The organism is uncultured Barnesiella sp., assembly GCF_946496565.1.
GTDB lineage: Bacteria > Bacteroidota > Bacteroidia > Bacteroidales > Barnesiellaceae > Barnesiella > Barnesiella merdigallinarum.
The window spans coordinates 57,672-115,342 of the sequence record NZ_CAMMHD010000008.1 but is presented as its reverse complement, the minus strand read 5'-3'; the positions used below and the strand labels follow the sequence as shown (position 1 = coordinate 115,342).

Below are 57,671 nucleotides of genomic sequence, written 5' to 3'. Positions count from 1 at the left end.
GGGCATGCCCAGGGCGCGGGCCATGCGGATGAAGCGCTCGTCGCAAGCGTGGTTGCGCACGAAGTAGGCATAGTAGGCCCGGCTGATCATGATGAGGCCGGCACCGTGCGGCAGGTTGGGGTGGTAGGCCGAGAGGGCGTGCTCCATGCCGTGCTCGCTGGTGAGGAGGGTCAGACACATCACTACCCCCGACAGCGTGTTGGCGAAGGCCACGTGGGTACGGGCCTCGAGGTCGTTGCCGTCTTTCACGGCGCGGGGCAGGTATTGGGCCAGATTCTCGATGGCGGTCAAGGCATACATGTCGCTCATCAGGTTGGCCCCTTTGGCTATGTAGCCTTCGACACTGTGGAAGAGGGCATCGAATCCCTGGAAGGCAGTGAATCCGGCCGGCACGCTCAGCATCAGTTCCGGGTCAACGATAGCCAGGTGGGGATACAGAGAGGGGTCGCCGATGAAGGCCTTTTCGAACGTATCCTCTTTGGTGATGACTCCGGCGTTGTCGGTCTCCGACCCGGTACCGGCCGTCGTGGTGATGGCGACGATGGGCAGCGGGGTGTGGGCGATGGGATGTCCTTTGCCCGAGCCTACGGCTACGTAGTCCCACAGCACGCCGTCGTTGGTAGCCATCACGGCGATGGCTTTGGCGCAATCCATTACGCTGCCGCCGCCCAGAGCTACCAGAAAGTCGCACCCGTTGTCGCGGGCAGCCTGTGCTCCGGCATCGACGTTGGCCACCGTGGGGTTGGGGGCTACGCCGTCGAAGAGTGCGGTTTCGATACCGGCCCGTTTCAGCTGCTCTTCGGTGCGGGCCAGGTATCCGTTGGCCCGGGTCGATTTACCGTTCGAGATGATGATCAGTGCCTTTTTACCGGGCATGGGTTGGTCGCCCAGTTTATTCAGTGCTCCTGCCCCGAACATGACGCGGGTAGGAACAAACATGTTGTATTTCAGTCTGGTTTCCATTGTAGGGTTAGGTTTTTAGGGTTAGGTTTATTGGTTCAGTTTGTTATATTCGTCGTCGGTGACGGGCTCGAGCCATTCGTTCGAGGCCGACTCGCCCGGGATTTCAAAAGCCAGGTGGGCAAACCAGCTGTCGGCGGCTGCTCCGTGCCAGTGTTTGACGTTGGCCGGGATGTGGATAACCGTGCCGGGCCGAATCTCTACGGCCGGTTTACCTTCCTCTTGATACCAACCGCGGCCGGCTACGCCGATAAGCATCTGACCGCCGCCGCTGGTGGCCCGGTGGATGTGCCAGTTGTTGCGGCAGCCGGGCTCGAAGGTGACGTTCGACACAATCACCTGTTCGCGCGAGATGGGGGCGAGGTAGCTGTTACCGATGAAATATCGGGCATAGGCCGTGTTGGGCTCGCCGATGGGGAAAATCATCTCTTTCTGGAATGCGGCTTTGGCATCCTCGCCGGTCGTGTCGTCGGCCCATACCTCTTTGGCCAGACGGAAAGCGGCCCAAGCCTTCGGCCATCCGGCATAGAAGCTGATGTGGGTGATGATTTCGGCTATCTCGGTGCGGGTGATTCCGTTCTTCCGGGCCGTTTGCAGGTGGTACGTGAGCGAGCTGTCGGTAATACCCTGGCTGATGAGCGAGGTGATGGTAACCAGGCTGCGGTCGCGCAGTCCCAGACGGTCGGTGCGGCTCCAGACCTCGCCGAAGAGTACGTCGTCGTTAAGTTCCGCGAATTTGGGGGCAAACTCCCCGAGCTGGTCGCGGCCAGCCGTTTGTTTTGTGTTTTCTTGTGCCATAATTGTTATACCATTATTAAATACCCATAGTGCGACAAGCGCAAAGATTACTCTTTTTTTCATACCTTATCTGTTTTTATGGTTTCGATTTTTTTCTGGTACAAAATTAGCAGGGGTGTACCTGAATTTCTGTATACGATTTACGGATGTTTCTACCCGAAACGTGGATTTTGGCGGTTGGCTTTACTTGACGTGCAATGCTATATTTGTAATAGAAAGAGAGTTAGGAGCTTTTCGGACAAAATCTTGTATACCGATTACGGATAGTTGTACCCGAATCATGGATACCACGGCCGAGTCGAGGATATATCGAATTATAATAGTATATTTGCCGTAACGATTAAATTTTGTGTTATGGAAGAGTGGATCAAATTGGATAGTGTAGATCAGTATAACAAGATTTTTGGCTTGGAAACCTTGCACCCGATGGTGGCGGTAATCGACTTGTCGCAAGCTACTCAATGGCCCGAACACCTTAAAATCAGTTATGGCGTATATGCGCTGTTCTTGAAAGAGACGAAATGTGGCGATATTACCTACGGCCGTCAGCCCTACGATTATGGCGAGGGTACGATTGTCTGCTTTGCTCCCGGTCAGGTGGCCGAGGTAGATATGGCGAAGGATGCTCGTCCCAAGGCTCACGGGTTGCTCTTCCATCCCGATTTCATTCGGGGCACCATGCTGGGGCAGGAGATTAAGAAGTATTCGTTCTTCTCGTACGAGACGCGCGAGGCGCTGCACCTCTCCGAGAGCGAGCGCGATACCATCATGGATTGCCTGCAGAAGATCGATGCCGAGTTGCGGCACAATATCGACAAACACAGCCGTCGGCTCATTACGGCCAACATAGGGCTGTTGCTCGACTACTGCATGCGTTTCTATGAGCGGCAATTTACTACGCGCGAACTCCCCAACAAAGATATTATCGTGCGTTTCGAGCGCTTGCTCGACGAGTATTTCGACAGCAAGGCTCCGCAGGAGATAGGGCTGCCTACCGTGAAGTATTTTGCCGAACAGGTATATCTGTCGCCCAACTACTTCGGCGATATGATTCGGAAACAGACGGGAATGACCGTATCGGAACACATCCAGAAGAAACTGATTGCCCGTGCCAAGGAGCTGCTGCTCTCAACCTCGAAGTCGATGAGCGAGATTGCATACAGCCTGGGGTTCCAGTATCCCCAGCACATGAGCCGCATGTTCAAGCGGGTGGTGGGTTGCACCCCCAACGAGTTCCGTCTGCGCGAGTAATAACCCCTGTGCATGGTCAGCTGAAAAGGGTGCGTTTTCCTTTGCCTCTGCGTTCACCTTTCGCTATCTTTTCAGAAGACAGGATGCGGTTCGGCCAAGCAAATAATGCAAGCCTCTTTGCTTGTCGCTCACCTTTCACTATCTTTGGATAAGACAGGATGCGGTTCGGCAGAGTCAAAATTGAAAACTGCGTTTTCTTTTGCCTCTACTCTCACCTTTCACTATCTTTGCACCATTATTATTCTTATACTTATTTGTTTTGGCACGAAAGAAGAAAGAGCTCCCCTTGCTGGAGCAGATTGAGATAACCGGTGTGGCTGCCGAAGGAAAGGCTTTGGCACGAGTGAACGACCTGGTGGTGTTTGTACCCTTTGCCGCTCCGGGCGATGTAGTCGATTTACAGGTGACGCGCAAGAAGCACAGCTACGCCGAGGCGCGTATCGTGAAATTTCACAGCTATTCGCCGCTGCGGGTGCAGCCTTTTTGCGAACACTTCGGGGTGTGCGGCGGCTGCAAGTGGCAGCATGTGACCTACGACTTCCAGTTGCAGTTCAAACGGCAGCAGGTCGAGGACAACCTCACCCGCATCGGCAAGATTCCCTTGCCCGAGGTGTTGCCCACGAAGGGGTCGGCCAAGCAGCAGTTCTACCGCAACAAGCTCGAGTTCTCGTTCTCGAATCGGTCGTGGCTCACCTACGAGCAGTTGCAGTCGGCTCAGGAGTTCGACAGCCGCAATGCGTTGGGGTTCCACATACCGGGCATGTTCGACAAGGTGCTCGACATCAAGAAGTGCTGGCTCCAGGACGACATCTCCAACCGCATACGCCTCTCGATACGGCAGTTTGCCATCGACCACAATTACCCCTTCTTCGACCTACGCGAGCAGACGGGACTCATGCGCAATATCATCGTGCGCACCGCCTCGACGGGCGAAATCATGCTTATCGTCGTCTTCTTCGAGCCCGACCGGGAGCGTATAGAGGCGATGATGCAGCACGTGGCCGACGAGTTCCCCCAGATTACCTCGCTCCTCTATATAGTCAACCAGAAACCCAACGATACCATCACCGACCAGGAGGTGCATCTCTATCGCGGGCGCGACTACATCTGGGAGAGCATGGAGGGGCTGCGCTTCAAGATTGGCCCCAAGTCGTTCTACCAGACCAACTCGGAGCAGGCCTACGAACTCTACAAGGTGGCCCGCGAGTTTGCCGGCCTCACCGGCGACGAACTGGTCTACGACCTCTACACCGGCACGGGTACCATTGCCAACTTCGTGGCCCGGCAGTCGCGCAAGGTCATCGGCATCGAGTATGTGCCCGAGGCTATCGAGGATGCCAAGGAGAATGCCCGTATCAACGGCCTCGACAACACGCTGTTCTATGCCGGCGATATGAAAGATATTCTTACCGAAGAGTTTATCGGTGAACACGGTCGCCCCGATGTCATCATCACCGACCCGCCTCGCGCCGGCATGCACGACGATGTAATCAAGACCATCCTCTTTGCCGAGCCGCGTCGCATCGTCTATGTCAGTTGCAATCCCGCCACGCAGGCGCGCGACCTGTCGCTGCTCGATGCCAAGTATCGCGTGGCGCGCGTGCAGCCGGTCGACATGTTCCCCCATACTCACCATGTAGAGAATGTGGTGTTGCTGGAGCGCAAGGAAGAGTAGGAGAGTATCGCGAAACAGAATCAAGAAAATAGAACAAGCCCCGGAGTCTGGTCTTCAGCACTTCGGGGCTTGTCGTTATGGCAAGAGCGTTAGCATCGCTTTTCGTTCTTCTCGTTTTCGCGAATCCACTGCATCACGTTGGCTGGCGGCCGCTTGTTGTCGAGCTCGTGTTTCATAAAATCCATGTAGGGAGCCACATGCTCGAAAAAGCGGTGATACCCGGCACACAGGTAGTTCAGCCCCGGCTCACCGGTAGCGGTGCGGGCAAACCGGTTTTTGGGGCACTCGCCGTGGCAGGCAAACAGGTAGTCGCACGCTTTGCACTGGGCCGGCAGGCCGTCGCGCTTGTTCTGTCCGAAGGCAATCTGTTGCGGGCTGTTCATCATCTCGATGAGCGACTTGGAGTAGATATTCCCCAGCTTGTATTCGGGGAAGACGAAGTGGTCGCAACTGTACACGTCGCCATTAAACTCCATCACGCCGGCATGGCCGCAAGTCTCGGCCATGGAGCAGATGCCCGGCATCACCCCCGCCCAATTGGCCAGCGTGGCATCGAACAGCTGCACGAAGTACTCGCCCACGTCGTTGCGCACCCATTCGTCGAAGAGGGTGCAGAGAAATTCGCCCCACTGTTCGGGCGAGACCGAGAAGTCGGTCACCCCGTCGCGCGTCTCCTCGTCGGGAGCCGCCAGATGGCGACCGTCGGCGTGCGGATTGATGCGCTCGACGATAGGGGTAAACTGGATATACTTGCAGTGAATATCCTTGAAAAAGTGATAGAAGTCGAGCGGATAATCGGCGTTGAAGTCGTTGACCACGGCCAGGGCGTTCCACTCCACCCCGTGCTTGTTGAGCAGGTTGATACCCTGCATCACCTTCACGAAAGTAGGCCGTCCCTGTTTCGTAAGGCGGTATTCGTCGTGAAACTCCTGCGGGCCGTCGATACTCACCCCCACCAGCCAGTTGTTCTCTTTGAAGAAGCGGCACCAGCTGTCGGTCAGCAGCGTGCCGTTGGTCTGTATGCTGTTCTCGATGACACGGCCCCGACCATACTGCGCCTGCAGCTTCACCACCTTTTGGTAGAAGTCGAGCGGGCGCATCAGCGTCTCGCCGCCATGCCAGATGAAGAGGATATGGTCGCTCGCCTGGCTCTCGATATACTCCTTGATAAACTTCTCGAGCAAACTCTCGCTCATGATATGGCGAGGCGTATCGTGGTAGAGCTTAGCCTTTTCGGTGTAGTAGCAATAGGTACAAGCCAGGTTGCAAATCGATCCCACCGGCTTGGCCATGATATACATGATTCGGTCGAATGGGGTATAGAGTGTCTTTTCCATAATCGAGTCTCTGTGACGTTTTTCTTATCATCTGTAAAGATACAGAAAAGCGAGAATAGAAAAACTATCCTCGCTCGAAATATTTTTATAATATCTTACAAGCGGATTACTCCCTCACCATTTCGTAGCGGGTGCCGAACCATTGGTCGAGGGTTTCATCGACCTGGGCGTTGATTTCGGGGGTGATTTTGCCCTTTATCTTTTTGTAGACATAGAGCACGGCGGCCCCTTCGTCGAGTACCCCGATGAACTTGAACACGGCACTGGGGATGAGGCTTACCGGCGAAATGGTGTAGATGATGGCGGCATAGATGAGAATGCGGTCGAGGGTCGAGGTCTTCTCGTCCTTCATCACGTAGTAGAACTGGAGCAACGGGCGAGCCGCCACACGGCCTACCTTGAGGGCATAGGGCTGCAACTTGATGTATATGCGGTTTATCTTGTCGCGCCAATCGACATTTTTTACTCGGGCCAGAAGCCGTTTGATATCTTTGCCCATAATCATATAGGCTAAAATGGTGATGCAAATGATCGTGAACATATTCTTTTTCGTTTCGTGTTTGTGTATAGAGAGTGTGTTCCGTCTCACAATCTATCGTCGCAAAGATAATTTTTTTACGGAAAAGTTCCGAATCCTGCCAAAAAACTCAAACAAGTTTGGCTTTATTGCGCTCTCCTTTCACTATCTTTTCAGAAGACAGGATGCGGTTCGGCATAGTCAAAAATGAAAACTTTGTTTTCTCTTTGTCTCTGCGCTCTCCTTTCACTATCTTTGTTACACGAAGATAGGAGTCGGCTCGGGATGATCAAACTCGAAATTTCATTTCGTTTTGCTTCTCCTCTCGCCTTTCACTATCTTTATCCCATCCTAACACACACATATCGGAAACAGATGAAATACGGCAGACTTTTATTCCTGGGCGGTGGATTGTTGACCGCCGTTTCCCCGGCATTGGCGCAGAAGAGCGACAAGCCTAATATTATTTTTATCCTGTGCGACGACATGGGATATGGCGATTTGGGGTGTTACGGGCAGCGATATATCGATACGCCCAACCTCGACCGCATGGCTTCGGAGGGTATGCGTTTCACGCAGGCCTATTCGGGCAGTCCCGTGAGTGCTCCGTCACGAGCCAGCATTATGACGGGGCAGCACTCGGGCCACGGCGAGGTGCGTGGCAACAAGGAGTATTGGCCCGAGAGCGGCGAGGTGCGCTATGGCATCAATACCGACTATGCCGTGGTGGGGCAGCACCCGTATGACCCCGACCACGTAATCCTTACCGAGGTGATGAAGGACAACGGCTACACGACTGGCATGTTCGGCAAATGGGCCGGTGGTTACGAGGGCTCGGTCTCTACGCCCGACAAGCGGGGTGTCGACGAGTTCTTCGGTTACATCTGCCAGTTTCAGGCGCATCTGTACTATCCCAATTTCTTGAATCGCTACAACCCGGCTCTGGGCGATACGGCTACGGTGCGCGTTACGCTCGACGAGAATATACGGTATCCCATGTGGGGCGCCGGTTATGGCCAGCGCAAACAATACTCGGCCGACCTCATTCACCAGGCGGCACTCGATTGGCTCGACCGGCAGTCGGCCGACCAACCCTTCTTCGGCTTCTTCACCTACACCTTGCCGCATGCCGAGCTGGTACAGCCCGAAGACTCTTTGCTCAACAAATACCGCGAGCGGTTGGGCGACAAGGGGATATACAACGGCAGCTACTGGAGCCGCTACAATCCTGTGACTCACACGCATGCGCAGTTTGCGGCCATGATCGAGCGGCTCGACCGGTATGTGGGTGAGATTTTGGCTAAGCTCAAAGCCAAGGGATTGGACGAAAATACGATGGTCATCTTCTCGTCGGACAACGGCCCGCACGAGGAGGGTGGGGCCGACCCTACCTTCTTCGGCCGCGACGGCAAGCTGAAGGGGCTGAAGCGTTCGTGCCACGAGGGGGGCATCCGCATTCCGTTCATCGTGCGCTGGCCGGGCCATGTGCCGGTGTCGGTCAATGACCATCAACTGGCGTTTTACGATATTTTGCCCACCTTCTGCGACCTCTCGGGGGTGAAGAATTATGAGAAGCGATATGCCCAGGGGCGCCCCAACTACTTCGACGGCCTCACCTTTGTACCTACCTTGTTGGGGAAGGATAAGAAACAGAAACAGCACGACTTCCTCTACTGGGAGTTTTGCGAGACCGACCAGATAGCCGTACGCCAGGGCGACTGGAAACTCTTTGTCGAGAAGGGCGAGTGCCACCTCTACAACCTGGCCGACGATATTCACGAAGACCACGACCTGGCCGCACAGTATCCCGAGCGGGTCGAGGCCATGAAACGAATCATATTCGAGCAGCACATTGATAACCCCTACTTTAAGGTGACGTTGCCGCAATAGGGCGGGGCATTGCCGTCTGGAGGGACAGGAACAAAAACAATCAGGGCTGTGTTCTCACGAGCACAGCCCTGGTCTTTTTTCAGTCGGAGGTATCGTTTATTTATTTCTTCTTTCGAGTCGTGATGATGAGAACATTATCATTCTCTTTAGCTCCGTACTTCTTATTAGCCTCTCCGCCTTTCAGCACTGTAATACTGGCAATGTCGTTGGGGCTTAACTTGTTGAACTTCTTTTCCGAAACCTTTTTGCCGTCGACAACATAGATGATATTGGGTATCTGTTTGACGTAAGCCGACACCGAATCGGTGTGGTGGTTGAGGGTAGAGAGGGCATTGATGCCTTTCTCGTCGATGGCTCGGGTGATGGAGTCGGCATTGGCGCTTATCCGGGCCGAGAGGGCCTCGATGCGAGCCATGGCTTCAGGCGAGAGTTCTTTCCCCTCTTTGGTGACGGCCACCTCTGCACGAATGGAGTCGGACAGGGCTTTTACCTGTTGCTGCCAATTATTCAGCGACGACTTTTTCGAATGGATAATGATTGTATTCTCTCCGTTGTCGTTGAGTATCGAGATGTTTCCGACCTGGCCCGACAGGTTGAGCTTTTCCATATCCTCGGCCGAGACCTCCTTGCCGTTGATGATATAGGAGAACTTGCCTGACGAGAGATTGTCTATCACTTCGGCCGGGACTTTCTTCCCGTTGATGACATAGTAGCTCGTTTGGGAGCCCTGTTTCCCGTCGTTCGAGAGGGTTATCTTCATCGGTTGGGTATCGTCCGACTCTTTCGTACTGATGAGCAGGGCTCCACCTTTGGCTTCGTCGCCATACTTCTCGACAGCCATTTTCCCTTTGAGCACCGTGACACTCTTTATCTGGTCGGGTGAGAGTTTGTCGATCTCTTCGCGCGAGACTTTCTTCCCGTCTACGATGCAGAGTGCACTATCCATCGAGGCCGGTTTCCCGTTCTCGGTGATATTGATTTTCAGTTTGTTCCCCTGGCTCGAGTCGCCCGATTCGTCGATGTTGACGTTCAGGGTGTTTGTCTGGTTCGAGTTGCTGGCAGCGGTGATGACCATTTGGCTCTGGTCGGTGGCCGATTGCGAATCGACCTTGTCGAGCATGGCCAGCAGGTCGGTCGAGGCGATTTCGTCGAGGCGTTCCGATACTTCGGGGCGGGCGAATACCGTGACGGTACAGAGTGCGACGGGTATCACATAGAGATACTTCCAGGTCGCTTTGCGGTTGGATTTCTTTTTGAGCATCATAGTAATACGTTTATTAAGTTTGTTGTGATTGAAGTGATTGGTCACGCAGTAGAATTTCGAGCCCACCGATCGCTTGATGAGCAGCAGTTGGTATTGCCGGGCATCGATGCCCTGGTCGATTACCTCGGCATCGGCCTCGTATTCGTGCACGGTTTGCAACTCGCGTTTCAGCAGCCAGGCGGCAGGATTGAACCATTGCAGCCAGGTACAGAGGTCGGCCACCAGCAGGTCAAGGGAGTGGCGCTTGCGTATGTGGGCCGACTCGTGCAGCAGTATCTCGCGGCTGTGGGCGGCATAGTCCTCCTCGGAGAGGACAATCCGGCCGAACCAGCTGAAGGGTGCAATAGACCGGGGCAGGACGATAATCTGCCGACTTTCGTCGTCGGTCACCCGGCGGCCGCTACTCATGAGTCGCAGCAGGCGCACGATGGTAACAATGTAGCGGGCAACGAAAAACACCACACCGGCCCAGTAGAGGGCTATCGCTACCACGAGGGCCACGGGCACCGGGGCGGTTGTGACTTCGACTTCGTCGGTCACATAGCTGAAGGCCGACAGGTTGTCGAGTATCACGACGGTAGCGGGGGGCACACTTTCGCTCTCGGCAAACAGCGGCAGATGGCACAGCGGTAGCACGAACGAGAGGGGGATGAGGCAGAGCAGCGCCACCCGGTTGTAACGGTAGAAGGTCTCCCGGCTCAGCAGAATGCTGTAGAAGAGAAACAGTACCGCCAGGCAGACGGCCGACTGGAGTATGTAGACAAAAAATGCACTCATGGCTGGGCGGTTTTATTTTTCACTTCCTCGTTCCACTTTCTCGATAAGCTCTTTCAGCTCCTTCAGCGAGATGTCCTCCTCCTCGATGAGCGACGAGACCACGCCCAGATAGGAACTGTTGAAATACTTGCGCACTACCTGACGGAGGGTCCCCCGACGGAACGACTCTTCGCTCACGGCGGCGTAGTACTGGTAGGTTTTGCCGAATGCCTTGTGGGCCAGATAACCTTTCTCTTCGAGTCCCCGCACGATGGTCGACAGGGTGTTGAAGTGGGGTTTGGGCTCGTCGTAGAAATCGAGCAACTCTTTCACGAACAGGGGGCCTTTGTGCCAGAAGTAGTTCATGATTTCTTCTTCTTTTGCGGTAAGTCCTTTCATAGGTTTTCGTTTTTCTCTTTGCAAATAAACTAAAAGTTTTAGTTATTCGACTAATTTTTATAGTTAATAAAACTAAACCGCGTAGTTTTATAACTATATTTTTTAGTTGAATAGGGGTGATAACAAGATGCGGCAGCCGGTTCCGGTACCGACTGCCGCATGTATAGGGCTTGGAATGAGCCGATTGAGTCGTCTTTATGTTACTTTTGGATGTTAGGTTCTTCGAGGCCGTATCCCCGTTTCTTGTCCTCGACCTTCAGCCACAACCCGAAGATGAGCGCCAAGACTCCTAGGCTGGCAAAGATGAGCATCGGCACGGTGTAGTTGTATTGCAGCGGGTCGGTGATACCGGGGTTCGACATGCGCAGTGTGGCACCGATAATCATGGGGAAGGAGTAGAGACCGATGTTCTGAATCCAGAAGATAACGGCGTAGGCCGAGCCCAGCAGCTTGTTGTCGACCAGCTTGGGTACCGAGGGCCACAGCGAGGCCGGTACCAGCGAGAACGAGATACCCAGCAGGATGATGGAGAGGTAGGCCACAATCACGGCGGTGACGGTACCTTTCAAGGCGGGCAGCACCAGGGCGAATACCAGGTGGCAGGCAATCATGAGCACGGCACCGAAGATGAGCATGGTGGCACCTTTGCCTTTATGGTCGAGGAAGTTGCCCAGGATGGGGGTGATGGCTGCGGCTCCCAGCGGGAAGACGAAGAACACCCAGCCGGCCTGTTCGGCCGTATAGCCCAGGTTGCATTGCAGCATGTTGATGGCATACTTCTGGAAGGGGAAGATGGCCGAGTAGTAGAGCACGCACAGCAGCGCTACCAGCCAGAACACCTTGCTCGAGAAGATATATTTGAGGTCCGAGATTTTGAAGGGATCGTCTTTCTCTTCGCCGCTTTCGCCCATCTGTTGCTCGAGTTTCTTGTCCATGAAGGCGTAGGTGATGAAACAGATGAGGCCGATGGCCAGCAGAATCACGGCCACGAGTACGGGGCGCGATACGTCGACCGGGGCAAACTTGTTGGCCAGTACCGGCGAACCCAGTACCACCACGGCTACACCCACACGGGCGATAGCCATCTCTACACCCATGGCCAGAGCCATCTCTTTACCCTTGAACCATTTGACGATACCGCGCGAAACGGTGATACCTGCCATCTCGACACCGCATCCGAAGAACATGAAGCCGATGGCCGACATTTTGGCCGAGGCGGGCATCCCTTCGTAGAACGGGGTGACGTTCCACCACTCCAGCGGCAGGTTCATAAAGCGGTTCATAAAGGCCTCGGCCCCACTGCCGATGAAGGCATTGCTCACGGCGTAGTAGTTGATCGAGGCACCTACCAGCATGACGGCACCCGAGAGTATGGCCGTGAAACGCACACCCATCTTGTCGAGTATGATACCGGCAAAAATCAGGAAGAATACAAATACGTTCAGAAAAGTTTCGGAACCGGCGTAGTGGCCGTAAGCATCGGGCGACCAGCCTCTCGTGTTCTGTAACAATTCTTGTAGAGGCGAGAGTATATCCATGAAGATATAGCCGAAAAACATGGCGCTCGCCAGCAGGACAAGAGCCGTCCATCGTACGGCTGGGATGTCCTTCATCAGTTGAGTCATTTTTTCTGTCATTGTGTTATGTGTTTTGATTTATCGATTCGCTGTTTAGAAATAGACCGAGAGGCCCACCTTCAATCCATACTGGTCGAGTTGGTCGGTGAAGCTGTGTTTCCAGTAGAGAGCCGGGTCGAGCGATATGTTGTGGCTCACGAAGATGGCGTAACCCAGTTCGGCGCCCACATAGAGATAGTCGTCGCAGGCCGACGATTCGTCCTTGGGTTTGTACCAGGCGTGGGTATATCCCGTATTCACTCCGATGAATAGGGTGGTGAGGGTATAGTATCGGATACCCACATTCAGATCTATGTTGTTGTCTCGGTACTCCTTGTTCCACGAAAAGTTGCCGCCGACTCCTACATAGAACAGCAGGTTGTTGGCGATGAAATTACCCGTTTCGACCTGCAGTCCCAGGTCGAAAGTTTCGTTACCTGTCTCGCGGGTGTGGGTGCTGCCCAGGTTGAATCCGCTGATTTGGGGGTTGACAATCCAGGTATTTTTCAGAATCTGGGCCGATGCGGTGCCCGATAACGCTGTGATAACCGACAGGATAAGAAGAACTTTTTTTACCATAGTCGTGGAGATAAATGAGTTTTTTATGAGTGGTGGTCGTCGCGCATGGTACGGCGATCCATGACATCTTGCTTTTGGCGGCGCTCGTTACGAATCTTCTCGCGGCGTTTCAAGGCCCATCGCAAGGCCAGAATAATCAGGAGCGTAAAGCCGATGATGCCGAAGTATTCCCAATAGTTGCCGCTCAGCAACATACCTCGACCGAAGTAGGCCATGACGGCCAGATAGATAACCAGGAGCAATGCAATAATGTCGTACCGTTTCATTTGTAATAAAATAGTTAGAGTGTTGTAGGGGGTTGTTGTAATATCGAGGGAAATTGGAAATCTTTCGATTTGAGGGCCTCGTAGATTTTGATGCAGCTCCAGGCGTCGGTAGCGGCATAGAGTTGTTGGCTGTCGGTCAGGTGGTCGGCCTCCCAGTTGGAGAGGCGTTGTCCTTTCGAAATCTTTTTCCCGATGACGATGGCATAGATTTTTTGCAAACTCTGGTCTTCGATGCCGTATCGTTTGACAAATTTCTGCAACTCGACAAAGTTGCGCGGAGTGAATGGCCCGCTGTTGAGTCGCCCCAGCATGCAGAAGTCGTCCTTGAGCGAGATACCCACCTTGAGCAGGGTTTCGTCTTCGAGCAACCGTTTCAAGGCCGGGGTGAACCCGATGCGGTTAAGCCGGAACAGGTAGCAGGTATCGTGGGTCGAGAGTTGCATGAGGGCCACGTGGTTGCTCTGTCCCTTCTTGAATGTCGGTCGGGTTTCGGTATCAAACCCGATAATCGACTCGTGGCTCAGACATTTGGTAGCTTCGGTTACCTGGGCTTCGTTGTCGACCACGACGATTCGTCCGGGGAATGATTCGATAGGTAAAGTTGCAATGATTTCTTTACTAATTTTTATTTTGTCAGAAGTCTCGTTATCCATAAGCGTTAATCCACATCATCGTTGAGTTTGTCGAAAATATCGTCGTCCCCTTGTTGATGACCGAATATATCGGTGTAATGGTCGTCAGCCGTTGACCGATGGTGGTGATGACCGCAGTCGCATGTGTCGTCGTCATCGTCATCGTCGTCGTGCTGCGAATATTTTACATGGTGCAGCGCCCGCAGTACATTGACCAGTTGTTGCCCCCAGTAGGAGACAAAGTTTTCGTAGCAGATGTAGAGCGACTCGAGCATTTGCGGCTCGTTGCCCAGGCGATATACCGAGATAAAGTCTTTCAAGTCTTGATAGATGTCGGCGAGCCCTTCCGAGATGCTGGCCGCCAACGGGCCTTCGCTGTATTCCATGCCCGACTGGAACACCTCCAGGTAGTTGTCGTCTTCGCCCAGGAGGCTCTCGATGCTCATGCGCACACTCTCGTACATGCTTTCGGTCACGAAACGTTCGGTATAGGCCTCCTCTTCGGGTTCTTCGGGCGAGAGCAGGGTAGCTTTGAGGTAGAGCAGCGGAAGTATTTTTATGATTTTATCGATAAATTCATCTTTTTCCAGTTCGGGAGTACGTTCGAGGAAAGCGCAATATTCGGCACCTACGGTGACAAATTCGATAATATCTTTGGAATAGATGCGTTCGTCCATTACTCGTTGTTTTTATAAAGTCTGTGGTTGATAATGTATGTATATACCGACTGGGGTACAAAATAGTTCATGTTTTTGCCGGCGGCGATTCCCTGCCGTACCTGGGTCGACGAAATCTCGATGAGGGGAGCCCGGCAGTACCGCACGGTAGGGGGGAGCTTCGCCTCGTCGATGTCGTAGCCCCGGCGGGGATAGATGCACACCCGATACTCGTCGACGATGCGCCGGCTCTCGCGCCACCGGTCGAAGAGCAGCCAGTTGTCGGCCCCGATGACGAGGGTGAACTCGCGGTCGGGGTAGAGGCTCCTGAGGTGGTCGAGCGTGCGAATCGTGTAGGAGGGCAGGGGGAGCGAAAACTCGATGTCGGTCGCTACGATTTTGGGGTTGCCGGTCACGGCCAGCCGCAGCATTTCGAGGCGCTGGCGGTCGGCCTCGGGCGACAGCTTTTCCCGCAAGGGGTTCTGGGACGTTACCGACATCCACACCTCGTCGAACCCCTCGAACTCGCACAGGTAGTTGGCCAGTATGAGGTGCCCCGTGTGGACGGGGTTGAACGTGCCTGAAAAGAAAGCTGTCTGGATAGGTTGCATGGGTTTAGGGTTTGTCGAGGAATTGCCGTATGGTCTGGTAGGCCTCTTCCTGGGCTTTTTCTAAAATGTCGTTGACGATGATGTGGTCGAACCGCGGGGCAAACGAGAGTTCGTATTCGGCCTTGGCCACTCGGCTGGCAATCACCTCGGGGGCATCGGTAGCCCGGTGTTTGAGCCGCTTCTCCAACTCCTCGATGCTGGGCGGTTGGATGAAGAGGGCCAGTGCCTGGTCGCCGTAATACTTCTTGATGTTGAGCCCGCCTACCACGTCGACGTCGAAGATGACGTTGCGGCCACTGTCGAGTATGCGCTCGACCTCGCTCTTGAGCGTGCCGTAGAACTTGCCGGCATACACCTCTTCATACTCCAGAAACTCGCCGTTGGCGATACGTTGTCTGAACTCTTCGGGCGAGATGAAGTAGTATTCTACGCCGTTCTTCTCGGTGCCTCGCGGGGCACGGCTGGTGGCCGAGATCGAGAACGACAGGTTCAGGTCGCGGTTCAGCAGCGATTGTATGATGGTCGATTTGCCCGACCCCGAGGGTGCCGAGAATATAACCAGTTTGCCTCTCTTTTCCATTACATTACGTTTAATACTTGCTCTTTGATCTGTTCCAACTCGTCTTTCATGCGTACGACGATGCGTTGCATTTCGGCCTGGTTCGACTTGGAACCGAGCGTGTTGATTTCGCGACCCATCTCCTGGCTGATGAAGCCCAGCTTCTTGCCCTGGCCCTTGCCGGCCTGCATGGTCTCGAGAAAATATTTCAAGTGGTTGTCGAGCCGGTGCTTCTCTTCGTTGATGTCGAGTTTCTCGATATAGAAAATCATCTCCTGCTCGAACCGGTTTTTGTCGTAGTCGAAGTTGTCGATTTTGGTCAGGGCGTCGATGATGCGTCCCTTGATTTTTTCGATGCGCTCCTTCTCGTAGGGCTCCACCTCCTTCAGCAGCTGGGCAATGTTGGCAATCTTCTCTTCAAAGAGGTGTTGCAGCATGGCCCCCTCCTGGATGCGGAACTCCTCGAGGTGGGTGATGGCCTCGTCGACCGCCTTCTTCAGAGCGTTGATTTCGGTTTCGTCGATTTCCTGGCTATCGGTACTCAGGGCGTCGGGCAGGCGCAGCAAAATCGAGAAACAGTCTTCGGGCATGGCAATGCCCAGTTTTTCCGAAGCCTCTTTCACCTGCTGGTAGTAGCCCTCCAGCACCGGCACGTTTATCTGGGCCGAGGTTCCTTTGCCTATCGACTCGCTGTATACCAGAAAGTCGACTTTACCCCGCTCCAGCCGCCGGGCAATCTCCGAGCGAATCTCCATCTCCAGCTCTCTGTATTGTTGGGGAATGCGGGTCGACAAATCGAGCTGCTTGCTGTTCAACGATTTTATTTCAACGGTTATTTTTTTGTGCGGCAGTTCCACCACGGACTTACCGAAACCGGTCATCGATTGTATCATGTCTGTAAATGTTTTTGCAAATTTAATCTTATTTCCGATGCCAAAGCAATATTATTGAAAAAAAAGAGCTATTTTTGTACACTCATTAACGCGATTGTAATACGTTTGTTTACCTTTTTGCCCGGGGAAAGGGCAGAGAGGCAGTATGTTTACCGATAAAATTATGCCGAATATTCTACATATAGAGACCTCTACGTCGGTCTGCTCGGCCGCGCTCTCTTCCGACGGAGTGGTACAATGCCATTTCGAGAACTTCGACGGCCCCTCGCACGCTTCGCTGCTGGGAGCCTATGTAAAAGAGTTGATGACCTTTGCCCGCGACAAGTCGATAAAGGTCGACGCCGTAGCGGTGAGCAGCGGCCCGGGCTCTTACACGGGGCTGCGCATCGGGGTCTCCGAGGCCAAGGGGCTTTGCTTCGGGCTGAAGGTGCCCCTTATTGCCGTACACACCCTCGAACTGCTGGCTTGCGCCACCATGTTTAAAACCTATTTCGACGAAGATGTGTTATATTGTCCCATGATCGACGCCCGTCGCATGGAGGTCTATACCGCCGTCTACGACAATGCGCTCAACGCCGTGCGTCCCGTGCAGGCCTGTGTGGTCGACGAAAACTCCTTTGCCGACTTGTTGGCCGACCGTCGTGTCGTCTTCTCGGGCAACGGAGCTGCCAAGTGCAAGGAGGTCATCCGCCACGAGAATGCCATCTTTGTCGACGACATCGTACCCCTGGCTACCGATATGCTGGCACTTGCTGAGCGGGCTTACCGGCAAGGTCAGTTTGAGGATGTGGCCTATTTCGAGCCCTTCTACCTGAAAGAGTTCATCGCCACCACTCCCAAAAACAAAGTATTGTAAATAAAGAAAATCATATAGAGAGATTATGCAATATACCTCGGACTTAAAGAAACTGATACTGCCTGAGTATGGGCGTAACGTGCAACAGATGGTCGACCACTGCATGACTATCGAGGATCGTGCCGAACGTACCCGTTGCGCCAATACCATTATCAATATTATGGGTAACCTCTTTCCTCACTTGCGCGACATCGACGACTTCAAGCACAAGTTGTGGGACCACCTGGCCATCATGTCCGACTTCAAGCTCGACATCGACTATCCCTACGAGATTGTCAAAAAGGAGAATCTGCATACGCACCCCGATGCTATACCTTACCACACGACCCCCATCAAATACCGTCATTACGGTAAAATCATGGAGGGGATGTTGAAGAAGGCCGAGGAGATGCCTGCCGGACCCGAGCGCGATGCCCTCGTGTCGATGCTGGCCAACCACATGAAGAAACTCTACTATCAGTGGAACAAGGACTCGGTCGAGGACGAAAAGATTTTGAAGGATTTGCGGGAGTATACCCACGGGGTAATCGACCTCGATCCCGCCACCTATCACCTGCGCGATGTGAGGGAACCCGTCGTGCAGCCGCAGCGAAACAACAAGTCGAAAAATAATTCGAAAAAAGCGGGTAAATAACCGCTTTTTTTTGTATCTTTCCCTCATTAACCTTAATAGAGAAAGAGTATGGCATCTTTTATTATTGAAGGCGGGCATCGTCTGAATGGAGAGTTGATACCGCAAGGAGCTAAGAATGAGGCATTGGAAGTCCTTTGTGCTACGTTGCTCACCCCCGAAGAGGTGAAGATATACAATATCCCCGATATTCTCGATGTAAACAACCTCATACAACTGTTGCGCGACCTGGGCGTGACGGTGAAACGTATCGGGTTGAATGCGTACAGTTTCAAGGCCGATAAAATCAATCTCGATTATCTCGATACCGACGAGTTCCTGCAGAAGGGAGCTGCCCTGCGGGGGTCGGTGATGATTATCGGGCCGCTCATTGCCCGCTTCGGCTATGCCGTATTGCCCAAGCCGGGGGGCGACAAGATTGGCCGCCGGCGTCTCGATACGCACTTTCTGGGTATCCAGAAACTGGGGGCCACGTTCACCTATTGCCCCAAGGCACAACGCTACGAAATCAAGGCCGACAAACTCACCGGCAGCTACATGCTGCTCGACGAGGCGTCGGTGACGGGTACGGCCAACATCCTCATGGCTGCCGTCATGGCCGAGGGCGACACTACCATCTACAACGCGGCCTGCGAACCCTACCTGCAACAGCTCTCGAAGATGCTCAACCGCATGGGTGCCCGCATCGAGGGCATCGGCTCCAACCTGCTCACGATTCACGGCGTGTCGTCGCTCAAGGGGTGCGAGCACACCATTCTGCCCGATATGATTGAGGTGGGCAGTTTCATCGGCATGGCTGCCATGACCCGGTCGGACATCACCATCAAAAACGTGTCGTACAACGACCTGGGCATTATCCCCGACAGCTTCCGCCGGATGGGTATCACCGTCGAGCAAAACGGCGACGACATCCACATCCCCGAGCACGACGGGTACGAGATAGAGACCTTTATCGACGGCTCTATCATGACCTTCGCCGATGCGCCGTGGCCGGGACTTACCCCCGACCTCCTGAGTGTCTTCCTCGTGGTGGCTACCCAGGCCAAGGGCAGCGTGCTCATCCACCAGAAGATGTTCGAGAGCCGACTCTTCTTCGTCGACAAGCTCATCGACATGGGGGCCCAGATTATCCTGTGCGACCCGCACCGCGCCGCCGTCATCGGTCAGGCTCACGCCCACACGCTGCGGGCTGCCAACATGGTATCGCCCGATATCCGGGCCGGTATCGCGCTGCTCATCGCCGCCATGAGTGCCGACGGTACGAGCCGCATCCACAACATCGACCAGATAGACCGGGGCTATCAGGACATCGACAAGCGGCTCAATGCCATAGGGGCGCGCATCACCCGGCTGTAAAACAAGAGAAACAATCATGATAGAACGTGAAGAACTGATAAAGATAGGGCGGTTCAACAAACCGCACGGGGTGAAGGGGGAGCTCTCCTTCACCTTTACCGACGATGTGTTCGACCGCACCGACTGTCCCTATATCGTCTGCGAAATCGACGGTATCTTCGTCCCCTTTTTCATCGAGGAGTATCGCTTCAAGAGCGACACTACGGCCTTGATAAAGCTCGAGGATGTCGACAATGAGACCGAGGCCCGGGCCTTCTCGCTGCTCGATGTCTACTTCCCCAAATCCTACTACGACACGGAGGCCGAAGAGGAGGCCCCGAGCGACTACTTCATCGGGTTTACCGTCGTCGACAGCGAGCTGGGCGAGTTGGGCAAGATTGTGGCCGTCGACGACTCGACCGAGAATGTGCTCTTCGAGATAGACCACGCCGGCCGCGAGCTGCTGGTGCCGGCCGTTGACGAGTTTGTGAGCGAAATCGACGAGGAGAACCGCCGGCTCTACATGAGTATTCCCGAGGGACTGCTGACGCTGTAAACTTAAAAAAAAACAGACAAGATATGATGAAACGAGTTTTATTTATTTTTCTGGCCGTGTGGTTCATCTTCACGGTAGTCGTGTTCGTGATGTTCTTCTCGACCACCAAGAGCGATTCGAAGAGCAGCGGCGAGGGTATGCCGGTACTCGAGGCTATCGAAACCCGGGCCAGTGTGCGGGCCTATACCGACCAGGCCGTGGAGCCCGAGAAAATCGAGCAGATTCTGCGCGCCGGCATGGCGGCACCTACTGCCCGCAATCAACAGCCGTGGGCCTTTGTGGTTATCGACGACAAGGCGCTGATGACCCAGTTGGCCGACTCGCTGCCCAATGCCAAGATGCTGGCATCGGCTCCGGTGGCCATCGTGGTGTGCGGCGACTTGAGCAAAGCCATCGAGGGCGAGGGGGCTACCTATTGGATACAGGATGCCTCGGCCGCTACCGAGAATATTCTGCTGGCCGCTCACGGTCTGGGGCTGGGTGCCGTATGGACGGGTGCCTATCCCGTGATGAGCCGGGTAAAAGCCATTCGCTCGGTACTCGGTTTGCCAGCACAGATTATCCCGCTCAACGTCATCCCCATGGGTTATCCGCAGGGCGAGACGACACCCAAGGATAAGTGGAAACGCGAGAACATTCGCAAGAACAACTGGGCGAATGCTTATTGATAGAATAAAAGTATGTAATCAAGAAAATTTCTTAGCCATAATGAGTAAAATCATCGAAAAATTGCGCAAATACAGAGTGCTGCGATTGTTTTTTATTAGATTCCGGCTTTTTAATTTTGGTGGTAAGCAACGATGAAGATCGAATATCGAATTGACTTATAAACGACAGCCTCGGCAGAAAATCGCCGAGGCTGTCGTTTTTGTTTCTATGTCAACGCTCTATTGGTTTTGGAAAACCTCTTTTGAGCCATACAACAGACTATGAGCCTAAGAACTCATAGTTCGATAATCTGGTGCTGCAGGGTGAGCAGGTTGGTCCAGTAGAGTTTGCCGCTCAACACCTCGCCGCACCCGGCAATTATCTTGATGGCTTCGGAGGCTTGCAGGCAACCGATGAGGCCGGGAATGGACCCGACCACGCCGCCCGGTTGCGGCACAGGCATTACTGCCGGGCGCGGGTAGAGGTCGCTGTACCGGGGGCCTCCCCGGTAGTTGAATACCGACACCTGTCCCTCGAAGGCGGCGATGGAGCCGTAGACGTAGGGCTTGCCCTGGCGGGCACACTCCTCGTCGATGAGGTAGCGCGTGGCCGCATTGTCGCAGCCGTCGACCACCAGGTCGTAGTTGGCCACGAGTTCGGCGGCATTTTCGGCGGTAAGCCGGGTGGGGTAGGTCTCGATGCGGGTCGTGCTGTTCAACTCCGACAGCCGCCGGCGGGCACACTCCACCTTGGGGGCTCCCACCTCGGCCTCGGAATAGAGCACCTGCCGTTGCAGGTTGCTCAACGAAACCACGTCGTCGTCGACCAGTCCCAGGCAGCCTACACCGGCCGCCGTCAGGTAGAGGGTGACGGGCGACCCCAGGCCGCCCACACCCACAATCAGCACTCGCGCCTGGCGCAGCCGCTCCTGGCCCGCTTCGCCTATTTCGGGGAGCATCGTCTGTCTGCTGTATCGCTCGTTCATCAATCGAAGATTTTATCCCAGTCTTTCCATACTACCTCGTAGCCCATGGCCTTGATGGCCTGCTCTACCTCGGCCGGGGTGCGTTCGTCGCTCACGGCAAATTGCTCCAGTGCCTGCGGATAGGTGGCGTAGCCTCCCGGGTCGGTCTTCGAGCCGGCACTCATCGAGGTGGCTCCCAGCGTGGCAATGTGGTTGCGGAAGTTGGGGTTCTCGCGGGTCGATACCGAAATATCCACGTCGTGGTCGAAGATACGGAAGGCAAAAATTAGCTGGGCCAGCTCCCGGTCGCTCATCACCACGTTGGGTTGGAAGTGCCCCTCCGACGGCCGCATGCGGGGGAAGTTGACGCTGTATTTCGTCTGCCAGTAATGCTTGCGCAGGTATTGCAGGTGAATGGCCATCATGGTCACGTCGGTGCGCCAGGGCTCCAGCCCGATGAGCACGCCCATGCCTATCTTGTGCACGCCGGCCTGACCCATGCGGTCGAAGCCGTTGACACGCCATTCGAAAATCGATTTCATCCCCTTGGGGTGATAGGTCTTGTAGCGATCCTTGTGGTAGGTCTCCTGGAAGCAAACCACACCGTTGAGACCCGACTTGGTGAGCCGGTAGTAATCTTCGCTCTTGAGCGGCATCACCTCGATCGAGAGGTTGGCAAAGTAGGGGCGGGCTACATGCAGAGCCCGCTCCAGATAGTCTACACCGGCATCGCGCGGATTCTCGCCGGTGACGATGAGCAGGTTCTCAAAGGGGCCCAGCTTGCGTATGGCGCGGCATTCGTTCTCGATCTCCTCTTCGGTGAGGATGATGCGAGAGATGGGGTTGTTGTGGTTGAACCCGCAATAGACGCAAAAGTTGTTGCACGAGTTGGTGATATAAAGCGGTACATACATCTGTATCGTTTTACCGAAACGCTCCTGGGTATAGCGCCGGCTCAGGGCGGCCATGGGCTCCAGATAGGGAGCTGCGGCCGGCGAAACGAGGGCCATGAAGTCGTCGATGGTCAAGTGCTCCTTGCCCAAGGCAATCTCCACGTCGCGGCTCTGTTTCGAGTTGATGCAGGCGGTTATGTCGTCCCAGGAATATTTTTCTAATTCTTCGGAAAACATCTTTCTTCTTTTTCTTTATTCAATCGTTGGTAGTTGGTCGATTTCTTTTCTATTCTCTCTCTTGTGGCGAGGCCGATGGCGCTGCGCCACCGGCACTCGCGGGTACACCGGGCGGGTTACTCCTTCTCGATGCAGTTGGTGATGTCTTGCGACAGCCGCATGGCGCAGAAGTTGGGGCCGCACATGGTGCAGTAGTTGCCGTCGTGGAACGAGCCCTGCTTGTAATACTCGAGAGCCCGGTCGGGGTCGAGGGCCAGGTTGAACTGGTCTTTCCAGCGGAACTCGTAGCGGGCCTTGCTCATGGCATCGTCGCGCACCTGGGCGCCGGGGAATCCCTTGGCCAGGTCGGCGGCGTGGGCCGCAATCTTGTAGGCGATGACACCGTTGCGCACATCCTCGCGATCGGGCAGTCCCAGATGTTCCTTGGGGGTGACGTAGCAAATCATGGCCGTGCCCAGCCAGGCAATCTGTGCGGCACCGATGGCCGAAGTGATGTGGTCGTAACCCGGGGCGATGTCGGTAGTCAACGGGCCCAGCGTGTAGAAGGGGGCTCCGTGGCAACTGCTCAACTGGCGGTCCATGTTCTCCTTGATTTTCTGCATGGGAATATGGCCGGGGCCTTCGATAATCACCTGCACGTCGTGTGCCCAGGCCTTCTCGGTGAGTTCGCCCAGCACGTCAAGTTCGAGGAACTGCGAGCGGTCGTTGGCGTCGTGTATCGAGCCGGGCCGCATGCCGTCGCCCAGCGATATGGCCACGTCGTACTGCTTGAGTATCTCGCAGATTTCGTCGAAGTGGGTGTAGAGGAAACTCTCCTGGTTGTGGATAACGCACCACTTGGTCATAATCGAACCGCCGCGCGACACGATACCCGTAAGCCGTTCGCCCACCAGGTCGGCGTGTGCCTTGAGCACTCCGGCGTGAATGGTGAAGTAGTCCACACCCTGCTCGCACTGCTCGATGAGCGTATCGCGGTAAATCTCCCAGGTGAGGTCTTCGACCTTGCCGTTTACCTTCTCGAGGGCTTGGTAGATGGGCACGGTACCCATGGGCACGGGGCAGTTGCGGATAATCCATTCGCGCGTCTCGTGTATGTGGTCGCCCGTCGAGAGGTCCATGAGCGTATCACCGCCCCAGTGGCAGCTCCATACGGCCTTGTCCACCTCCTCTTCGATACCCGACGAGAGGGCCGAGTTGCCGATGTTGGTATTGAGTTTCACCAGGAAATTGCGGCCGATAATCATCGGCTCGGTCTCGGGGTGGTTGATGTTGGCCGGGATGATGGCACGGCCGGCAGCCACCTCGTCGCGCACAAACTCGGGGGTGATGTGGCTCTTGATGCCCAATTGCTCGTTCATTATATTCTCGCGTATGGCCACATACTCCATCTCGGCGGTGACGATACCCTGGCGGGCATAGTACATCTGCGTGATGGCATGTCCCGGTTTGGCCCGGTAGGGGAGCGGTGTGTTTTTGAACCGTATCGGGTCGAGCGACGGGTCGTCGCGGCGGGCACGCCCGTATTGCGAGGTGATGTCGTCGAGCCGTTCCACATCGCCGCGGTCGAGAATCCACGACTCGCGCAGGCGGGGGATACCCCGGTTGATGTCTACCTCTACGGCCGGGTCGGTATAGGGACCGCTGGTGTCATACACATAGACCGGCGGGTTGGGGGTATGTACCCGTTTCCCGTTCTCGATGGTCACGGTGTCGGTCAGGTTGATCTTGCGCATGCCCACTTGAATGGGAAAGAGTTTTCCCGGTACATATACCTTCTCGGAACCGGGGTAGGAGTCTTTGATGATTTTTTGTGTATCCATAAATGTGTGAAGTTTCGAAGCGGTTAGTCCAGGAATGAAGTCAACGGGCTGCTGGCCTGGGCAAAGTGGTATTGGGCACCCAGTCCGGCTTCGTAGGCACGGCGGCCGGCTCGAACAGCCTCTTTGAAGGCGATGGCCATCTCTACGGGATTACCGGCCACGGCAATGGCGGTGTTCACCAGTACGGCGTCGGCACCCAGCTCCATGGCTTCGGCGGCATGCGACGGAGCCCCGATACCGGCATCGACGATGACGGGCACGTTGCTCTCCTCGATGATAATCTGCAGGAAGTCACGCGTGCGCAACCCCTTGTTCGTGCCGATGGGAGCCCCCAGCGGCATCACCGTAGCGGCACCGGCCTCTTCGAGGCGTTTGCACAGCACGGGGTCGGCCTGGATGTAGGGCAGCACTACGAACCCCATCTTGGCCAGCTGTTCGGTAGCCTTCAGGGTCTCTACCGGGTCGGGCAGAAGGTATTTGGGGTCGGGGTGGATTTCGAGTTTGATGAAGTCGGTCCCGAAGCAGTCGCGGGAGAGCTGGGCGGCAAGCACGGCCTCCTCGGCATTCCGCACGCCCGAGGTATTGGGCAGGAACTGCACCTTGGTGCGGTCGATGTGTGCGAGCATATCGTCGGTAGCTTCGTGGGTCATGTTGAGACGTTTCATGGCAACGGTAATCATTTCGGATTCCGAAGCCTCGATGGCTTTTTCCATCAATTCGTTCGAGCTGAATTTGCCGGTTCCGACAAACAGTCGGGAGGAGAATTCCCGTCCTCCAATCACTAATTTTTTCATGCTTTACGATATTGGTTGAGTAAATCTATAATCTTTCGGGTTTCGGCCTCGGGGTCTTCGGCCTGCAGGATGGTGCCCGACAGGGCGATGCCGGCCACACCCGTTTCCATAATGGCCGGAATGTCGTCGGCCGTGATGCCGCCGATGGCCACCACGGGAATCTTCAGCCCGTTGTCGCGGCACTGCTGCATGATGCGGGCATAGCCCTCGAGCCCGAGTATGGGACTCAGGTTCTTTTTGGTCTCGGTGTAGCGGAAGGGGCCGAGACCCACATAGTCGGCATCCTGACGTACGAGGTTCTGGATGTCGTCGAAGGTGTTGGCCGTACCGCCGATGATGTACTTTTCGCCGATGAGCAGGCGGGCCTCCGATACGGGCATGTCGAGTTTGCCCAGGTGCACGCCGTCTACGTCGAGGTCGGCCGCCAGTTGAGGATAGTCGTCGAGAACGAGTATCGCCTCGTGCTCCTTGCAGAGCGGAATCAGTTGCCGGGCCGTCTTCTCGACCTCTTCGAGGGGAGCCTCTTTCATGCGCAGCTGTATCCATTTGCAGCCTCCGTTCAGGGCGGCGACAGCGCCTTCGACAATGCCGAAGCGCAGGGTTTGGTGTGTAATGAATTGTAACATGACTATGGTGTTAAACAGTTCGTATTCGTTTCAGTCGGGCCACCACTCCCTCGGGGGTGGGGGCCTGCCACAGGTAGCCCAGCAGGGCTACTCCGCCGAAGTGCCAGGCCCGCACGGCAGCCATCCGTTCGGGGGTGATGCCGCCCAGGGCGATTACCCGCTCGCCGATGATGCCTTGGCTGGCGGCCTCCGTCAGCTCGTCGGGGATGAAGCCCGCGGTATATCCCTGCTTCGAGATGCTGTCGAAGAGAGGGCTCAGGAACTGATAGGCATACCCTTCGCCGTGGGCCAGCTCGGCGATGGTGTGGCACGAGCGCGATAGGGCGGGGGTGTAGCCGTCAGCCGGTGCGGGTGGCTCGGGGTTGCGACGGTTGAGGTGTACCCCGGCCAGCCGGTACGTTGCGGCCAGCTCGAAGTGGTCGTGCAGCACGATGCGGCTGTAGCAGCGGTCGGGAATCGTGCGCAACAGTTGCTCCACCTCGTGGTGCGAGGCCCCGGGTTTGCGCAGGTGCAGGCGGTCCAGACCGTGGTCGAGCAGAACGGCTATCAAGCACTCCTCGCCGGGCAGGAAACCTTCGGGTGTGATACCTATGTATTTCATCGCGTTACGTTCGGTTTTGCCGGTTATCCGCCGAAGGTGGCGCGAATGAGGGTAATCTTGTCGCCGTCGGCCAGTGTGCGGTTGCTCCATTCGCTCTTGGGTACCAGTTTGTTGTCGATGGCAATGGCGGTACCCTCGGCGGCAATCTGCTGCCGGTCGAGCCACTCTTTTACGGTGATGCCCTCGGGTACCTCGGTTTCGTTTTGGTTGATATATACTTTCATTGTTGTATCAATGAGTGGGTTTCTCTTTTTCGTTCAGTGCTTCGTTGTCCCGTGAGGTTAAAACACAGGGGGCGAACAGATGGTTTACGGCACCGTGGCCGTGGCCTATTGTCACGTCGGCCCCGGCTTGCAGAGCCTGGGTCAGGTAGTGCTTGGCGGCGGCAACGGCGTCGGGCAGCGTGCGGCCCAGGGCCAGGTACGAGGCAATGGCCGACGAGAAGGTGCAGCCCGTGCCGTGGGTGTTGCGCGTGGCAACCCGCGGCGAGGTGTAGCGCACCGGGTCGGCATGCGGGGTGAAGAGCAGGTCGTACGACTCGGCCCCCTCCAGATGCCCTCCCTTGATGAGTACGGCCCGGCATCCGATGCGGAAGAGCCGCTGGGCCGCCAGCTCCATATCCCGCTCGTTGGTAACGGGCAGGCCGCTCAGGATTTCGGTCTCGGGAATGTTGGGGGTGACGAGTGTAGCCCGGGGCAACAGCAGCGATTTGACCGCCTCGATGGCCTCCTCTTCGATGAGCCGGCAGCCCGAGGTCGATACCATTACCGGGTCGAGCACGATGTGGTCGAGGGGATAGTGCGCCAGACAGTCGGCAATGGCTTCGATGGTGGGACGGGCGTAGAGCATGCCCAACTTCACCGTGCGGCAGGGCAGGTCGTCGAGCACCGCCTCGATTTGCTGGTGCACGATGGACGGGTCGATGCCCTGGATGGCCCGCACTTCGCAGGTGTTTTGCGCCGTGATGGCGGTGATGGCCGAGGTGCCGAACACACCGATGGCCGACATGGTCTTCAGGTCGGCTTGTATCCCGGCTCCTCCGCTGCTGTCCGAGCCGGCTATGGTCAATACGACGGGATAAGTCTTCATACGGTTCGCTTTATCTTCGGGGGTAGCTTAAAACCGTATCGAAACAGATAGGACTATGAACAATTCCTGCGCCGGCATTATCCGTATCAGGTTCATAGGGTATGATCTCAGCCGCTTTTAGGCACCCCTTTGTTACACCACAAAGTTAGCTATTATTTTTTTCCCGAGGGATATACCCCAGGGTTTTAATAAAAATTAAGAGCTCTATATCTTGCTATTATATAGTGTAGTAAAAAGTAAGAGGTTTTACTGTAAAGAGATTATTTTGCAAATAAATCTACAATATGTTTGTATTTTTGAAAGCTGTTATTTATTTTTGCAAGCAAATTGAAATTCTTATTTTGAACGACGAAATAAAAAGAAACTGTAAACCGATGAAGGGTACTACATTTGTCAAAGGTAAAGAGATAAAGGAGAAAGTAGCGCAGAGGGGATTGACCGGTCTGTATGACCCGGCCAACGAACACGATGCGTGCGGAGTAGGTATGATTGTCAACATCCACGGCAACAAGTCGCACGAGTTGGTCGATTCGGCCCTGAAGGTGCTCGAGAACATGAAGCACCGGGGAGCCGAGGGCGCCGACAACAAGACCGGCGACGGTGCCGGTATCCTGTTGCAGATTCCGCACGAGTTCATTTTGCTGCAAGGTATCCCGGTCCCCGAGAAGGGCAAATATGGCACGGGGCTGGTGTTTCTGCCCAAGAGCCTGAAGGATCAGACCGAGATACTCGACATCATGGCCGAGGAGATCGAGCGCGAGAAGCTCTCGCTCATGCACGTGCGTTCGGTGCCGGTCAATTCGTCGATTCTGGGAAAGAGCGCCGCCGAGACCGAGCCCGACATCAAGCAGATTTTTATCACCGGCGAGGCCGACGACCTGGAGCGCAAGCTCTACCTCATTCGTAAAAAGATAGAGCGTCGGGTTTCGCACAAGGATTTTTACATCGTCTCGCTTTCGAGCAAGACCATCATCTATAAAGGCATGCTGTCGTCGGTGCAGGTGCGCGAATACTTCTGCGACCTCACGCAGCCCTATTTCACCAGCGGTCTGGCCATTGTCCACTCCCGTTTCAGCACCAACACCTTCCCCACTTGGGGGTTGGCCCAGCCCTTCCGGCTGTTGGCGCACAACGGCGAAATCAATACCATCCGTGGCAACCGGGGTTGGATGGAGGCCCGCGAGAGTGTGCTCTCCACACCGTTGTTGGGACCGGTAAAGGACATCCGTCCCATTCTGCAACCCGACATGAGCGACAGTGCGTCGCTCGACAACGTGCTCGAGTTTTTCGTGCAGTCGGGGTTGAGCCTACCGCACGCCATGGCCATGCTCGTGCCCGAGTCGTTCAACGACAAGAACCCCATCAGCGAAGACCTGAAGGCCTTCTACGAATACCATTCGATTTTGATGGAGCCGTGGGACGGCCCGGCCGCCCTGCTCTTCAGCGACGGCCGCTATGCCGGCGGAATGCTCGACCGTAACGGTCTGCGCCCGGCCCGCTACCTGATTACCCGTAACGACATGATGGTGGTGGCCAGCGAGGCGGGAGTCATCAGTTTTGCCCCCGAGACCATCCGCGAGAAGGGTCGCCTGCAACCGGGTAAGATTCTGCTGGTCGATACGCAGGAGGGTCGCATCTATTACGACGAGGAGCTGAAGCAGCAACTCGCCTCGGCCCGGCCTTACCGTCAGTGGCTGGCCGAGAACCGCATCGAGCTCGATACCCTCAAGAGCGGCCGCAAGGTGGTGAATACCGTCGACGATTACGAACGCAAGTTGCGCGCCTTCGGCTTCACCCGCGAGGATGTGGAGCGCACCATCACGCCCATGTGTACCACCGGGTCGGAGCCTACCGCCTCGATGGGTAACGATACGCCGCTGGCCGTTCTCTCCGAACGTCCGCAATCGCTTTTCAACTATTTCAGACAGCAGTTTGCCCAGGTGACCAACCCGCCCATCGACCCCATTCGCGAGGAGCTGGTCATGTCGCTCACCGAGTATATCGGCGCTGTGGGCAACAACATTCTGTTGCCCGACGAGAGCCACTGCAAGATGGTGCGGTTGCCGCATCCCATCCTCAACAACACCCAACTGGATATTCTCTGCAACATCCGCTATAAGGGATTCAAGACGGTGAAACTGCCCATGCTCTTCGAGGCCGGGCGGGGAAAAACCGGACTGGAAGAGGCGCTCGTTGCCCTCTGCCGCAAGGCCGAGGAGTCGGTCGACGAGGGGGTAAACTACATCGTCCTCACCGACCGCGACATCGATGCCGACCACGCCGCCATACCGGCCCTGCTGGCCGTGAGTGCCGTGCACCATCACCTCATTTCGGTGCAGAAGCGCGTGCAGACGGCTCTGGTGGTCGAGAGCGGCGAGATACGCGAGGTGATGCACGCCGCCCTGTTGCTGGGCTACGGTGCCAGCGCCATCAATCCCTACATGGTCTTTGCCGTGCTCGACGATCTGGTAAAGCGTGGCGACGTGCAGATGAACTACGAGACGGCCGAGAAGAACTACATCAAGGCCGTGTGCAAGGGGCTCTACAAAATCATGAGCAAGATGGGTATCAGCACCATACGTTCGTACCGCGGTGCCAAGATTTTCGAGGCCGTGGGGTTGAGCGAAGAGCTGCTGAACCGCTGGTTCGGTACCCGCTGCTCGTCGGTGGGCGGTATCCGTCTCGATGAGATTGCCCGTGACTACGAGGCATTCCACGATGCCGGCTATCGGCTCGACGACGAGGACGAGCCCTTGCCCTACATCGGGCAGTTCTCCTATCGCAAGGATGGCGAGAAACATGCCTGGAATCCCGAGACCATCAGTCTGCTGCAACTGGCTACCCGGTTGGGCAGTTACGATAAATTCAAACAGTTTACCCAGGCGGTAGACCACAAGGGGAGCCCCATCTTCCTGCGCGACTTCTTCCGCTTCAAACGCAACCCGATTTCCATCGACCAGGTAGAGCCGGTCGAGTCGATCGTAAAACATTTCGTGACGGGGGCCATCTCGTTCGGAGCCATCAGCAAGGAGGCCCACGAGGCGCTTGCCTTGGCCATGAACAAACTGGGAACCCGCAGCAACACGGGCGAGGGTGGCGAAGATTCGGTCCGCTTCCACGAGACCTACGACGGCATTTCGCTCTGCAGCAAGACCAAGCAGGTGGCTTCGGGTCGTTTCGGGGTCACTACCGAATATCTGGTCAATGCCGAAGAGATACAGATCAAGGTGGCACAGGGCGCCAAGCCGGGCGAGGGTGGACAGTTGCCGGGCTTCAAGGTCGACGAAGTGATTGCCCGCACCCGCCATTCGATACCGGGCATTTCGCTCATTTCGCCGCCGCCCCATCACGATATTTACTCCATCGAAGATTTGGCCCAACTCATCTTCGACCTGAAGAATGTTAATCCCCGGGCCCAAATCAGCGTCAAGCTGGTGGCCGAGAGCGGGGTGGGCACCATCGCTGCCGGTGTGGCCAAGGCCAAGGCCGACCTGATTGTCATCTCGGGAGCCGAGGGAGGCACGGGTGCTTCGCCCGCCTCGTCGATGCGCTACGCCGGTATCCCGCCCGAAATCGGGTTGAGCGACACGCAGCAGACGCTGGTGCTGAACGGCCTTCGCGGCAAGGTGCGCCTGCAGACCGACGGGCAGCTCAAAACCGGGCGCGACATCATCAGCATGGCGTTGCTCGGGGCCGAAGAGTTTGCCTTTGGTACCGCCGCCCTCATTGTGCTGGGTTGCGTGATGATGCGCAAGTGCCATGCCAATACCTGTCCGGTGGGCGTGGCCACGCAAGACCCCAAGTTGCGCGAGCGTTTCAGAGGTCACTACCAGTACGTGGTCAACTACTTCCAGTTCCTGGCCCAAGAGGTGCGCGAGTATCTGGCCGAGATGGGCTTCACCCGGTTGAACGACATCGTGGGGCGCACCGACCTGATTGAGATAGCTCCCGCCGAACCGGGTACCAAAGCCTCGCTGCTCGACTTCAGCCGCATGTTGCACCGGGTCGACAACGGTACGGCCCTGCATCGGGTCATGCCCCAACAGCACGACATCGACGGGGTGCTCGACGTAACCATGATTGCAGCCGCTCGCGAAGCCATCGAGAACCGACGCGAGGTTTCGCTCGAATATACCATCGGCAATACCGACCGTTCGGTAGGTGCCATGCTCTCGGGGGCCATTGCCTCGCGGTATGGCGAGGCCGGTTTGCCCGACGATACGATTCAGGTCAAGTTCAGAGGTTCGGCCGGACAGAGTTTCGGAGCCTTCCTCACCCGGGGTATCAACTTCCGGCTCGAGGGCGAGGCCAACGACTATCTGGGCAAGGGGTTGAGCGGCGGCCGCATTGCGGTACACCCGCCGGTGCGCAGCACCTTTGCTGCCGAAGACAATACGATAGCCGGCAACACGCTGCTCTATGGAGCCACCTCGGGCGAGGTCTACATCAACGGCCGGGCCGGTGAGCGTTTTGCCGTGCGCAACTCGGGTGCCATTGCCGTAGTCGAAGGGGTGGGCGACCACTGCTGCGAGTACATGACCGGCGGTCGGGTAGTCGTTCTGGGCGAGACGGGCCGCAACTTCGCTGCCGGTATGAGCGGCGGCGTGGCCTACGTGTGGGACAAGAACCGCAAGTTCGACTACTTCTGCAACATGGATATGGTCGAGCTCTCGCTGCTGGAAGACGCGGCTGCCCGCAAGGAGCTGCACGAACTCATCCGCCAGCACTACTTCTACACCAGCTCGTCGCTGGCCCGCACGATGCTCGACAACTGGAACCGCTATGTCGACGAGTTTATCCAGGTAACCCCCATCGAGTTCAAGAAGGTTCTGGCCGAAGAGCAGATGCGCAAGCTCCAGGAGAAGATTGCCGAAGTACAGAGAGATTATTAACCCTATCGAAAAAAACGAACGATTAGATATAGCAAGATATAAAGCATTATGGGAAACCCGAAAGCATTCTTAACCATACCCCGGCAGGAGGCCGGATATCGCCCCGTACACGACCGTATTTCGGACTACGGCGAGGTGGAGCAGACCCTCAACACCAGCGAACGCAAGCTGCAGGCTTCGCGTTGCATGGATTGCGGGGTGCCTTTCTGCCACTGGGCCTGCCCGCTGGGCAACCGCCCGCCCGAATTTCAAGATGCCCTCTATCGGGGCCGATGGGACGAGGCCTACAGGCTGCTCACCCAGACCAACGATTTCCCCGAGTTTACGGGGCGCATCTGTCCGGCGCTGTGCGAGAAGAGCTGTGTGCTCAACCTGAGCATGGAGGCGCCGGTGACCATTCGCGAAAACGAGGCCGCCATCATCGAGGCCGCCTTCCGCGAGGGGCTCGTCAAGCCTCACCACTACAAGCGTAACGGCAGGCGTGTGGCTGTCATCGGGTCGGGCCCGGCCGGGCTCTCGGTGGCCAATCGGCTCAACCGGCTGGGCTACGACGTGACCGTATTCGAGAAGCTGGAGTATGTGGGCGGTCTGTTGCGTTTCGGTATTCCCAACTTCAAACTGCACAAGCCCATCATCGACCGTCGGGTGCGGGTGATGGAGGCCGAGGGCATCACCTTCGAGGTGAACCATGCCGTCGAGCTCGACCATCTGCCCGAGGGTTTCGATGCCTACTGTCTCTGCACGGGTACGCCCCAGGCCCGCGACCTCAATATTCCGGGGCGCGACTTGGCCGGTATCCATTTTGCCATGGAGATGCTGGCCCAGCAAAACCGGGTGTTGGCCGGGCAGACCTTCAGCGACGAAGAGCGCATCACGGCACGCGGCAAGGATGTGCTGGTAATCGGTGGCGGCGATACGGGCAGCGACTGCATAGGCACGAGCAACCGGCAGGGTGCGGCCAGCGTGACCCAGATAGAAATCATGCCGAAGCCGCCCGTAGGATACAACCCCGCGACACCCTGGCCCCAGTGGCCTGTTGTGCTGAAGACCAGCAGCAGCCACGAGGAGGGATGCGTACGTCGCTGGAGCCTCTCGTCCACCCGCTTTATCGGTGAGAACGGGCGGGTGTGCGGCGTCGAGGTCGAGGAGGTCGACTGGTTGCCGGCTCCCGACGGCGGTCGCCCGCAGATGCGGCCTACGGGACGGAAAGAGATTTTGAAGGCCGACCTGGTGTTGCTGGCGATGGGATTCCTCAAGCCTCAGTTGCCCGACCTGCCGGAGAATGTATTCGTGGCCGGCGATGCCGCCTCGGGTGCCAGTCTGGTGGTCAAATGTATCGCCTCGGGACATCGTGCCGCGCAGGAGATAGACCGGTATTGCACTACCGGCCAACGATAGAAACAGGAGTATAGAACAGCATAAAACAACCCTTGTCATGTGTGGAATAGCAGCCATATTCAATATTAAGAGCCAATCGCCCGAGTGGCGTAAGAAAGCCTTGGCCATGGCCAAGAAGATTCGTCACCGGGGCCCCGACTGGAGCGGCATCTATTGCGGAAGCTCGGCCATCCTGGCCCACGAGCGACTCTCGATTGTCGACCCTCAGAGCGGAGGCCAGCCCCTCTACTCGCCCGACCGCAAGCAGGTGCTTGCCGTCAATGGCGAGATTTACAACCACCGCGAAATCCGGCAACGGTATGCGGGTCAATACGAGTTTCAGACGGGTAGCGACTGCGAGGTGATACTGGCACTCTACCGCGACAAGGGTATCGACTTTCTGGAGGAGTTGAACGGCATTTTTGCCTTTGCCCTCTACGACGAAGAGCGCGACGAGTTTCTCATCGCCCGCGACCCCATAGGTGTCATTCCGTTGTATATCGGATACGACAGCGACGGCACCCTCTATTGTGCCAGCGAACTGAAGGCGCTCGAGGGTTTCTGCGAGCGCTACGAACCCTTCCTGCCCGGCCACTACTATTCGAGCCGCGAGGGGAAGATGGTCCGTTGGTACAAACGCGAATGGACCCGCTACGATGCCGTCAAGGATAATCCCGCCTCGATATTCGAGTTGCGCGAAGCGCTCGAGGAGGCCGTGCGTCGGCAACTGATGAGCGACGTGCCCTACGGGGTGTTGCTCTCGGGCGGGCTCGACAGTTCGGTAATCTCGGCCATAGCCAAGCGATTCGCTGCCCGACGGGTCGAAACCGACGGACAGAAGGAGGCCTGGTGGCCCCAGCTCCACTCCTTTGCCATCGGGTTGCGCGGAGCTCCCGACCTGGCCAAGGCTCGCGAGGTGGCCGACTATATAGGCACCGTACATCACGAGATAAACTACACCATACAGGAGGGGCTCGACGCCGTGCGCGACGTCATCTATTACATCGAGACCTACGACGTCACTACCGTGCGCGCCTCTACGCCCATGTATCTGCTGGCTCGGGTCATCAAGAGCATGGGTATCAAGATGGTGCTGAGCGGCGAGGGGGCCGACGAGGTATTCGGCGGTTACCTCTACTTCCACAAGGCACCCGATGCGCGGGCATTCCACGAGGAGACGGTGCGCAAACTGTCGAAGCTCTACCTCTATGACTGCCTGCGGGCCAACAAGGCCCTCTCGGCCTGGGGGGTGGAGGGACGTGTACCGTTCCTCGACAAGGAGTTCCTCGACGTGGCCATGCGGCTCAATCCGCAGGCCAAGATGTGCCCCGGCAAGACCATCGAGAAGCGCATCGTGCGCGAAGCCTTTGCCGACATGCTGCCCGACACGGTGGCCTGGCGACAGAAGGAGCAGTTCAGCGACGGGGTGGGGTACAGTTGGATCGATACCCTGAAGGCCGTCACCGCACAGGCCGTGAGCGACGAGCAGATGCAGCACGCCGCCGAGCGTTTCCCCATCAATCCGCCGCAAAACAAGGAGGAGTATTACTACCGCTCGATTTTCGAGGAGTATTTCCCCAGCGAAAGTGCAGCCCGCAGTGTGCCCAGTGTACCCAGCGTAGCCTGCTCTACGGCCGAAGCCCTGGCCTGGGATGCCTCGTTTGCCCACATGAACGAGCCGAGCGGCCGGGCCGTGACCGGTGTGCACGAAGAGGCCTACGGGAAAAAGTAAAAACCGGAGAATCGTAAAACGAAAGCTATATAAATAACCAACCATAAAATTTAAGACAGTATGTCAACGTTGAGATTTAGAGTAGTAGAGAAAGCCTTTCAGGCAAAACCGGTAGAGGTATCGGTACCCAACGAACGCCCGAGCGACTATTTCGCCAAGTATGTGTTCAATCGGGAGAAGATGTTCAAGTATCTGCCTACATCGACCTACAACCGCTTGGTCGATGTGATAGACCACGGTGCCACCCTCGACCGCGATATGGCCGACGAGGTAGCACGCGGAATGAAAAAGTGGGCGATGGAACTGGGTGCAACCCACTATACCCACTGGTTCCAGCCTTTGACCGAAGGCACGGCAGAGAAACACGATGCCTTTGTCGAACATGACGGCAAAGGGGGTATGATGGAAGAATTTTCGGGCAAGTTGCTCGTGCAGCAGGAGCCCGATGCCTCGTCGTTCCCCAACGGTGGTATCCGCAACACGTTCGAAGCCCGCGGTTACAGTGCCTGGGATCCCTCGTCGCCCGTCTTTGTGGTAGACGATACCCTCTGTATCCCCACCGTATTTATCGCCTATACGGGCGAATCGCTCGATTACAAGGCCCCGTTGCTCAAAGCGTTGCGCGCTGTCGACAAGGCTGCGGTCGACGTATGTCACTATTTCAATCCCGACGTGAAGAAGGTGATGGCCTACCTGGGTTGGGAACAGGAGTATTTCCTGGTCGACGAGGGTCTGTATGCTGCCCGTCCCGACTTGCTCTTGACCGGTCGCACGCTGATGGGACACGAGGCTTCGAAAAACCAGCAGCTCGAGGATCACTACTTCGGTGCTATTCCTACGCGGGTAGCCGCCTTTATGAAAGATCTCGAGATACAGGCTCTGGAGCTGGGTATCCCGGTTAAGACCCGTCACAACGAGGTAGCCCCCAACCAGTTCGAGCTGGCTCCTATCTTCGAGGAGTGCAATCTGGCTGTCGACCACAACATGCTGGTGATGTCGCTCATGCGTAAGGTAGCCCGCACGCACGGCTTCAGAGTGCTGCTGCACGAGAAACCTTTCAAGGGTGTCAACGGTTCGGGCAAGCACAACAACTGGTCGCTGGGTACCGATACGGGCATCTTGCTGATGTCGCCGGGCAAAACGCCGGAAGAGAACCTGCGCTTCATCACCTTCGTGGTGAACACGCTGATGGCGGTTTATCGTCACAACGGTTTGCTGAAGGCCTCGATCATGAGTGCCACCAACGCCCATCGTCTGGGTGCGAACGAGGCACCGCCCGCCATTATCTCGTCGTTCCTGGGTACGCAGTTGAGTCGGGTACTCGACCACATGGAAGAGAGTTCCGCCGACGATTTGGTAGTGCTCTCGGGCAAACATGGTATGAAACTCGATATTCCGCAAATCCCCGAATTGCTTATCGATAACACCGACCGTAACCGTACGTCGCCCTTTGCCTTCACCGGCAACCGCTTCGAATTCCGTGCCGTAGGTTCCGAGGCCAACTGTGCCAGCGCTATGATAGCGTTGAACTCCGCCGTGGCCGAGCAGCTCGTCATCTTCAAAAACGAGGTAGACGAACTGATTGGAAAAGGCGAGGAGAAGATTCCGGCTATCATTCAAGTGTTGCGTAAGTATATCAAACTGAGCAAACCTATCCGCTTCGACGGCAACGGTTACAGCGATGAGTGGAAGGCCGAGGCCGAACGTCGTGGGCTCGATTGTGAGACGAGTGTTCCCCTAATCTTCGACAACTACCTCTCGATGTCGAGCATCAAGATGTTTGAGTCGACCGGAGTAATGACCCGCAAGGAGCTCGAGGCTCGTAACGAAGTGAAGTGGGAGACCTACACGAAGAAGATTCAGATCGAGGCTCGTGTATTGGGCGACCTGGTGATGAACCACATTGTACCGGTTGCTACCGAGTATCAGACCAAGTTGATTGACAACGTGTATAAGATGCGCGGACTCTTCTCGGAAGAGGAGACTCGAGAACTCTCGGCCGAGAATCTGGCTATTATCCGCAAGATTGCCGAGCATACCAGCTACATCAAGGAGCATGTCGACTCGATGATCGATGCCCGCAAGGTGGCCAACAAGATTGCCGATGAGCGTGAGAAGGCCATAGCCTACCACGACACGATTGCCCCGATGTTGGAACAGATACGTTATCATATCGACAAACTGGAATTGATTGTCGATGACCAGATGTGGACGTTACCTAAATACCGCGAACTGCTTTTTATCAGATAAATAAGTTAAGTTTGGTTAGATGGACGAAGGCCGGAGCCTCCCTTTCTGCGGGGAGGACCGGCCTTTTTCAGTATCGGGAGAGGGGAGAACGGTAATGCCGGACACGGAAAGCTCTCGTTTTCTTTTTGCCTCTCTGCTTTATGTATATAAGATAGGAGGCGGTTTGGAATAATCAAACTCGAAATTTCATTTTGGTTTGCTTCTCCTCTCACCTTTTGCTATCTTTTTTACATAAGATAGGATGCGGCTCGGCATAGTCAAATGTTGAAAACTTCGTTTTCCATTTGTCTCTGCTCTCGCCTTTCGCTATCTTTACATAAGATAAGATGCGGCTTGGCATAGTCAAATGTTGAAAACTTCGTTTTCCATTTGCCTCTGCTCTCGCCTTTCGCTATCTTTGTTCCCATATAAAACATAAAAAAAGAATAGGTATGATAATACATGTGATACTCCTGCTTGTGGGGTTGGTTTTGATTCTGTCGGGGGCCAATTTTTTGACGGACGAGGCTGCCGCTTTGGCCAAGCGTTTCAACATATCGTCGCTGGTGATAGGTCTCACGATTGTAGCCTTCGGGACATCGGCTCCCGAGTTGACGGTGAGCGTGGTTTCGGCCATCAACGGCAGTGCCGAACTGGCAATTGGTAATGTGGTGGGAAGCAACATTTTCAATATCCTGATGATTGTGGGGGTGACGGCCGTAGTGGCACCGATTCGCATTACCCGGGGTACGCTGACGAAAGAGATACCGCTGGCGATACTTTCGTCGGTAGTCGTGCTCATTTGTGCCAATGACCTGTTTTTGGGTACCGGCACCGAGAATGTCATCAACCGGGCCGACGGGTTACTTATGCTCTGCTTCTTCTTGATTTTCCTGGGCTATACGTTTGCTATTGCCCATAACCATAGCGACGAGGAGTCGGCCGAAATCAAATCGTTGCCCGTGTGGCGTTGTGTGGTTTACATCATAGGCGGACTTGCGGCTCTGATATTCGGCGGCCGGCTGTTTGTCGACGGGTCGAGCGAGATAGCCCGTTCGCTGGGAGTAGGCGAGTCGATTATCGGTCTGACGCTGGTGGCCATGGGAACCTCGCTGCCCGAGTTGGCAACCTCGGTGGTCGCGGCTTTGAAGAAAAATCCCGAGATTGCCATCGGTAATGTGATAGGTTCCAACCTGTTCAATGTCTTTTTTGTGTTGGGAGCCAGTGCTGCTATCTCGCCGCTGCCTCTGGGTGGCATCACCAACTTCGACCTGCTCTATCTGTTGGGAGCTTCGGTATTGATGTTCTTCGTAGGAAAGTACCACAAGGAGCGCATGATTACTCGTGCCGAGGGTATTGTAATGATTCTTGCCTATGTGATCTATACCGGTTATTTGATTTATCAGCTGTAAGAGTTGCTCAACCTCTCTTGGAAATGGGAGAGGAGTGAACTCCATCGAAAATAAGACACACGGCCTCCGCGAGAATTTCAACTCGTGGGGGCCGTGCGCTTTCAAAGGGGATTATTCAATCTCGTCGATCGTGGGGCAATGGGTAAAGTGGAACTCCGACTGGGCTTTCTCTTTCGAAAAGCAGAAGTAGGTCAGTTCGCCCTGTGTACAAACCTGGCCGTTGCAACTGATTTGGGCGGCTATAAAGGCAAAGTTGTGTTTGATTTCGGTGAGATGCGCCCGTATCTCCAGAGTAATATCGCTCCCCGTGGGGATAGACTTTTTGAATTTGACATCCAGGTGGGTAGTCATGCCTGAGGTTTGGAGTTTTCGAGCTACGAGCCAGCCGGCAATCTCGTCGATGAGTAGCGATTGAATGCCACCGTGCAGCGTGTGCAGCCAACCTTGGTAGTTGTCGGTCGGAGTCCAGAACGAAACGATGTCGTCGCCATCCTCGTAAAACTCCATTCTCAATCCGTAGGGATTGTGAGGGGCACAGCCGAAGCAGTTGTATCCCTCGTTTTCGAGTCGAATCCAGGGGTTTATAATCTTTTTCATCGTAGTGAATGTGTTTATTCGGTAAAACTTGAGATCAAAGATAATAGTTTGTCGGGCTACTGTAGCCTTCACAGAGAAAGAATTGGGACAAGAGAGGAAAAGAGAGATGTTTCGGGAAGAAAACATATAAATAATATTAACAAAATTAAACTAAATAAATTGCATATGGAGCCTGCCGATTTTGTGAATTAGGTGTATGTTGGTGCTTTGCAAGAAATGGGGGAATTATATAATCTACTATAAATAAGATATTTATGAGAAAAGTGTAAAATAATAATATTTTTATAAGTTTTTTTATGGCTGTTTTTAGAATTGTCCTTACCTTTGCAGAGGTTGAAAATAGGGGATAAATGAGATAATTAGTCTTAATTATTTTCATGGTTTGCATCCCTGTTTTGGAGAATAAAGTTCTTATACATCGGTAGCTTTGATAGATTTGAAAATCGTCGATTGGACAGATGAAAGAACATGCTACAAAACCCAAATTATTTCCTCTCTTCTGCGATAGGGAAAGGAGAATTTGGCTGGTGTTGGATTTGTTAGAAGACCGGGAAATTCTCTTCTCGGTGTCCCCAGAGAATGTAAAAGTGTTTAAATAGGTCGTTAAGCCTAACCGTTTGGTTTATAGCGGTATAATGGTTGTTTGAAATGCTTTTTATCAGTTAGAGCTGATTCTTTCCTTCTACGATAAGGGGATAATAATAAGTCTATGTCTCATAGAATATTTCTGCATAGAATTGGGTCAATGTGTTGAAAATATATTGTAAAATGAGGAATTAAATCTAATATTTTTATGGGTTATATTTCGATTTTGTTGTTGTCTTTTTTTATCAGTTTGGGATTTTCCATATTTATTATTCCAAGAATTTTATTGATTTCGTTTAAAAAGCATCTGTTCGATATACCGGATGAGCGAAAAGTGCACCAAGGCGTGATTCCTCGCTTGGGAGGCGTTTCGTTTTTCCCGGCCGTAGTTTTTACATTGGCGCTGATGACTGGCCTGAATCGAATTTACGGTCCGGAAGTATTCCCATCGATAATTAGCGGCAGTGATACCGCCGTACTCTCGTTTGGTTTGAGTAGCTTGTTGCTTCTGTATTTGACCGGTATTACCGACGATCTGATAGGCGTTCGCTATTATCAAAAGTTCATTGTTCAGATATTCTGTGCCATACTGCTGGTTACCTCGGGATTGTGGATAAACAATCTGTATGGTATTTTCGGAATTTATGAGTTGCCAGCTTCGGTGGGTATTCCCTTTACCGTTTTTGCAATTGTATTTATTACCAATGCCATTAACCTGATTGATGGAATCGATGGCTTGGCTTCGGGATTGAGTGGTATAGCTTTTCTCTTCTTTACCGTACTCTTTGCCTATCAGCGAGAGTGGTTGTATGCTTCGCTTGCGATTGTGACACTGGGTACACTTATTCCGTTTTTCTACTACAATGTGTTCGGCAACCCTGCTCGGGGGCGTAAAATATTCATGGGCGATACCGGGTCTTTGACGATTGGCTTTGTGTTGAGTATCCTGGCTATTCGTTTCAGTATGTCCGATGTCACGGTGTTGCATCGTGTTCCTGATGCGATTGTCATTGCCTTTTCGGTATTGATTACTCCCGTATTCGATGTGGTTCGGGTCATTTTGCACCGGGCCCGTTTTCATAAAAATATCTTCAGTCCCGACAAAAATCATATCCATCATAAGTTCTTGGCATTAGGTTTTACACACCGGGCAGCCATGATTACGATTCTGCTCATCTCTGCCGGATTTGCCGCCATGAACTTGTTGTTGCTTACTCATGTAAATATCAACGTCCTGTTGTTCCTGGATATCTTTATTTGGACTGTGATGCAGCTTTATCTGTCCCATCGGATAAAACAGGTAAAGGAAGCTTCCGATTCGAAACACTGATTTGCTAACAGTTATTTTTTATCTGATGAAATATATTTCAAGAGTTTTCATGTGCATGATACTTGTAGGACTGGTATCGTGTGTCCCTTCCAAGAAAATGATTTATCTGCAAGGTGCCGAAGAGATGTCTGGAACGCCTCAAACCATCGCGCAGAATTATGAGTTGAAGATTGTTCCCGACGATCAGTTGCTGATTACGGTCAGTAGCAAAGATGAAGAGTTGTTGGAGCTCTTTGCCAATAGTCAGGTGTTGGGAAGTTCGGGCTCTTCGTCAAATATTCAGGAGGCAATAGGCCTTCGGGTCGACAAGCAAGGGAAAATCGAGGTTCCTATTTTGGGCGAGATGCAGGCTGCCGGATTGACTCGCGGTGAACTGGCCAAGGCTATTGAAGCCAAATTGATTGAAGGTGAGTATCTGAATGATCCGACGGTAACAGTTCAACTTAAAGATTTCAAGGTGACGGTAATGGGTGAGGTAAACAGTCCGGGAGTTCAAGCTATATCAGGCGATCGGGTGACGATTCTCGAAGCTTTGACAATGGCGGGAGACCTTACTCCGTCGGGAAAACGTGATAATATTCTGGTTGTCCGCGAGGAGGGTGACCAGCGAGTAAGCTATGTTGTCGATTTGACTTCGAGCGAAAAGGTACTGACTTCGCCCTGTTACTATTTGAAGCAAAACGATGTTGTGTATGTACAGCCCAACAAGTCGATAGGGGTGAAGGGTAGTGCTACCCTGTCGTTCGTTTCGGCAAGTAGCAGTATTTTGTCGGTTATCGCTTCGGTATTATCTATCGTATCAATGATTATAGTATTAAAAGACAAGTAATTTCTCTATATATGGAGCTCATTCAAGAAACTAAAAACGAGAAGAAGAATGAAGGGGGTATAACCCTGCGTGATATCGTCGAGTTGATATTCGACAACTGGTATTGGATTGTATTGTCGGTTGCCGTGTGTGTCTCGGTTGCTTGGATCTATTTGGCCATGCAGACACCGCTGTACAAGCGGAGTGCCGTAATGCTGGTCAAGGCCGAAAATAAATCGAATAACGATATGTCGGCACTCATGGAATTGAACGGAGGTATATCGGGTAGCGGAGTAGAAAACGAAATCTATATTTTGCAATCGCGTCAACTGATGCGCGAGGTTGTGGAACGTCTGAATCTCGATGTAACTTATCAAGTAAAAGACTTTTTACATGACAAGCAGTTGTATGCCGAGTCGCCTCTTCGGGTCCATTTCCTCGATGCCTATACGTTGCCGGTTTCGATGAAAGTATCGCCGATTGATGAGAATCACTATGCGTTGAAGGAGTTGAGTGTAGGAGGAAAGAAAACCAACGAAGGCAACCAGCAGATTGCTTTTGGCGATACCCTTGTTTCGGATGCGGGCCGCATTGTGGTTGAGTCGGTTCCCGAATTTCTTCCGGCATATTACAATGTTCCGGTTGAGGTTTCCCGTATGGATTTGAATACGGCTGCCAATATTTATCACTCGTTGATTTCGGCCGCCTTGGCCGGTGAGCGTACGACGCTGGTGCAGATTAATTGTATCGATTCCAATATCTCTCGTGCAGAGGCTATTTTGACGGCCTTGATTGATGTGTATCGTGAGACCATCATTGAAGATAAAAACCGCATAGCTACCAGTACGGCCAAGTTCATCAACGAACGGGTTGAGATTATCAGCCGGGAGTTGGGCGATGTCGAGAACGAATTGACCGATTTCAAACAGAAAAATCGTATTGTCAGCATCGATGCTTCTGCCAATCAGTTTATGAGTGAGAACAGCCAGATGCGTACTGAACTGGTACAACTTGAAACCGAGTATGCTATCGCGCAAGCCGTACAGCGGGCATTCACCAATGATAAAGACAATAAACAGCTGATACCGAATGTGTCGGGGGTGGGCGATGCTGGTTTGCAAAGCCAGATAGAAGCCTACAATGAGATGCTGCTGCAACGTGAGCGCCTGGCTGCCAATTCGGGAGAGAACAACCCTTTGGTACGTGATCTTGACAAGAACTTGGCTTCGGTTAGAATCAACTTGGCCTCTTCGTTGAGCAACTACATCTCTACGTTGAAACTGAAGCTGGAGAAGGCCCGCAAGGTCGAGGAACAAACTTTGAATTATATCGAGTCGGTACCCCAACAGGAAAAGCAGGCCTTGGGTATCATGCGTCAACAAAACATAAAAGAGGCTCTCTATACCTTCTTGCTGAACAAACGGGAAGAGAATGCCATGCAGTTGGCTATTACCGAAGCCAATATTCGAGTGATAGAAACTCCGTTTGGTTCGTCGGCACCCGTAGCTCCGGCTCGTAGAATGTTCTTGATGGGTGCATTTATCATAGGTCTCATTATTCCCTTGGCTATCCAGTTGCTGCGCCTGATGTGGAATACGAGCGTAAGAGGTCGTAAGGATGTGGAAGACTATACGTCGATGCCTATCTTGGGCGAGATTCCATCAATGAAAGAGGAGAAGGGAGAGCGAGCTATTGTCGTGGCCGAGAACAAGACCAGCAGTGTAGCTGAGTCGTTCCGTCTGTTGCGTTCCAATATGGATTTTGTGGCGCCCAAAGCCCGTGTGATTATGTTCACTTCGACCATTCCCGGTGAGGGTAAGAGCTTTGTCTCTCGTAACTTTGCGGTAACACTGGCCATGACCAACAAGAAAGTTATCCTGCTCGATATGGACTTGCGTAAACGGACCTTGAGCAAGACGTTGGACTTGACTACGAAAAATGGCGTATCTACTTGGCTGTCGGGCAAAAACAACAACGTAGCCGAGCTGATACAACCCAGTAATATTCACAAACAGTTCGATATGATTTCGGCCGGAATTATGCCGCCCAATCCTTCAGAACTGCTTATGAGCGACCGTTTCCCGGCCTTGATCGAAGAGTTGAAGAAACAATACGACTACATTATCCTCGACTGTGTACCCGCCATGGTCGTTGCCGATGCCGGCATCATAGGTCGTGTAGCCGATCTTACGATATACGTCATCCGCTCCGGAGTCTTGGATCGTCGTTATCTGCCCGAATTGGAAAAACTCTATCAAGACAACAAGTTCAAAAACCTCACCGTCGTCCTCAACGGCATCGAGATGGAGAGCAAGAAATACGGCTATGGCTACGGCTATGGCTACGGTTACGGCTACGGCTACGGAGCCGATCAAGGTCGGAAGAAAAAACGTAACGTCGTCTATAAATGGGCGCATAAGATAGTCCGTATTTTTAGAGGATAATCTTGTTTGTAGTATCACTTTAATCGTAGTTTGTAAGAGAGTAGTAGTCTATGCCTCAACAAGAGTCGCGGGTCAAAAAGTCATTGTTGAATGCGAGGGTCAATCTCATATTCTACTTTTTGACCCTTGTCCTTTCGTTCTTTTCACGGAAAATATTTCTCGATACTCTGGGTGCCGACTTCGTAGGTCTCACAGGAACGTTGCAGAATCTCCTCGGCTTCTTAAATTTGGCCGAATTGGGTATTAGTACAGCTATTGGGTATGTATTGTACAAACCACTATTCGATCACGATGAAGAAAAAATCACCGAAATTATTTCTGTCTTTGGGTATCTCTATCGTTGGATAGGATTTGTCATTTTAGGTGCCGGTCTTGTATTGGCTTGCTTTCTCCCCTTGATATTTCCCAATACCCAATTCGAGATGGGCATTATCTTCTTTGCCTATTTCTCCTTTTTGGCATCATCGCTAATCGGCTATTTTGCCAACTACAAGCAAACCCTTTTAGGAGCCGATCAAAAGAACTACGTGGTCACTGCCTATTTCCAAACGGCAACGATTATCAAGACCCTTATCCAAATGGCAAGTGCCTACTACACGGGTAGCTACTACCTGTGGGTCGTGATAGAGTTGACATTTGGTGTCATCTACTCCTTTATACTCAACTGGAAAATCAATCAAGTTTATCCCTGGTTACACAGCGAAGTCCGCTTGGGCAAGCAACTCTTCAAGAAATACCCCGAGGTGATGAAATATACCAAACAGTTGTTTGTGCAAAAAATTAGTGGCATAGTTCAATGGCAAACTACTCCGTTTTTGATATATACATTTGTAAATCTAAAAGTAGTAGCTTTCTATGGTAATTATACAATTATAACAGATAAGTTGGCTGTTTTTGTGAATACATTTTTGGAAAGTACTGGGGCTGGTATTGGAAATTTAATAGCAGAAGGGAATAAGTCTAAAATAAAATCTGTGTTTTGGGAGTTGCTCAGTGCACGTTATTTTATTGCTGGAACGATCTGTTTCTCAATCTATCATTTAATAGACCCGTTTATTGTTTTATGGTTAGGAAAAGAGTATATATTAGATCATATAATTCTTGTTTTAATAACGATTAGTATATTTATAAGTTATACTCGAGGAGGTGTAATGCAATTCTTATATGGGTATGGTCTATTTCGTGATGTTTGGGCTCCTGTTGCAGAGATTGTGTTAAATCTTGGGACTGCTATTATTTGTGGTAAGTTATATGGATTACCAGGAGTACTAATGGGTGGAATAGTAAGTCAAATACTCATTGTTGGAATTTGGAAGCCTTATTTTTTATATCATTGTGGGTTTAAAGAAAGTGTATTCTATTATTGGGGAACTTGGATAAAATATGTGATGTTGATATTTATTCCATGGATTGCTATTGAGTTATTCTTTTTACCCATACTTGATATAAATCCATCGCACTCTTTTCTCTCTTGGATTTTGTATGCTGGTATAATCGTATTGTTATATTCGATTAGTAGCATGATTTTATTATTTGTATTTACATCGGGAATGAAAAATTTTTTATATAGATTTATAAATAAAAAGAAATGAAAAGATTAAAATCATTTGTTGCTAAAATATTAAGACGATTGTTACCATTTAAGTATTATAAATTGGTTGCAAATGGATTTATTATAGTTCCATCATATTATAAATCAATTATAGAGGATGCCGAAAAGTATATGAATCTATCTTTGCTAGATAGTCCTGAAAAAGATGTGCTTTTGATGCGTAAATATGCACATATATTAGATAAGGGCTTGCATAGAAGAGATGCTGAACCAGGACATAGTAAAAGTGTATATGAGAACTTGAAATTACTGATAGGAAAATTGTCTGAAACAAAATATAGGAAAGATGCCACATATATGTGGGCAGAGTCGAAATTGAAAAAGTATGAAATGCTTCAGCGAGATCCTAAATCTTTTGAACCATTTTGTGGAGAACCTGTAACATCGCAAATTAGTTATGAAAATTTATTTTCATTAATTAAGCAACGGCGGTCTAATCGGGTTTTTAAGGAGCAACAAATTTCAGAAGATGTGATAAGACATTTGAAAGAGGTCGCAAATTGGGCTGCAAGTAGTTGTAATAAACAGCCGATACAACTATTTGTTACGAATAATCCTGACTTATCAAAAAAGTGTTTGGCATGTTGTAAAGGCGGAACAGGTTTTAGCGATTATATACCTTCTTTTTGGGTGTTTACTGCTGATTGTCGTGGTTATGTTTGGCCTACAGAGATGTATCTACCTGTATTAGATACTGGTTTAGGAATTCAGAATGTCTTTTTAACAGCTTATACCATGAATATTAGTGGCACGATATTAACATGGGCTCAAAAGAGTGAACAAGAAGAACAACTCTTAAGGGAGTTTCTTAATATTCCGAAAGAATATATTATTGTATGTTGTGCTGTAATGGGTTATGCTGAGTATTCGTATTGTACGCCTCAAAGAAAAAATGTCGGATAAGATAATATAATTTTTTAATATAACAAAACTATTATGGAAGTGTTAATTATTAACCAATATGCCGGTAATAAGGGAGATAGAGCCGTAGCATATTGTGAAATACGAGAACTGTTAAAATGTAAAAGTATAAGCAAAATATATTTGAGTACAAGTAGTCCTCAATGGTGGTCTGAAAAGGATTCTATTACAAAATCGCCAAAAGTTAGTATAATCCCATGGGGATGGGATGTTTCAAACTTTTCTCCTAGAAATCGGATTGCTTGGGAACATCGACGTTTTATGAGATATATAGCTCTACCTCTGGTTGTCTTTTTTTATAATATAAATAAAAAAATACCATATTGGATATCGAAATTATATACATCTGGTAAGTTCATAGAAGCAGTAAGAAAATCTGATGTAATAATATCAACAGGTGGTCACCATTTAACAACTCGTTTTTGTACTGATTTAAGAGGTGAATTATTTTTTGATTTACTTACAGCATCAATGTATAAACCTATTATTTTATGGTCGCAGACATATGGCCCATTTAATTTCCATAATAGAAAATTTCGATATGCATGTAAAAAATTGTTAGAATCGTCAGAAATATATGTAAGGGATATTCAGTCTGAGGAGGCTGTGCGTTCATTAGGGGTTACGTCTCCGATAAATAAAACTTATGAAACGGTTATTGGGTTAGAGGATGAAATAGAGAAATATGTATTACCTTCAGAGCGTGAGAAAAAAATTGGTATTACAATTTATAATGCAGAGTATCGGACAGATGGTGAATATAGAAAATATATTAATTTGATGGCTCAGGTAACAGATTATCTTTGTTCATTAGGATATAGGGTGAAATTTTTCCCTCATGAAATGAAGGGTGCTGTTATAAATGATAGAAAATGTATTGCTGATATTTTGTTATTGTGTACGAATAAGGATTCTATAATCTATAATGATGAAGATTCTACGACAAAAGAACATTTGCTGGAATTGTCAGAATGTTGTATGTTTATAGGGCATAAAACTCATTCTGTTATATTTGCTCTTACTGTTGGTACTCCATTGTTAGCGATTTCTTACCATCCTAAGACACGAGATTTTTTAAAATTATATGATTTGGAGGATGATGTAATCGACGAAGAGAATTTGACATTTGATAATATGAAAATCAAGATAGATTATATTATAGCAAATTTGGATGTAATAGGAATGAAACAGCGTGAAAAAAGTTGTCAATTTGGAAAGATAGTGAGAGATACATTTATATCAGCAGTATTGAAACATGAAAAATAAAAATGTAATTGTTCTACTTCGGGTTCCGTTTTTAGATAAAATTCCGAGCCTAAAAACTTTAATTATTTATTTATCAAAGCGAGGATATCATATTACAATTGTAACCTCATACGATGAGAAGTATCCTCAATTTGATTTTCAATTAGATAATATTAGTATTTGCTTGGTTAAGCAACGAAGTAAAACTTTTGAAGTTCCGACGTCAATAAAATTACTGATAAAGTGTATTTCTGTTTGGAGTAAGAGGCGTCCCAAGTTTTTTATAGGGGGGGATGCTTCTGCAAACATATTATTATTACGATTGATTAAAATATTACCTATCAAATATATAAATTTTTTATTGGAGTATCCAGATATAAGTAGTTCAAAAGAAACTAGAAGTTTAGAAGAAGCTTCATATATAATAACTCATGATCAATGGCATAGTAGGTTTTTGCAAGAACATTATAAGATAGGAATAGGGAAGTTCCTTTTTTTACCAAATGCATCGTATACCCCCATGTGCTATGAGAAAGAGAATTATCTATATAGAGAATTAAATATCCCTATGGATAAAAAAATAATTCTTCATTCAGGAGGCCTTGGAAAATGGTTCTTGTGTAAAGAATTAGCTTGCTCTACAGGATCTTGGCCAGATAACTTTGTGCTAGTTTTTCATACAAGTCATATTGTAGATTCATCTCCCTATTATAAAGAGATGATTGATAATATTTCTGAAAAAGTACATTTTTCTGTTCGACCCGTATCTAATGAGGTTTTAGATAAACTTGTTGCTTCTGCATATATTGGGATTGCCTTATATTCAGTTTCTGAATTGGGATATAGGGCTTTGTATATGGGATTAGCTGCTGGGAAAATAGGAAATTATCTCAAATGTGGTATTCCAGTAATTGCATCAGATCTTCCTTCTTTGAGTTATATAGAGGATTATAAATGTGGAGTTCTTGTGACTGATGTGAATCAAGTAGGTGAAGCAATCCTATCAATTCAAGAGGATTATGAATTATATTCAAAGAATGCTCGTAAATGTTATCAAGAGTTGTGGAATCCAGATCGGTATTTAGCAGAAATAGAAAAAAAGATATTTAGAAGTTGATTTTAGAATTTATATTATGAAGAATTTTATTCGTCGAATAAGAGTCTTACTTTTTCGTGTATTATTTCAAAATTCTTCAGAATTGGTAATGCCGGGTAAAGTATTGATTGTAGCACCGCACCCCGATGATGAGGTGTTGGGATGCTCGGGGTTAATACAACGATTGTTGAATGAAGGTAAGCAAGTAGATGTCGCTATCTTATCGGGAGGAGGCAAGAGTCATGCCGGTTGTTGTAAAATTGATGAATCTACCTTGATAGAATCTCGACGTAATCTCTCTCGAAAAGCCGCTGAGATATTAGGTCTATCGTTGGAGCATCTTCATTTCCTAGACTATCCAGATGGTTGTATCGCTTTTGATTGCTCAGAAACAGATCTCCTGAAAAAGTTGATTAAGACGTTGCAGCCAAAGGTGATTTTTGTGCCTCATAAAGGTGAGGGGTGGAGCGATCATTTGGAAGCAGGACGAATTGTTCAAAAATTAGTAGGTGAGATGGCGGATGTTCTTCTCTATGAATATTGCGTTTGGTTTTGGTACTACAATGTTTGGAATATCGATAGAAAAAAGGCTTTTGTCTTAACGATGACTGAAGAGGAGCTCTCTCGTAAGAATGAAGCAATCGATGCCTACATAAAGCCGAAAGCTCCTTGTGGCAATCCTTGGTCGGGCGTTTTACCTCCTGTTTTTGTTTGGGCAAATCGATGGAGAAAAGAACTTTATTTTAGGAGCGAAAAATAATTGATTAAAAATTAGTTTTTGAAATAGAGTATGTTATATTTATTAATGAGATGATAATACCGAATTAATATAGAATATGTGGAAGTTTGAGCTTTGTAATGATTGGAGTATTATATGGAGTGATTCTTATAAAAATCGATGGACTCGATTACTAGAGATATCGCCTACAGCCCATGTTTTTTTTCATCCTATGTTGGTAAAATCGTGGATTGATACTTATTTGCCAATACGAAGGCTATCGCCTATATTTATATGGGGAAATGATACTTCTTCTGGGAATGAGGTTTTTATTCCTTTTGTACTATGGAAAAGGAATTGGAGAAATATGTTTCTGAGGGAAATAATACCGGTTGGATATTCGGATTATGATTATCATAATCCGATATTTCGACATATACCTTGTGATATTTCTCTTTTTTGGAATTCTCTATTTAATTTATTGAAGACATTTTCTGTAGATTGTATAATTGTAGACGGCATTACAAATAGGTATATAGAATCGGGGCGGAATTGGGCTCAACAGGAGCCTTGTCCGTATTTGGAATTGTCAGAACTGAAAAGTGAAGATGATTTAATGTCTTTTTTTAAAACAAGTTTACGGGGAGATATTCGTAGGCAGATTAGGCGTATGGGTGAACTTGGTAATTTGAATATTCACGAATATTCTTCTTTTGAGGAAGTAAAAGATACGTTCTCAATTTTTATGAAAGAACATTCAATGCGGTGGCCTAAAGCGTATAAAGCTCCAAATTTTCATAAAAATATGCTTGAAGAAGGTATGCCTATTACTCATTTTTCTTCGCTTAATATAGGAGAAAGACCTATAGCTTGGCATTTAGGATTTGAGTATAAAGGAGTATATTATTATTATATGCCAATTGGGGATCATGAATATGCTAAATTTTCACCAACAAAGGTACATTTGTTCTATTTGATAAAAAGAGCTATAGACCGGAAATTGATTAAGTTTGATCACTTGCGAGGAGAGGAAACCTATAAGTCTGGTTTTTCTAATAGGGTTGATTTTGTTAATAGTATAAATATCCAGAATGAGTCGTTAATCAGCCGATTTAAATTATCGAGCAATAAATTGATAAGAAGTATTATATCATGACAATCCTTGTTTGCATACCTTGTTTATTGACTGGTGGAACAGAGATACAGACGTTGAATCTTGTTCAGGCTTTTGTAGCTGGGGGGCATCGGGTGGTGACTGTTTGCTATTTTGAGTATAGCGATGATATGGTCACTCGGTTTCGTCGGTCGGGTAGTGAGGTGGTCTGCCTTAGTTCGACGGGGACTCGGATTAGTGGTTGGCGAGGAATCTTGTTCCTTTATAAGGGTCTGTGGAAAGTATTGAAACAATATAAGCCCGATGTGGCTCATGTGCAATATATGGCGCCTGGGGCTATTCCTATTTTGCTTTTGCGATTATTGGGGCTTCGGCAAATTATAGCTACGGCCCACACGGCAGCTGATATATATCCCAATCTGTGGTTGGTCTATTTCATTCAGCGACATTGCGTGAGGGCATTTACTTGTATTACCGAGTTGGCCGAGCAATCGTTCTTTGGTTCTTCGCAGCTATATAGTGAGGATACTCCATTGAAACGGCGTAATCACTTTACGATTTACAACGCTCTTCCTGCCGAATTTTCGATTCGGCGGGAGCCTCGTCGTTTCAGCCGGCCTGTGACTTTAGGGGTTGTCAGTCGATTGGAAGAGATTAAGGGCATGGATTTGGTGGTTCCTGCTTTTGCGCGGGTAAGAGCAAAATATCCCGATACTCGCTTGATTGTAGTAGGTGATGGTTCATTACGAGCACGAATGCAGCAGCAGGCTCAAGAATTGGGTTGTGCTGATGGTATTGAATGGGCCGGGCGACAACCTCAGGAACGACTTTCTGATTGGTATGGTCGTATGGATATTGTGCTGATGCCTTCGCGTAGCGAAGGTTTCGGACTTACTGCTATCGAAGCGATGGCTAACGGGTGTGTGGTGGTGGCTTCTCGTATAGGAGGACTGCCCGAGGTTGTACGCGATCGAGAAGTTGGATTACTGCATACTCCTGAATCTATCGACGATATGGCTGATAAAATAGGTTCGTTAGAGGATGATATAACCCTTTTGCAGCACTATTCAGAGGAGGCTATGGCGTATGTGGGGCAATATAGTTTCGAGCGATATTCTCAGTTGTTTAACGATTTGTATAAGCGGTTGATACCGTTGAATAGATAAATATGTATCTACTCAATTATCTATATTTCTTGATAATCACCTTGGTCGGGTTGAAGTTTCTGACGATGAAGCAAGGGGTAATGACCAATCCGTTGAATCGGGAGCAGAAGATGGTGATGGACGGGCCCGAGATGTTTTGGGTGCTGACTTTCTCTACCGGCTTGTTGGCCTTTTCGGCACCTGGCGCTTTGGATTTGATGGCTATTCGCCTAATGGTATTGGAGGTGTTTTGCTTAGTAGGTCTGTTTATTTGTAAACGATCTCCACAATGGAGCCCGGCCATTATATTTTATCTGATTTATATTATCTGGTTAGTGGTAGGATTGAGTTATACCCCGGCACCCGGATATGGATTCCGGGTGATTTTGAAGTATCTCTATCCGCTACTTATTATGTTGTTTGCTTCGACTGCAGTGCGTGATAAGGAGGTATTCCTTAAGGCTGGGATAGGGGCTCGTATAGTGGCTTTAATATCTATCGGTGTATTTTTTATTCCATATGTAGGCCGTCTTTTCCCGGGAGTATTCTGGTATGGTACAGCTAGTGCTATCAATTATATATCCATGTGTGTGTTCTCTTTAGCTCTGTTTTATTATACACGGGAGAAGAGAAAGAATCTTTTGCTTTGTATTCTATTTATGCTCCCTTGTATATTGTGGGTATTCCGTACCAGTATTATGGGAACGACATTGGCCCTGATGACCTTCTTTTTCTTTAAATATAAACTGAAATCTTTGCCGGTAATGTTTTCGGTATTTATTTTGTTTATTGTGGCTGTATTTGCTATTCCTTCCGTTCGTGAAAAAATGTTTTTTGATGATAATGGGAAAAATATAGAACAATTAAATGCTGGCGAAATATCAATGGATGATATCAATAGCAACGGACGTTTTGCCATGTGGGAGTGGTCATTAAATAAGTTCTTTTATGGAGAAGAATTAACGGGAACCGGAACGGGAAATTTGCAAGAAGTATTTTACTCATTGCAACATCCATTCGGATCTATAAGAATTTGCCATAACGATTATGTACAGATTTTGTGTGATAATGGTTTGATTGGAATTGTACTTTTCGGAGGTAGTTTTTTAGCTCTGATTTTTCATTGCTTTATTGTTTTTCAAAACCGACGTTACGATACGGCAATACATCTTTGTGCTATTGTGGCTGGCGCATCGGCGGCTGGTACATTATTGACTATGTATACCGATAATGTGATTAACTATACTATGGCTACATTGTCTTATCCCTGTGGCTTTTATGGAATGATGTTGGGCTTAATTGCCGGATATAAACGAGGTTAGAGGTATGTTGTTTAATACGTTTGAATATCTATTCTTTTTTTGTATTATATTTTTGTTATTCGTAAGCACGAATAACAAAAATACCTTGAAATTAAGGAATTTGTTTCTCTTAACAGCATCATATTATTTTTATGCTCAGTTACATAGCTGGTTTGTTATATTGCTGATATATACAACTGTCGTCAATTACTTTTGCGGGTCGTGGATTGCACGAGATCAGCAACAAGGGAAAAGCGGAAAGAGATTTGTAACTACAGCCATTGTACTGTCTATAGCTCAGTTGGTATTTTTCAAATATGCCTATTTGGCCAATCCGACTATTTTATTACCCGTAGGATTGTCCTTTTTTACGTTTCAAGCATTGTCATACAGTATAGATATATATAGGCAGAAAATAAAACCAGAAAAGAATGTGGTAGATGTAGCTTTATTTATTGCATTTTTCCCAACTTTATTATCCGGACCTATAGAGAGAGCTCGCAATTTAATTCCTCAACTGAAAGAAAAAACTTCTGTTAATTGGGATAATTTTAAGGAAGGTGCAGGCCTTTTTATTTGGGGGTTATTCAAAAAAGTGGTTATAGCAGATCGTTTGGCTGAATATGTCAATGTGGTTTATTTTTCTCCAGAATCTCACTCGGGCAGTACATTGGCTCTTGCTGCCTTGTTTTACAGTTTCCAGATATATTGCGATTTTAGTGGATACGCCGATATGGCTATTGGTTCAGGCCGTGTTATGGGATTTAAGATTATGCAGAATTTCAATTTTCCGTATTGTGTCAATACGTTCAAGGAGTTTTGGCGCCGATGGCATATTTCGTTGACATCCTGGTTCACAGAATATGTATATATATCATTGGGGGGAAATCGTGTTAGTCAGGCCCGATGGATATTGAATATTTCGTTGGTTTTCCTGTTAGTGGAATTTGGCATGGCGCGACTTGGTCTTTTGTTCTATGGGGCGCAATGCACGCAGTTTTTTATTTGGTTGAGCGTTTTTGGGGCCCAAAGAGACCGAATATCCTATATCACTTGTTGGTGTTTGTGATGATTACATTTGCATGGATATTTTTCCGGATAGAAAACAGTGTAGAGGCGTGGCACGTAGTAACGCGTATTTGTAGCGACATCATTTCGCCTGTCTATTGGGGCAGTTCTACATTTAGTACATTACTTACCATGCTTTTATTGGGGATATTCATGTTGCGAGAATATTTAATGTACAGAAATATACTTCCTCAAAAATCTGCTTGGGAATATCTTTTCCTTTTACTCGCAATAGGTTTGTTTGGTGTTTCAAGTGATCAATTTGTCTATTTCCAATTTTAATTATTCATGAAGCGAAGAATATTATCCATATTGCTCTTTGTGCTTGTGTTCATAGGTCTTGACCGAGGAATAGGGTGGCTATTGAATAATGGATTGAATCGTTATTTTGGGCTTAATCAACATTCTGAAGTTTTATTGATAGGCCATTCTCATTTAATGTTAGCCGTCGATAAATCCAATTTTGAGAGAGGCATAGGACTTTCGGTCTCGAAGTATTGCCGGGAGGGTGTAAATGTTGCCGATCGTTACGAAATGGTAAAACAATATTTATCTTCTCCATATAGCGATTCGTTACAGGTTGTGCTTTATGGGGTAGATCAATTTATGTTTACGGGGGCTGGATTAAGTAAAAATTCATACAAATTGTTCTATCCATTTATTGATGAAGAGAATATGAATGAATATATAAAAGAGTCGGCTGATTTTTCAGATTATTGGGTTCATAAACTTATTTGTACTTCTCGATATTCCGATGCTCTTATCAATAGTGCTATACGAGGGTATAGATATGATTGGAGTAATTATAAAGTAGGATATCTTGATGTGGATGCTTTGAAAGAACAAATTGGAAAGGGGCAACAGCGACATATTCACTTTGAGCAAGATTTGATTGATTACTTCGAGAAAACATTGGAACTTTTAATACAAAAAGGAATTAAAGTAATATTAGTTAATACGCCTATTGCTGCTCCTTTGAATGAATATGAACCGGATCAGTATCAGAAAATTATTTCATATTTTCGTAAGAAAGCAGCTTCATCACCAATGATTTATTATTGGGATTTTAATCCTCAATTTTCTACGCAGTATGAATTATTCTTTGACCCTATACATCTTAATTCCGAAGGCCAAAAGGTAATCAATGCAGAAATTACAGAACAGTTCAATAAAGAAATAGAACAATGATATCAGTCGTAATCCCTTTATATAATAAAGAGAAACAAATTGCTCATACGTTACAATCTGTACTGAATCAGACTTTTCAAGATTTTGAAGTCGTGATAGTCGATGATGGTTCTACTGATGGAAGTGTTGCGGAGGTAGAGAAACTCAGTGATTCACGTATTCGATTGATTCATCAGAAGAATGCTGGTGTAGCGGCTGCACGAAACCGGGGTATTGAGGAGGCAAAAGGTGATTTGATAGCTTTCTTGGATGCCGACGATGAGTGGAAACCGGAGTATTTGGCTACTCAGTATCATCTTTCTCAAAAATATCCCGATTGCAATGTATTTGCGTGTAATTATGAATTTCGGAATATAGAAGGGAAAGTAACTCCGACGATTATTCGTAAGTTACCTTTTACAGGTGAAGATGGAATCCTCTCTAATTATTTTGAGGTAGCCAGTTGCTCGCATTCTCCTTTATGGACTTCCTCTATTGTAGTAAAGAAACAGGCTATACAGGCAATAGGTGGATTTCCGGTAGGAATTAGATCGGGAGAGGATTTATTGACTTGGGCAAGATTGGCTGTGAAAGGAGAAATTGCCTATTCAAAAGAAGTAGAAGCTATCTATAATTTAGGAGAAGGTTATGTGTTGACAAATTTACCACCTCGTCGGCAAGATAAAGGTGATCCGGTAGGAAAAGAATTGGTAAAATTGTTATCTGTTTATCCGGGAAAAATGGCGTTGAAAAGGTATATTTCTCATTGGCATAAGATGAGAGCTTCTGTAGCTATTCGTTATGGGGAGAAAATAGAAACAATGAAAGAAGTTTTAATATCATTGTTCTATTATCCATTTAATATGAAGGTGATACCTTTTTTCTTTTTGGCAATGCTCCCTAAGAATGTTAGATTATTTATTATTAGGCAGTATTGATATGAATAGAATCCTTTTTTATTTATTGCGATTATTAGCCTTTATAAGTCGTAGTATTTTTGCTAAGTGGTATATGCCTTTGATTATGAAGGCGTATAAAAGAGTCGGCGTTGATTTTATAGGAGCTCCAGAGTATATACATTATGATGCTTTCCTGGATGCTAACCCTGGTAACGGAGGCCGTTTGGTTATAGGAAATGGTTGTGTTATATCAACAAAGACAGTAATCTT

The 57,671-nt window shown here is 50.4% G+C and carries 50 protein-coding genes and 1 riboswitch (1 of these 51 only partly in view); of the genes, 27 read left to right on the top strand and 23 right to left on the bottom strand.

Annotated features, from left to right (window positions below; genetic code table 11):
• Nucleotides 1-963, bottom strand: the 5' portion of a protein-coding gene (locus Q1K76_RS06050) for an iron-containing alcohol dehydrogenase (protein ID WP_258327277.1). Its footprint begins 219 nt before the window's first position; 963 of the gene's 1,182 nt are visible here — the first part of the coding sequence; it begins with the start codon at nucleotides 961-963; its stop codon lies beyond the left edge, outside the window.
• Nucleotides 964-990: 27 nt separating this feature from the next.
• Entirely contained in the window at nucleotides 991-1,821 is an 831-nt protein-coding gene (locus tag Q1K76_RS06045; RefSeq protein ID WP_300131845.1) for a carboxymuconolactone decarboxylase family protein, read from the bottom strand.
• A 291-nt stretch (nucleotides 1,822-2,112) separates the two neighbouring features.
• Between Q1K76_RS06045 and Q1K76_RS06040 the strand changes: the two genes are divergently transcribed.
• Nucleotides 2,113-3,009, top strand: a complete 897-nt coding sequence (locus tag Q1K76_RS06040) for an AraC family transcriptional regulator (protein ID WP_087407577.1) — start codon at nucleotides 2,113-2,115, stop codon at nucleotides 3,007-3,009.
• Between the two features lie 259 nt (nucleotides 3,010-3,268).
• A complete protein-coding gene (gene rlmD / locus Q1K76_RS06035; protein ID WP_258327276.1) occupies nucleotides 3,269-4,684 on the top strand; it encodes a 23S rRNA (uracil(1939)-C(5))-methyltransferase RlmD in 1,416 nt (471 codons plus the stop codon).
• 89 nt (nucleotides 4,685-4,773) lie between these two features.
• Here rlmD and Q1K76_RS06030 read toward each other — a convergent pair whose 3' ends face one another.
• Nucleotides 4,774-6,021, bottom strand: a complete 1,248-nt coding sequence (locus Q1K76_RS06030; protein WP_300131841.1) for an anaerobic sulfatase-maturation protein — start codon at nucleotides 6,019-6,021, stop codon at nucleotides 4,774-4,776.
• Between the two features lie 106 nt (nucleotides 6,022-6,127).
• On the bottom strand, nucleotides 6,128-6,562 hold the full coding sequence (locus Q1K76_RS06025; protein ID WP_258327274.1) for a YkvA family protein: 435 nt from the start codon (nucleotides 6,560-6,562) through the stop codon (nucleotides 6,128-6,130).
• 351 nt (nucleotides 6,563-6,913) lie between these two features.
• Between Q1K76_RS06025 and Q1K76_RS06020 the strand changes: the two genes are divergently transcribed.
• Nucleotides 6,914-8,428, top strand: a complete 1,515-nt coding sequence (locus Q1K76_RS06020) for an arylsulfatase (RefSeq protein ID WP_300131839.1) — start codon at nucleotides 6,914-6,916, stop codon at nucleotides 8,426-8,428.
• Nucleotides 8,429-8,528: 100 nt separating this feature from the next.
• On the opposite strand, the gene Q1K76_RS06015 is transcribed toward Q1K76_RS06020, so the two are convergent.
• From Q1K76_RS06015 to Q1K76_RS05970, 10 genes are all read right to left on the bottom strand, one after another.
• Nucleotides 8,529-10,469 carry a M56 family metallopeptidase gene (locus tag Q1K76_RS06015; RefSeq protein WP_300131837.1) on the bottom strand — a complete coding sequence of 647 codons (1,941 nt, stop codon included), beginning with the start codon at nucleotides 10,467-10,469 and terminating at the stop codon, nucleotides 8,529-8,531.
• A 12-nt stretch (nucleotides 10,470-10,481) separates the two neighbouring features.
• A complete protein-coding gene (locus tag Q1K76_RS06010) occupies nucleotides 10,482-10,847 on the bottom strand; it encodes a BlaI/MecI/CopY family transcriptional regulator (RefSeq protein ID WP_300131835.1) in 366 nt (121 codons plus the stop codon).
• 200 nt (nucleotides 10,848-11,047) lie between these two features.
• Complete coding sequence (locus Q1K76_RS06005; protein ID WP_087407570.1) at nucleotides 11,048-12,484, bottom strand: MFS transporter; 1,437 nt, start codon at nucleotides 12,482-12,484, stop codon at nucleotides 11,048-11,050.
• 33 nt (nucleotides 12,485-12,517) lie between these two features.
• The gene (locus tag Q1K76_RS06000) at nucleotides 12,518-13,042 is read right to left on the bottom strand and encodes a hypothetical protein (protein WP_087407569.1); all 525 of its coding nucleotides are present in this window, start codon (nucleotides 13,040-13,042) and stop codon (nucleotides 12,518-12,520) included.
• Nucleotides 13,043-13,065: 23 nt separating this feature from the next.
• Complete coding sequence (locus Q1K76_RS05995; RefSeq protein ID WP_258327271.1) at nucleotides 13,066-13,308, bottom strand: hypothetical protein; 243 nt, start codon at nucleotides 13,306-13,308, stop codon at nucleotides 13,066-13,068.
• Nucleotides 13,309-13,322: 14 nt separating this feature from the next.
• The gene (locus Q1K76_RS05990) at nucleotides 13,323-13,961 is read right to left on the bottom strand and encodes a 3'-5' exonuclease (protein WP_300131832.1); all 639 of its coding nucleotides are present in this window, start codon (nucleotides 13,959-13,961) and stop codon (nucleotides 13,323-13,325) included.
• Nucleotides 13,962-13,966: 5 nt separating this feature from the next.
• Nucleotides 13,967-14,617 carry a DUF5063 domain-containing protein gene (locus Q1K76_RS05985; RefSeq protein ID WP_300131829.1) on the bottom strand — a complete coding sequence of 217 codons (651 nt, stop codon included), beginning with the start codon at nucleotides 14,615-14,617 and terminating at the stop codon, nucleotides 13,967-13,969.
• Complete coding sequence (gene nadD, locus Q1K76_RS05980) at nucleotides 14,617-15,207, bottom strand: nicotinate (nicotinamide) nucleotide adenylyltransferase (RefSeq protein WP_300131826.1); 591 nt, start codon at nucleotides 15,205-15,207, stop codon at nucleotides 14,617-14,619. The genes Q1K76_RS05985 and nadD overlap by 1 nt, the downstream gene beginning before the upstream one ends.
• Nucleotides 15,208-15,211: 4 nt before the next feature.
• Complete coding sequence (gene gmk, locus Q1K76_RS05975; RefSeq protein ID WP_087407564.1) at nucleotides 15,212-15,787, bottom strand: guanylate kinase; 576 nt, start codon at nucleotides 15,785-15,787, stop codon at nucleotides 15,212-15,214.
• Nucleotides 15,787-16,659, bottom strand: a complete 873-nt coding sequence (locus tag Q1K76_RS05970; protein WP_087407563.1) for a YicC/YloC family endoribonuclease — start codon at nucleotides 16,657-16,659, stop codon at nucleotides 15,787-15,789. The genes gmk and Q1K76_RS05970 overlap by 1 nt, the downstream gene beginning before the upstream one ends.
• 163 nt (nucleotides 16,660-16,822) lie before the next feature.
• Between Q1K76_RS05970 and tsaB the strand changes: the two genes are divergently transcribed.
• The 5 genes from tsaB to Q1K76_RS05945 are packed head-to-tail and all read left to right on the top strand — an operon-like array spanning nucleotide 16,823 to nucleotide 20,705.
• A complete protein-coding gene (gene tsaB, locus Q1K76_RS05965; RefSeq protein ID WP_087407766.1) occupies nucleotides 16,823-17,515 on the top strand; it encodes a tRNA (adenosine(37)-N6)-threonylcarbamoyltransferase complex dimerization subunit type 1 TsaB in 693 nt (230 codons plus the stop codon).
• Between the two features lie 25 nt (nucleotides 17,516-17,540).
• A complete protein-coding gene (locus Q1K76_RS05960; RefSeq protein WP_087407562.1) occupies nucleotides 17,541-18,149 on the top strand; it encodes a DUF4290 domain-containing protein in 609 nt (202 codons plus the stop codon).
• Nucleotides 18,150-18,197: 48 nt separating this feature from the next.
• A complete protein-coding gene (gene murA / locus Q1K76_RS05955) occupies nucleotides 18,198-19,502 on the top strand; it encodes a UDP-N-acetylglucosamine 1-carboxyvinyltransferase (RefSeq protein ID WP_300131822.1) in 1,305 nt (434 codons plus the stop codon).
• Nucleotides 19,503-19,518: 16 nt separating this feature from the next.
• Nucleotides 19,519-20,037, top strand: coding sequence for a ribosome maturation factor RimM (rimM, locus tag Q1K76_RS05950; protein ID WP_087407560.1), 519 nt, complete (start codon nucleotides 19,519-19,521; stop codon nucleotides 20,035-20,037).
• 23 nt (nucleotides 20,038-20,060) lie between these two features.
• A complete protein-coding gene (locus Q1K76_RS05945; protein WP_300131818.1) occupies nucleotides 20,061-20,705 on the top strand; it encodes a nitroreductase family protein in 645 nt (214 codons plus the stop codon).
• 275 nt (nucleotides 20,706-20,980) lie between these two features.
• Here the strand turns inward: Q1K76_RS05945 and Q1K76_RS05940 are convergent, their stop codons facing one another.
• The 8 genes from Q1K76_RS05940 to thiD all read right to left on the bottom strand — a co-directional run bounded on the left by Q1K76_RS05940 (nucleotide 20,981) and on the right by thiD (nucleotide 27,709).
• A complete protein-coding gene (locus Q1K76_RS05940; protein WP_300131815.1) occupies nucleotides 20,981-21,670 on the bottom strand; it encodes a HesA/MoeB/ThiF family protein in 690 nt (229 codons plus the stop codon).
• Nucleotides 21,670-22,779, bottom strand: a complete 1,110-nt coding sequence (gene thiH / locus Q1K76_RS05935; protein ID WP_087407558.1) for a 2-iminoacetate synthase ThiH — start codon at nucleotides 22,777-22,779, stop codon at nucleotides 21,670-21,672. The genes Q1K76_RS05940 and thiH overlap by 1 nt, the downstream gene beginning before the upstream one ends.
• Before the next feature lie 116 nt (nucleotides 22,780-22,895).
• The gene (gene thiC / locus Q1K76_RS05930) at nucleotides 22,896-24,599 is read right to left on the bottom strand and encodes a phosphomethylpyrimidine synthase ThiC (protein WP_300131810.1); all 1,704 of its coding nucleotides are present in this window, start codon (nucleotides 24,597-24,599) and stop codon (nucleotides 22,896-22,898) included.
• A gap of 23 nt (nucleotides 24,600-24,622) precedes the next feature.
• Entirely contained in the window at nucleotides 24,623-25,393 is a 771-nt protein-coding gene (locus tag Q1K76_RS05925) for a thiazole synthase (RefSeq protein WP_087407556.1), read from the bottom strand.
• A complete protein-coding gene (locus tag Q1K76_RS05920; protein ID WP_258327315.1) occupies nucleotides 25,390-26,025 on the bottom strand; it encodes a thiamine phosphate synthase in 636 nt (211 codons plus the stop codon). The genes Q1K76_RS05925 and Q1K76_RS05920 overlap by 4 nt, the downstream gene beginning before the upstream one ends.
• A 4-nt stretch (nucleotides 26,026-26,029) precedes the next feature.
• On the bottom strand, nucleotides 26,030-26,620 hold the full coding sequence (locus Q1K76_RS05915; RefSeq protein WP_300131807.1) for a thiamine phosphate synthase: 591 nt from the start codon (nucleotides 26,618-26,620) through the stop codon (nucleotides 26,030-26,032).
• Nucleotides 26,621-26,643: 23 nt separating this feature from the next.
• Nucleotides 26,644-26,844: a sulfur carrier protein ThiS gene (gene thiS, locus Q1K76_RS05910; RefSeq protein WP_087407553.1), complete on the bottom strand. Its 201-nt coding sequence runs from the start codon at nucleotides 26,842-26,844 to the stop codon at nucleotides 26,644-26,646.
• A 7-nt stretch (nucleotides 26,845-26,851) separates the two neighbouring features.
• Nucleotides 26,852-27,709 carry a bifunctional hydroxymethylpyrimidine kinase/phosphomethylpyrimidine kinase gene (gene thiD, locus Q1K76_RS05905; protein ID WP_300131802.1) on the bottom strand — a complete coding sequence of 286 codons (858 nt, stop codon included), beginning with the start codon at nucleotides 27,707-27,709 and terminating at the stop codon, nucleotides 26,852-26,854.
• A 46-nt stretch (nucleotides 27,710-27,755) separates the two neighbouring features.
• Nucleotides 27,756-27,848, bottom strand: a riboswitch (TPP riboswitch).
• 235 nt (nucleotides 27,849-28,083) lie between these two features.
• Here thiD and gltB point away from each other — a divergent pair.
• The 5 genes from gltB to Q1K76_RS05880 all read left to right on the top strand — a co-directional run bounded on the left by gltB (nucleotide 28,084) and on the right by Q1K76_RS05880 (nucleotide 39,351).
• Nucleotides 28,084-32,601 carry a glutamate synthase large subunit gene (gltB, locus tag Q1K76_RS05900; protein ID WP_300131800.1) on the top strand — a complete coding sequence of 1,506 codons (4,518 nt, stop codon included), beginning with the start codon at nucleotides 28,084-28,086 and terminating at the stop codon, nucleotides 32,599-32,601.
• Nucleotides 32,602-32,649: 48 nt separating this feature from the next.
• Nucleotides 32,650-33,999, top strand: coding sequence for a glutamate synthase subunit beta (locus Q1K76_RS05895; protein WP_258327259.1), 1,350 nt, complete (start codon nucleotides 32,650-32,652; stop codon nucleotides 33,997-33,999).
• 37 nt (nucleotides 34,000-34,036) lie between these two features.
• Entirely contained in the window at nucleotides 34,037-35,710 is a 1,674-nt protein-coding gene (gene asnB, locus Q1K76_RS05890; RefSeq protein ID WP_258327258.1) for an asparagine synthase B, read from the top strand.
• A gap of 60 nt (nucleotides 35,711-35,770) precedes the next feature.
• Complete coding sequence (locus Q1K76_RS05885; RefSeq protein WP_087407549.1) at nucleotides 35,771-37,960, top strand: glutamine synthetase III; 2,190 nt, start codon at nucleotides 35,771-35,773, stop codon at nucleotides 37,958-37,960.
• 437 nt (nucleotides 37,961-38,397) lie between these two features.
• On the top strand, nucleotides 38,398-39,351 hold the full coding sequence (locus tag Q1K76_RS05880) for a calcium/sodium antiporter (RefSeq protein WP_300131861.1): 954 nt from the start codon (nucleotides 38,398-38,400) through the stop codon (nucleotides 39,349-39,351).
• Nucleotides 39,352-39,462: 111 nt separating this feature from the next.
• On the opposite strand, the gene Q1K76_RS05875 is transcribed toward Q1K76_RS05880, so the two are convergent.
• The gene (locus tag Q1K76_RS05875; RefSeq protein WP_087407548.1) at nucleotides 39,463-39,948 is read right to left on the bottom strand and encodes a PaaI family thioesterase; all 486 of its coding nucleotides are present in this window, start codon (nucleotides 39,946-39,948) and stop codon (nucleotides 39,463-39,465) included.
• A 793-nt stretch (nucleotides 39,949-40,741) separates the two neighbouring features.
• Here Q1K76_RS05875 and Q1K76_RS05870 point away from each other — a divergent pair.
• The 14 genes from Q1K76_RS05870 (at nucleotide 40,742) to Q1K76_RS05805 (ending at nucleotide 57,440) form a co-directional block, all read left to right on the top strand.
• Entirely contained in the window at nucleotides 40,742-41,863 is a 1,122-nt protein-coding gene (locus Q1K76_RS05870; protein WP_087407547.1) for an MraY family glycosyltransferase, read from the top strand.
• A 55-nt stretch (nucleotides 41,864-41,918) separates the two neighbouring features.
• Nucleotides 41,919-42,692, top strand: coding sequence for a polysaccharide biosynthesis/export family protein (locus Q1K76_RS05865; RefSeq protein ID WP_258327255.1), 774 nt, complete (start codon nucleotides 41,919-41,921; stop codon nucleotides 42,690-42,692).
• A gap of 11 nt (nucleotides 42,693-42,703) precedes the next feature.
• Complete coding sequence (locus tag Q1K76_RS05860; RefSeq protein WP_300131794.1) at nucleotides 42,704-45,115, top strand: tyrosine-protein kinase; 2,412 nt, start codon at nucleotides 42,704-42,706, stop codon at nucleotides 45,113-45,115.
• A 50-nt stretch (nucleotides 45,116-45,165) separates the two neighbouring features.
• Nucleotides 45,166-46,707, top strand: coding sequence for a sugar transporter (locus tag Q1K76_RS05855; protein WP_300131791.1), 1,542 nt, complete (start codon nucleotides 45,166-45,168; stop codon nucleotides 46,705-46,707).
• Entirely contained in the window at nucleotides 46,704-47,630 is a 927-nt protein-coding gene (locus Q1K76_RS05850; RefSeq protein ID WP_300131788.1) for a nitroreductase family protein, read from the top strand. The genes Q1K76_RS05855 and Q1K76_RS05850 overlap by 4 nt, the downstream gene beginning before the upstream one ends.
• A gap of 33 nt (nucleotides 47,631-47,663) precedes the next feature.
• Nucleotides 47,664-48,914 (top strand): polysaccharide pyruvyl transferase family protein, encoded by a 1,251-nt coding sequence (locus Q1K76_RS05845; protein ID WP_300131785.1) that lies wholly within the window; start codon nucleotides 47,664-47,666, stop codon nucleotides 48,912-48,914.
• Nucleotides 48,904-50,010, top strand: a complete 1,107-nt coding sequence (locus Q1K76_RS05840) for a hypothetical protein (protein WP_300131782.1) — start codon at nucleotides 48,904-48,906, stop codon at nucleotides 50,008-50,010. The genes Q1K76_RS05845 and Q1K76_RS05840 overlap by 11 nt, the downstream gene beginning before the upstream one ends.
• A gap of 16 nt (nucleotides 50,011-50,026) precedes the next feature.
• Nucleotides 50,027-50,749, top strand: coding sequence for a PIG-L deacetylase family protein (locus tag Q1K76_RS05835; protein ID WP_300131779.1), 723 nt, complete (start codon nucleotides 50,027-50,029; stop codon nucleotides 50,747-50,749).
• Between the two features lie 76 nt (nucleotides 50,750-50,825).
• Nucleotides 50,826-51,863 carry a GNAT family N-acetyltransferase gene (locus Q1K76_RS05830; RefSeq protein WP_300131777.1) on the top strand — a complete coding sequence of 346 codons (1,038 nt, stop codon included), beginning with the start codon at nucleotides 50,826-50,828 and terminating at the stop codon, nucleotides 51,861-51,863.
• A complete protein-coding gene (locus tag Q1K76_RS05825; protein WP_300131774.1) occupies nucleotides 51,860-52,987 on the top strand; it encodes a glycosyltransferase in 1,128 nt (375 codons plus the stop codon). Before Q1K76_RS05830 ends, Q1K76_RS05825 begins: the two co-directional genes overlap by 4 nt.
• Before the next feature lie 2 nt (nucleotides 52,988-52,989).
• The gene (locus Q1K76_RS05820) at nucleotides 52,990-54,288 is read left to right on the top strand and encodes an O-antigen ligase (RefSeq protein ID WP_300131772.1); all 1,299 of its coding nucleotides are present in this window, start codon (nucleotides 52,990-52,992) and stop codon (nucleotides 54,286-54,288) included.
• Between the two features lie 85 nt (nucleotides 54,289-54,373).
• A complete protein-coding gene (locus Q1K76_RS05815; RefSeq protein ID WP_300131769.1) occupies nucleotides 54,374-55,336 on the top strand; it encodes an MBOAT family O-acyltransferase in 963 nt (320 codons plus the stop codon).
• A 287-nt stretch (nucleotides 55,337-55,623) separates the two neighbouring features.
• Nucleotides 55,624-56,523: an SGNH/GDSL hydrolase family protein gene (locus Q1K76_RS05810; RefSeq protein WP_300131766.1), complete on the top strand. Its 900-nt coding sequence runs from the start codon at nucleotides 55,624-55,626 to the stop codon at nucleotides 56,521-56,523.
• On the top strand, nucleotides 56,520-57,440 hold the full coding sequence (locus tag Q1K76_RS05805) for a glycosyltransferase family 2 protein (protein ID WP_300131763.1): 921 nt from the start codon (nucleotides 56,520-56,522) through the stop codon (nucleotides 57,438-57,440). Before Q1K76_RS05810 ends, Q1K76_RS05805 begins: the two co-directional genes overlap by 4 nt.
• The last annotated feature ends 231 nt before the right edge of the window (nucleotides 57,441-57,671 follow it).

What these genes read in the sequence shown, in the direction of transcription:
- gltB (WP_300131800.1), top strand. Translation starts at nt 28,084, where the DNA reads ATGAAGGGTACTACATTTGTCAAAGGTAAAGAGATAAAGGAGAAAGTA.
- Q1K76_RS06010 (WP_300131835.1), bottom strand. Translation starts at nt 10,847, where the DNA reads ATGAAAGGACTTACCGCAAAAGAAGAAGAAATCATGAACTACTTCTGG.
- thiD (WP_300131802.1), bottom strand. Translation starts at nt 27,709, where the DNA reads ATGAAGACTTATCCCGTCGTATTGACCATAGCCGGCTCGGACAGCAGC.
- Q1K76_RS06030 (WP_300131841.1), bottom strand. Translation starts at nt 6,021, where the DNA reads ATGGAAAAGACACTCTATACCCCATTCGACCGAATCATGTATATCATG.
- Q1K76_RS05805 (WP_300131763.1), top strand. Translation starts at nt 56,520, where the DNA reads ATGATATCAGTCGTAATCCCTTTATATAATAAAGAGAAACAAATTGCT.
- Q1K76_RS05870 (WP_087407547.1), top strand. Translation starts at nt 40,742, where the DNA reads ATGGGTTATATTTCGATTTTGTTGTTGTCTTTTTTTATCAGTTTGGGA.
- Q1K76_RS06045 (WP_300131845.1), bottom strand. Translation starts at nt 1,821, where the DNA reads ATGAAAAAAAGAGTAATCTTTGCGCTTGTCGCACTATGGGTATTTAAT.
- Q1K76_RS05855 (WP_300131791.1), top strand. Translation starts at nt 45,166, where the DNA reads ATGCCTCAACAAGAGTCGCGGGTCAAAAAGTCATTGTTGAATGCGAGG.
- Q1K76_RS05875 (WP_087407548.1), bottom strand. Translation starts at nt 39,948, where the DNA reads ATGAAAAAGATTATAAACCCCTGGATTCGACTCGAAAACGAGGGATAC.
- Q1K76_RS05830 (WP_300131777.1), top strand. Translation starts at nt 50,826, where the DNA reads ATGTGGAAGTTTGAGCTTTGTAATGATTGGAGTATTATATGGAGTGAT.
- Q1K76_RS05860 (WP_300131794.1), top strand. Translation starts at nt 42,704, where the DNA reads ATGGAGCTCATTCAAGAAACTAAAAACGAGAAGAAGAATGAAGGGGGT.
- asnB (WP_258327258.1), top strand. Translation starts at nt 34,037, where the DNA reads ATGTGTGGAATAGCAGCCATATTCAATATTAAGAGCCAATCGCCCGAG.
- Q1K76_RS05850 (WP_300131788.1), top strand. Translation starts at nt 46,704, where the DNA reads ATGAAAAGATTAAAATCATTTGTTGCTAAAATATTAAGACGATTGTTA.
- nadD (WP_300131826.1), bottom strand. Translation starts at nt 15,207, where the DNA reads ATGCAACCTATCCAGACAGCTTTCTTTTCAGGCACGTTCAACCCCGTC.
- tsaB (WP_087407766.1), top strand. Translation starts at nt 16,823, where the DNA reads ATGCCGAATATTCTACATATAGAGACCTCTACGTCGGTCTGCTCGGCC.
- Q1K76_RS05810 (WP_300131766.1), top strand. Translation starts at nt 55,624, where the DNA reads ATGAAGCGAAGAATATTATCCATATTGCTCTTTGTGCTTGTGTTCATA.
- gmk (WP_087407564.1), bottom strand. Translation starts at nt 15,787, where the DNA reads ATGGAAAAGAGAGGCAAACTGGTTATATTCTCGGCACCCTCGGGGTCG.
- Q1K76_RS05940 (WP_300131815.1), bottom strand. Translation starts at nt 21,670, where the DNA reads ATGAACGAGCGATACAGCAGACAGACGATGCTCCCCGAAATAGGCGAA.
- Q1K76_RS06015 (WP_300131837.1), bottom strand. Translation starts at nt 10,469, where the DNA reads ATGAGTGCATTTTTTGTCTACATACTCCAGTCGGCCGTCTGCCTGGCG.
- Q1K76_RS05925 (WP_087407556.1), bottom strand. Translation starts at nt 25,393, where the DNA reads ATGAAAAAATTAGTGATTGGAGGACGGGAATTCTCCTCCCGACTGTTT.
- thiC (WP_300131810.1), bottom strand. Translation starts at nt 24,599, where the DNA reads ATGGATACACAAAAAATCATCAAAGACTCCTACCCCGGTTCCGAGAAG.
- Q1K76_RS05915 (WP_300131807.1), bottom strand. Translation starts at nt 26,620, where the DNA reads ATGAAATACATAGGTATCACACCCGAAGGTTTCCTGCCCGGCGAGGAG.
- murA (WP_300131822.1), top strand. Translation starts at nt 18,198, where the DNA reads ATGGCATCTTTTATTATTGAAGGCGGGCATCGTCTGAATGGAGAGTTG.
- Q1K76_RS05825 (WP_300131774.1), top strand. Translation starts at nt 51,860, where the DNA reads ATGACAATCCTTGTTTGCATACCTTGTTTATTGACTGGTGGAACAGAG.
- Q1K76_RS05945 (WP_300131818.1), top strand. Translation starts at nt 20,061, where the DNA reads ATGATGAAACGAGTTTTATTTATTTTTCTGGCCGTGTGGTTCATCTTC.
- Q1K76_RS05845 (WP_300131785.1), top strand. Translation starts at nt 47,664, where the DNA reads ATGGAAGTGTTAATTATTAACCAATATGCCGGTAATAAGGGAGATAGA.
- Q1K76_RS06020 (WP_300131839.1), top strand. Translation starts at nt 6,914, where the DNA reads ATGAAATACGGCAGACTTTTATTCCTGGGCGGTGGATTGTTGACCGCC.
- thiS (WP_087407553.1), bottom strand. Translation starts at nt 26,844, where the DNA reads ATGAAAGTATATATCAACCAAAACGAAACCGAGGTACCCGAGGGCATC.
- Q1K76_RS06005 (WP_087407570.1), bottom strand. Translation starts at nt 12,484, where the DNA reads ATGACAGAAAAAATGACTCAACTGATGAAGGACATCCCAGCCGTACGA.
- Q1K76_RS05865 (WP_258327255.1), top strand. Translation starts at nt 41,919, where the DNA reads ATGATACTTGTAGGACTGGTATCGTGTGTCCCTTCCAAGAAAATGATT.
- Q1K76_RS05990 (WP_300131832.1), bottom strand. Translation starts at nt 13,961, where the DNA reads ATGGATAACGAGACTTCTGACAAAATAAAAATTAGTAAAGAAATCATT.
- Q1K76_RS05960 (WP_087407562.1), top strand. Translation starts at nt 17,541, where the DNA reads ATGCAATATACCTCGGACTTAAAGAAACTGATACTGCCTGAGTATGGG.
- Q1K76_RS05995 (WP_258327271.1), bottom strand. Translation starts at nt 13,308, where the DNA reads ATGAAACGGTACGACATTATTGCATTGCTCCTGGTTATCTATCTGGCC.
- Q1K76_RS06000 (WP_087407569.1), bottom strand. Translation starts at nt 13,042, where the DNA reads ATGGTAAAAAAAGTTCTTCTTATCCTGTCGGTTATCACAGCGTTATCG.
- Q1K76_RS06040 (WP_087407577.1), top strand. Translation starts at nt 2,113, where the DNA reads ATGGAAGAGTGGATCAAATTGGATAGTGTAGATCAGTATAACAAGATT.
- Q1K76_RS05970 (WP_087407563.1), bottom strand. Translation starts at nt 16,659, where the DNA reads ATGATACAATCGATGACCGGTTTCGGTAAGTCCGTGGTGGAACTGCCG.
- Q1K76_RS05895 (WP_258327259.1), top strand. Translation starts at nt 32,650, where the DNA reads ATGGGAAACCCGAAAGCATTCTTAACCATACCCCGGCAGGAGGCCGGA.
- Q1K76_RS05840 (WP_300131782.1), top strand. Translation starts at nt 48,904, where the DNA reads ATGAAAAATAAAAATGTAATTGTTCTACTTCGGGTTCCGTTTTTAGAT.
- Q1K76_RS05985 (WP_300131829.1), bottom strand. Translation starts at nt 14,617, where the DNA reads ATGGACGAACGCATCTATTCCAAAGATATTATCGAATTTGTCACCGTA.
- thiH (WP_087407558.1), bottom strand. Translation starts at nt 22,779, where the DNA reads ATGTTTTCCGAAGAATTAGAAAAATATTCCTGGGACGACATAACCGCC.
- Q1K76_RS06025 (WP_258327274.1), bottom strand. Translation starts at nt 6,562, where the DNA reads ATGTTCACGATCATTTGCATCACCATTTTAGCCTATATGATTATGGGC.
- rimM (WP_087407560.1), top strand. Translation starts at nt 19,519, where the DNA reads ATGATAGAACGTGAAGAACTGATAAAGATAGGGCGGTTCAACAAACCG.
- Q1K76_RS05820 (WP_300131772.1), top strand. Translation starts at nt 52,990, where the DNA reads ATGTATCTACTCAATTATCTATATTTCTTGATAATCACCTTGGTCGGG.
- Q1K76_RS05885 (WP_087407549.1), top strand. Translation starts at nt 35,771, where the DNA reads ATGTCAACGTTGAGATTTAGAGTAGTAGAGAAAGCCTTTCAGGCAAAA.
- Q1K76_RS05835 (WP_300131779.1), top strand. Translation starts at nt 50,027, where the DNA reads ATGAAGAATTTTATTCGTCGAATAAGAGTCTTACTTTTTCGTGTATTA.